This is a genomic window from Butyricicoccus sp. AF35-5AC (assembly GCF_003477715.1).
Classification (GTDB): Bacteria; Bacillota; Clostridia; order Oscillospirales; family Butyricicoccaceae; genus Agathobaculum; species Agathobaculum butyriciproducens.
This window is the reverse complement of sequence record NZ_QUDX01000013.1, coordinates 1-51,855: the sequence shown is the minus strand read 5'-3', so window position 1 is coordinate 51,855 and position 51,855 is coordinate 1. Positions and strand designations below refer to the sequence as shown.

The following is a 51,855-nucleotide window of genomic DNA, read 5'->3' as shown; positions in this document are numbered from 1 at the left end:
GATGATCGACGCAATCAAGGCTGCTAAGGAGTCTAAGTAATTTTTGACTGCGCGATAGCGGCGCATCCCGTCGTCAAACGGCTCGTTGCGTACTGTTGTACGCGGCCTCGCCGCTTTCCTCGGCCTGCTTGCTCTTGCTTGTCAAAATACTGCTTCGATTGAGCATCAATTCGAATAGAAAAAGCCTCTGTCCGATGGACAGAGGCTTTTTTGTGCCGCTTTAGGTTTCATTATCCGGAGAATACGGCGGATATTCGGGATAATGGTCGAAATAATATTCGACGTGATAAATACCATAGTAATCGTTTACGATTTTGCGGACTTCCTCGGCGTAGAGGTTTGTAGAAAGGCTGCCATAAGTACCGGTTAATATTTTGTACGGATTTTCTTCGTATCGAGTGACAAGATCGGTTGTTAGCTCTTGAAAACCGACAGAGGTTTTGTAGTTATGCGGCACAGCTGCACCTTTTGACGCCATAAATTCAGTGCGTTCGAGGTCTGACAGGTCAGACAGCCGGATTCCGGTCCGCATATATTCCGAAACCGGCGGCGTGTTTTTGACTGCAACGGTCATAATCACAATGGTGGCGAACAGCAGGACGAAAAGTGCTTTGATTCGTGGTTTCAGCATGGTATCACCGCCTTGTCTTGTATATGTTCATTATACTATAAAATCGGTCCGATTTGGAAGAATAGATTTCGATTGGTTGCGAATTACGGGTGCTTCCATTCTCCATTTTTCATTCTCAATTCTGTGCACAGACCCGAAAGACGCAAAACCCAAAGAGGTACGATTCTCACGAATCGTACCTCTTTCGCTATCCAGATAAGGATTATTCGTCCTTATTTTCAGTTTCTGCGGGAGCCTTTGCATCCTGATGCGTCAGCACCAGCTTATCATCGGCGGCATCGAGCGTTACGCTGTCGCCCTTCTTGATCTTGCCCTCAAGGGATTCCTCGGCAACAAGATCCTCGACCTCGTTGGTAACGGCACGGCGCAGCGGGCGGGCACCGTAAACCGGATCAAAACCAGCCTTGGCAAGGTGCTTCTTGGCGGCCTCGGTCCAATCCATGGTGATCTCCATATCCTGCATGCGGGCAGCAACCTTGCGCAGCATGCCGTCGGCAATCTGTGCAATTTCGTCCTCATTCAGACGGTTGAACACGATGATGTCATCAATACGGTTGAGGAATTCCGGACGAACCGCGGTCTTGAGTTCTGCCATAACGTCGGCCTTGATCTGCTCAAAGGTGCGCTCTGCGGCGTCCTCCGGCTTGCCGTCCGCGAAGCCGAGCGACTTGCGGCCGCTGCCGGTGATCTTCTGCGCACCGATGTTGGAGGTCATGATGATGATGGTATTCTTGAAGTCTACATGGCGGCCCTGACCGTCGGTCAGGATACCATCTTCAAGGATCTGCAGCAGGATGTTGAATACATCCGGGTGCGCCTTCTCGATCTCATCGAACAGGACAACCGAGTACGGATGACGGCGAACCTTCTCGGACAGCTGACCGCCCTCATCGTAGCCAACGTATCCCGGAGGCGAACCGATCATACGAGAAACGGCGTGCTTCTCCATATATTCGGACATATCAATGCGGATCATGGCGTTTTCATCACCGAACATCGCTTCGGCCAGCGCCTTGCTCAGCTCGGTCTTGCCAACACCGGTCGGGCCGAGGAACAGGAACGAACCGATCGGGCGCTTCGGGTCGCGCAGGCCGACACGGCTGCGGCGGATTGCTTTAGCAACGGCGGTTACAGCCTCGCTCTGACCGATGACACGCTGATGCAGCGTATCCTCGAGGTGCAGCAGGCGCTGACCCTCGTCCTCGGTCAGCTGAGCAACCGGAACACCGGTCCAGCCGGAGATAACGGCTGCAATGTCGTCCTCGGTGACAGCACCGTGCGACTTGGTCTGCTGGTCGGCCCACTCCTTCTTGCGAGCCTCCATCGCTTCGCGCTTGGACTTCTCCTCGTCACGCAGCTTGGCGGCGTTCTCAAAGTCCTGACCCTTGACGGCCTCTTCCTTCTTTGCGGCAACGGCGGCGATTTCGTCCTCGAGCTGCTTCAAATCCGGCGGAGTGGTCAGGCTGGACAGGCGAACGCGGGAGCAGGCCTCATCAATTACGTCGATTGCCTTATCCGGCAGATAACGACCGGTTACATAGCGGACAGACAGCTTGACAGCGGCTTCAATGGCCTCGTCCGGAATCTTGATGCGGTGATGTGCTTCGTACTTGTCGCGCAGACCCTTCAAAATCTCAACGGCATCCTCGGCGGACGGCTCGTTGATCTGAACAGGCTGGAAACGACGTTCCAGAGCGGCATCCTTCTCAATATTCTTGCGGTACTCGTCAAGCGTGGTTGCACCGATGACCTGTACCTCACCGCGGCTCAGTGCCGGCTTCAGGATATTCGCAGCGTCAGCCGCGCCCTCAGCCGCACCGGCGCCCATCAGCATGTGCATCTCATCAATGAACAGGATGGTGTCCTTCTTGGCGGTCAGCTCTTCGATGACCTTCTTGATGCGCTCCTCGAACTCGCCGCGGTACTTGGTGCCTGCGATCATGCCGGTCAGGTCGAGCGAGATCAGGCGCTTGCCCTTCAGGGTCTCCGGTACGTCGCCGGAAACAATCTTCTGAGCAAGACCCTCAACAACGGCGGTCTTGCCGACACCCGGATCACCGATCAGCGCCGGGTTGTTCTTGGTGCGGCGGGACAAAATCTGGATGACACGCTGAATCTCCTTGGAGCGGCCGATAACCGGGTCCAGCTTGCCCTCCTTGGCAGCGGCGGTCAGGTCGCGGCCGAACTGGCTGAGCGCGTCCTTGCTGTCAGCGCCGCCGTTTGCAGCAGTACCAGGCTCGCCAGAAACGCTGTCCTGTACGCCGCCGAGCGCCTCATTCAGCTTCTCGACAAGGATCTGCGGGGTGATACGCAGGTTGGCCAGTGCGGTCAGTGCCACATTCTGCCCTTCGCGCAGGATGCCGAGCAGCAGATGTTCGGTGCCGACATAGCCGGTGCCCATCTCATTCGCGGACTGTACAGACAGCTCCACAATGCGCTTGGTGCGCGGCGTCATGCCCTGCGGCGCGGTGGAATCCGGGGTGCCGCGGCCGGACAGTTCCTCGATCTGATGAACGAGAGCTTCGTCGGTCACGCCTGCGGCAGTGAGTGCCTTTGCGGCAGGGCCGCCGCCCTCACGCAGCAGGCCGAGCAGCAGGTGCTCCGAGCCAATGTAGCTGTGACCGAACGAAGCGGCCGCTTCCTGTGCAAGCGTCAGTGCCTGACGGGCACGCTCGGTAAAACGGTTTTGATAGAACATAAATAACACTCCTTTCAGAGTAGGAAAATAGTTTGATTTAGGGGTAAAACGTCCTCGCAGGGGCGCACAGTGTGCGTCCGGATTTCAGCATCGTGGTTGGAGTGGGCGCACACTGTGCGCCCCTGCGGGACAGGTGATTAGTTGAACTGAATACGCTTTGTCGCTTCACGCAGGATTTCCGCGCGCTTCTTATCGCGGTCCTGCGGTGCGCCGGTCAGCATTGCAGGACGGATGTGCTCCTCCAGTGCGTACAGCTTCTGCGCATCCATGCCGGACAGGAAGCCCATCTGCAGACCGATCAGCACATCGGAAATGCACTGTACGGCTTCATTCGTGTCAATCAGATATGCACTCCGCAACGTGCCTGCTGCGCGGTAAATACGGTCGCGCAGTGCGGGTTCGTTCTGGCTGCGTACCTGCTCACGCGCCTTTTTCTCGGCGTCGATGATAGTGGTCGCGGTCTCTACCAGCTTGTCGGTCAGCTCTGCGGCAGACGCACCGAGAGTAACCTGATTGGACACCTGATAGAATCCGCCGACCGCCTGCGAGCCTTCACCGTAGGTGCCGCGAACGGCACAGCCGCGGCTGCCCGCGTAGCCGATGATGCGGTCCATCTGCTCGGTTGCGGTCAGCATCGGCAGGTGCAGCATGATAGAGGCGCGGAGACCGGTGCCGATATTGGTCGGGCAGGCGGTCAGGTAGCCGAGGCGCTCGTCATACGCGAACGGCAGCGCCGCTTCGATGAGCGAAGCTACACGGTTTGCGGTTTCGAGACATTCCTTCGGGCAAAGGCCGGTGCCGATGACCTGCAAACGCAGGTGATCCTCTTCGCCGACCATGATGGACACGCCGCCGTCCTTGGAGACGATCAGCCAGCCGCCGTTCTGCGCCAGCTCAGGGGAGATGAGATGTTCCTCAACCAGTTGAGAGGCTTCGGTCGAACGAGGGATGATCTGCTTCTTGTCAAACTCCGGACCGATGGTCGGGTTTTCTTTCAGTGCAGCGAATATCTTGTCAGCAATTTCACTGTGCTGCTGTTCGGTCAGACGGAACGGATAGCCTTTAATATTTCGTGCCAGGCGTACGCGGCTGGACGCTGCCAGACCGGTAAAGCCGCCGTGAATCTCAAACATACTCATTTCTGTTCACCCTCCATTCTGCGGATCTCATCGCGCAGGCTTGCTGCGCGTTCGTAATCCTCGCTTTCAACTGCCGCCTTCAGCTGTGCCTTGAGGTCAGCCACCGGATCGGCCTTCGGCTGCTCGGGAGCCGCCGGAGCCGTGCCGATATGACGCGTTGCACCGTGGATCTTCTGCACATACGGATTCAGAATGTCCGCAAACGTGGAGTAGCAGTCCGGGCAGCCGACGCGGCCGGTACGGCGCAGTTCGCTTTCGGTCATGCCGCAGGTCGGGCACTTGCGCTCGGTGCCGAGCATGGTAGCGGTCGGAGCTACCTCGCCCAGCATGTCATTCCACAGGCTGCCAAAGCCGCCGCCGAGGAACGAATGGAACGGATCGCTCCAGAAGTGGTTCATCGACTGAAATGCGTTTTCAAACGCACCGCCGAGGTTTTCCTTCTGTGCACATTCCGGACACAGGTGCATCTCACGGGTGACACCGTTTACGGTTTCCTTATAATACATGGTAGCTTCATTCTTGCCGCATTTTTCGCATTTCATAAGTCAAAACTCCTCTCTGAGAGATTATATATAATGTAGTGTTTACGGAGAAAAGGGCATCACGTTGTTGCAATGCCCATGACTGCGCATCGGAAAATCGCAGAACGCAGTCTGTCGCGGTCGGTTTTATCAACCTCCGCCAGCGCACCGTCCGAGCAGGCGGACAGCAGCAGCTGACCTTCGCGCTGGGTAAGCAGCTCAGCGGAAACGAGAGCGCGTGTCAGACGCGCCGCGTCGTTCTGGCTTAGCCGTCCGCCGATACCGCGTGCCGCTTCGAGCAGCGTGCGCTGCTTGTCATCCAGCAGGCGGATGATGCGGATGAAACCGCCGCCGCCGCGCTGGCTCTCAACCAGATAACCATGCTCCGGTGTGAAGCGGGTCTCTATCACATAATTGATTTGACTCGGTACGCACGAAAACCGGTCAGCAAGGCTTTTGCGCTGCAGCTCAGCAACGCCGCCGCCGTCTGACAGCATCTCACCGATGAAGTCGGCGATCACATCGGACATTTTCATGGTGTTTCACTTCCTTCCGGGGAAGGCACTCACTCATCTGACCTTCCCTGATCATTGTCTATATTGTATATCCGGAGGCGTCCAAAATCAAGAGAAAAATTTGACCATTTCTGACTATTAAAGAGAGGTAGATAAGGCTAACCATGTGTTTTCTCGCTATATCGCTTTGAATCACGATTTTTCTCTGTTTTTCATAAACTGACCCAAATTGTGTACTATGATAAAAGTTACCAAAGACTAACCACTTGTTTTTGTTGCTTTTTTTAAATCTTGTGGTAAAATGATAATTGTAAAATACATTTGGAGGTGCAATACCAATGGCATATGTTATCGGTGGCGGCTGCATTATGTGCGGCTCTTGCGCTGGCGAGTGCCCGGTTGGCGCTATCGCTGAGGGCGACGGCAAGTACGAGATCAACGCTGACGCATGTGTAGATTGCGGTACCTGCGCAGGTTCCTGCCCGGTAGGCGCTATCTCTCAGGGCTAATTCCTGAACACATATAAAAGCGAAGTACAAAACCCTGTTCCGTTCGGAATGGGGTTTTTACTTTTGCCTAAAACAGCAGAGCGGTCGCGCATTCTTGGCACCGAATGGCTGGGGGACGCGAACTGTGTAAGCGTGTTCGTCCTTTTCCGGGCGGCACCTTTTTTTGCACCGGCTGAGCGGGGTATTTGAACCGCGTAGGCGGTTCACCCTAACGGGCGGAGAGTTTTTCGCTGAACCTCAGCAGGGAATTGCGCTCTGCGGAGCGCGGGAGAGTGCGGCGCCCGCCGCGGGGGCAAAAAGGAAGGACAACCTGCGGTTTTCCTTCCTCTTTGAACTCCTACCTTTCCCTTGTTTCCTAATCTGGCGCAGATTACCGACATGTGACCGCTCCGAAATGGGGGAACGGCAGTCGGGTTACCGTTGCGTGTCTTTCGCAACCTGTTCGCAGTTCACAAACAGCGTACTGCTACACATGTGGTTAAATCAACGCAGGCGCGACATAACAGTGTCGCGCAACACTTTGGCATGTTGTAACGCACGGCACCTGCGGATTAAGCATTCGGTACAATTTATCTTCGCAGGTGCCTTCCGGCACAACGCGCAAAAAAATTGCGCGGCACGGTTATGCCGCGCCTGCGTAGAGTAAACCACCTGTGTAGCAGTAATCTATCTGTGAACTGCGAATATTTCACGAAAGACACGCAACGGTAACCCGACTGCCGTTCCCCTCTTTCGGAGCGGTCGCCGGTCTCTGGTCTGCGCCAGACCCTCTAAGGGAAAGGGGAGATACACAAGAGGGTGGAAACCGCAGGTGTCTACCCTCTTGTGCGCCCGCGCGGCGTCAGCGCACATTTCGTTCGCTTCTCAAGCGGCGGCTATATTATAATAGGAATAGGCAAAGAAAAAACACTTGAAATTTCCGTGCAAATATAATAGAAAAGCTGAAATTTCAATGCCTTGCGGCATAGACGGGGCAGAAAAACAGTGTTCAAAACCAAGTTAGATGAGTTAGGCTTCCTGCTGGCGTATCCGCTGCGGATTTTCGTGGTCGGTCCGTTCTGCCGCGCCGTATTCCGCAGCCGCATGTGCGCGCGCACGCACGCGGCTGATGAGGAGGAACAGACGATTTCGGAAGGATTTGCTGAATAATGTCAGAAAATAGCGAAACTGGCAGACTGCACAGAGATTGGATGCGCTGTTTGGTAATTTCGTTTAAAATCACGGAGCAAAAATTGAAATCTTAGCTGGTTCTTTGCGTGAAAAAGAGTATAATATTCTATGCAAAAGGTTATCACATTAAGAAAGGGTGGGAACAATGTCATATGACTTTCTGTTGACGATTGCGATCATCATGTTGTTCACAAAGGTATTCGGCCTTACTTCGGAGCGCGTGCATATGCCGCAGGTTGTCGGTGCACTGATTGCCGGTGTGCTGGTTGGCCCGAGCTGCCTCGGCTGGGTAGGCGAGACCGATTTTCTGGTAAAGGCCGCTGAGATCGGTGTAATCATCCTGATGTTTAACGCAGGTATGGATACTGATCTGGACGAGCTGAAAACCACCGGTTTTGCGTCCTTCATTATCGCACTGATCGGTGTTATCGTGCCGCTGATCGGTGGTGTTGCATGCTATCTGGCGTTCGACAATGATCCGACCGACCCGATGAACATGCTGAAGGCTGCTTTCATTGGTGTCGTTCTGACCGCTACCTCGGTTTCGATCACCGTCGAGACCCTGCGTGAGATGGGCAAGCTGAAAAGTAAAGTCGGTACAGCAATCCTCGGCGCGGCTGTAATCGACGATATCCTCGGTATCGTGGTGCTGACCATTCTGACCGCACTGACTGACCCGTCGGTAAAGCCGATTCTGGTACTCGGCCGCATCGTTGCGTTCTTCGGTTTCGTACTGGTTGTTGGTCTCGTTATGTACCGCGTATTCCTCAAGATGGAGGAGAAGTGGCATCGTCATCGCCGTATCGCGATCTATGCGGTTGCATTCGCATTCCTGATGAGTTACGTTGCGGAGCGTTACTTCGGTATTGCAGATATTACCGGTGCATACTTCGCAGGCATCGTAATGTGCCGTCTGTCCTCCGCGCGTGACTATGTTGCAAGCAAGACCAACGTGCTCGGCTACATGCTGTTCTCTCCGCTGTTCTTCGCTTCCATCGGTATTAAGACCAACCTGGAAGGTCTGACCAGCACCATGGCGATCTTCGCAGTGGTACTGACCATCGTTGCAATCCTGACCAAGATCATCGGCTGTGGTCTCGGTGCCCGCGTCATGGGCTTCCAGACCTATGATGCATTCTCCATCGGTCTGGGCATGGTATCCCGCGGTGAGGTTGCGCTGATCGTAGCACAGAAGGGTGAGCAGGCCGGTCTGATCGACCCGCACATGTTCCCGCCGATCGTACTGGTCGTTATCGTTACTACGCTGGTAACGCCGATTCTGCTCAAGCTCGGCATGAGCAAGCAGACCCCGGCAAACACGGAGTTCAATGCACAGGAAAAGGTGCAGATGCCCAAGGTAAGCCAGCACTGATTGCTGTCGCGGAACCATGGTTCCGCCGGCAAGCAGGAACGGACCGCAGGCTGTTCCAAAGTTGTCCGAAAGTTCCCGTACGGAAATTTTCTCCCTCTCAAAGTCAAAAATCCTGCGCTATCCTTGCGCGGCTTCTCGGCCGCGCTGCGCCGGTACATGCTCCCGGATTTTTGGAATTTGCACGGCAAATTCTATTGAACACGCGCAATGCGCGAAACAACCGTCTGTTTTGAACAGGCGGTTGTTTTTATATGCAAATATCAATTATTCGCTGTATTGAAGCCTTGCGGCAAGTATGCTATAATAGTAGCGTTTAATACTATCTCTTAATGGAGGAAACAACATGAAAGCAACGAAGCTTCTGCCGATTCTGTCGGTCGTGCTGTGCGTTCCGGGGATTGCGCTGCGCGCGCTGCACCTGCTGAACGGTTTTGACGTAAGCACCGGCTTGCCGACGGCAGGCGATAGATGGATCTGGTTCGTGATCGCGCTGTTCGCTATCAGTGCAATCGTATATGCTGTGCTGGCGCTGCCGCTTAAGACGCGCAATAAGGTACCGTTTGAGCAGCTGCTCGGCACGAAAGAGGTGCTGTTCCGCATGGCGGCTGTCGTTGCGGGACTGATTGTAGCGGCGGGCAGTCTGGGTTACCTGTATCTGACCATCACCACGGCAGAGCAGGACGCGGCTGCATGGGCACGCGTTCTGGAGATCGTCTACGCGATCATGGGCGTGCTGACCGGCGGCTGCATGATCGGTCTGGCCAAGGCACAGGGCGTACAGATGACGGAAAAGAGCGCCGCAATGACGCTCGTACCGCTGTTCTGGAGCTGCCTGCATCTGCTGGTCAACTACCGCATGACCTGCACCGATCCGAAGCTGGCGTCGTTCGGCTTTGGTCTGGTTGCCGATGTGATGATTGTGCTGGCGTTTTATGAGTTGGCGCGTCTGCTGTTTGGCAAGCCGGCTCCGGCTATGCTGGCGTTCTTTACCGCAGTGGCGGTCACCATGTCGGTGTCGGATATCGGCGGCTACGGTCTGGCTATGCTGATGGGCATCCCGTCCATGTGGTCGATCAAAATGGTGCTGCGCGGCATTCTGGGTGCAGCAGCGTGCGTTATGCTGGCCGCTGAGCTGTTCTGCCTGTGCCGCTCGGACGCAGCGCAGACGGCAGATGAGAATTAACAGAGGAGGACAACGAAATGCTGTTTGTATGCTATCCCAAGTGCTCGACCTGCCAGAAGGCGAAGGCGTGGCTGCAGGAGCGCGGCGTGGCGTTTGACGAGCGTGATATCAAGCAGGACAATCCGACCGAGCAGGAGCTGCGTGCGTGGCACGAAAAGAGCGGTCTGCCGCTTAAGCGGTTCTTTAATACGAGCGGCCTGCAGTATAAGGCGCTGGGGCTCAAGGACAAGTTGCCGGCCATGACCGAGGACGAGCAGTATGCGCTGCTCGCGACCGACGGCATGCTGGTCAAGCGCCCGCTGCTCATTGGAGAGGACTTTGCTCTTCCGGGTTTTAAGGTAAAAGAGTGGGAAGAGCGGCTGTAACAGCCGTTCTTCTTGTAAAAAAGCTGTTGACAAGCAGGAGAAATTCCTGTATAATAAATCTTGCTTATCGGGCAAGATACGGAACGGTATCGAAGTGGTCATAACGAGGCGGTCTTGAAAACCGTTTGTCCGAAAGGGCGCGTGGGTTCGAATCCCACCCGTTCCGCCAATCACGAGATTGCGCGCGGAGGGTTCGATCGAGAATAACTCCGCGCACAACTCAATACCTTGACATGGAGACATACCCAAGCTGGTGAAGGGGCTCCCCTGCTAAGGGAGTAGGTCGAGAAATCGGCGCGAGAGTTCAAATCTCTCTGTCTCCGCCATGAAAGCTGCACTTTTTGTTATGGAAAGTGCAGCTTTTCTGCATTTATAGATAGAAAACGATAACTTTTAGAACGACTTAATTTTTCTTGACAGCAATCGTGACAGCAACGGGCTAATTTACGGCTCCCAGACTGGAGATCAGCTCCTCCATACGGGCGGCACTGCTGCGCTGCATTTGGTCACTGACATGAGCGTAGGTTTTCAGCGTAAACGAAGCCGTGCTGTGGCCTAAATTCGTCTGTACGGTCTTAATATCATCGCCGTTTTCCAGCGAAATCGTAGCGAATGAGTGGCGCAGAGAATGAAACGTATAATCCCCCATACCGCAGGAACGCAGCAGACGCTTGAGGTGCTTGTATACGGTCTGGTGGTTGAGTGCGCGGCCAAATTCATTGGTGAAAACCAGATCAAACGGATTGTTCCACAGCGGTCCGGCGGCTAAACGCTGACGTTGCTGCTTGGTGCGCTGCTTCTGAAGCGTAAGCATAGCCGTTTCCGCCAGAATAATACGCCGCTGCTTGTTCTCTTTCGGGTCAATGAGCGTATAACTGTAATCACCTTTCTTGCATTTCTGCTGGAGCTGCTTGCGTACAACAAGGCTGTTCCGGTCCCAGTCAATGTCAGCCCAGCGCAAGCCGAGAATTTCGGACTGGCGCATACCGGAGAAAATATCGAGGAAGAACAGATAATAGAATTCGTCCTTGCGGATCAGATCGAGAAACTGATTCAGCTCGGCAGAGGTGATCGCTTTGGCGCGGGTTTGCGTTACACGCGGCAGAGAGCAGAAGTCAGCAACATTGCGCTGTAAGATCTCATCGCGCTGTGCGGCGGTCAACAGGGCGTGCAGCGTGCCGAATACGGTGTGTACAGTCTTGGGGGCAAGTCCTTTACCGCCTACGCCTAAAGACAAAGCAAAGCGCTGTACCTCGCGGTGGGTGAGGTCGGTCAAACGGCGAGTACCCAGTGCGGGAAGAATATGCAGCCGAAGATTTTTCTCGTAACTGCGCTGTGTGGAATCGGTCAGCGTGGCAACATGAGTTGCCATGTATTCTGCGGCATATTCGGCTACCGTGATTTTACGCGGTTCCTGAAAGGTGCCGTTGTCAATACTGGAGGTTGCAGCACGCAGTTTCTCTGCGACCTCTTTCTGCGTTTTGCCGTAAATGGTATGACGACGCAGCTTGCCGGTTTTCGGATCATAGTCGGACACATACTGACCCTGCCAACGGCCGTCTTTCCGCTTGGTAATAGAGCCGCTTCCGGCTTCACGCTTTTTATTTTTTCGTGCCATAAGTAAAAGAATACTCCTTTCCGGCACATACAGTTCGATTGTATGTAAATAGTATAGCATAGGTATGCAAGTTTTGCACAAGCTGGGGATAAATGCTGTGCGTGAGATAAGCAGAGGGTAAGGTTTTAGACCTTGCCCTCTGCTGCATATTCAGGCGCTTTTCTTGGCGGCATCCTCTGTGAGCCATTGCATCAGCGCATCGTGCGTTACAAGCAGGCGGCGGCCTATTTTGAGTGTTGGGAAATCCTCGCGGTGAAAGAGCGCATAGGCAGCGCTACGGCTTATGCCGAGCAGTTCAGCCAGATCACGGGCGGATAAGGTGATACATTTTACTTGTGCTGTCATAGAATCAGACCTCCGTATTGCCTAAGTACTGCTGCATGAGCGACCGGACCGTGATAATACGGCCAAGCGGCAGTTCGAGTGGAATAGGAAGACCGGGTGCAATCTCTCTGAGGTGGTTCAGCGCATCGTGCTGTGCGTCTAAGTAAGAGCAATGTGAGATTTGACGTTTAGGAGAGCAGATGTACTTCTGGAAACATTCGTTTGCCTGATCCCAGTTGTAGGCGATCATAACGGCATTGCTGCCCTTGAGAACATAGTAGCGGCCATTTTTGCTTTTGTAGTTATTTTTATGCTTACTCATAATTTATTTCTCCTTATTGGTTCGATAGTTTAATTCCAATGTACCCATTGTAGGTCTTGTCACCGATCCGTATTTTTTTCGGCTCGACTTTATTCGCAAGCTGGCTGCGCAGTATGCGCGAAAAGCGTGTCCGATCGGTTATGATCGGCAAGTCGTGTCCCACGCAATAGGCGGTGCAGGCTTCGTGCAGGTCTTGCGTAGAGGTAAAGCTGTTATCGTCGGTCAGGATACAGCAATCATTCAAAAATGCAGCGATATTCTGGTTTTCGGACATAGGCGATGCATAGGACTGGGATAACAGTTGATCGACGAGGGCCTGTCCTGCAAAGATGTACTTGTCCGCAAGCAGACGGTGATATGCGTGGATTGCGCGGAGAAAGATGCCGTCCCGCTCGGCGAGGATTTTCTGCGTGAGTAGATGATCCTGCTGTTCCGTAGGGATAGAGAACCGAAAAGGTATCACCACCATGCGGGATAACAGCGCCGTATCTTCTTCGGCCATCCGAATCGGAAAGTTCGATGCGAACACGAGATTGATCGCTGGTGCCATGGTTGCAAGCGGCTTATACTTTTCCTCCACTGTCATAAGATCGCGTCCTGTGATCTGTTTAAGCGTTGCAACGGCCTGTGCCGAGAGCGTACGATTAGGAAGATCACCGCAGATATTGAGCTTCTTTTCAATCAGGGCTGCACCGGAAAAACGATCGCCAAGACGGTAAAGATCAAGTGTGCTCACAGCTTCGGGATTGAACATAGAGCGCAGCAGCTCAAGCAGCACGCTTTTGCCGCTGTTGCTGACACCTTGCAGCAGGAAGAATACCTTACCATCGGTATCACAGGCAAAAATATAGCCGAGCATTTGCCAGATACGCATTTGCAGAGCGTAATCATTTCCGGTGATAAAACCTATGAAATTGTCAAAGTGCGGCGTACCATGGCACAGAGTAGGCAGCGATACATTCAGACAATGCGTGAAAAAGTAGGCAGGAGTATGCGGCGATATGGTGTTCGTTGTCATATCATAGATACCGTTCTGGATGCAGAGCAGCGAATGGTTGCCTGGTGGTTCAGCAAGCAGCTTGGAATTGCTGAGCAGGAAGACTTCGATGTCCTCGAAAACCCGCTTGCTGCTGTGTTTTTCGATGTCATCAGCACAGAGCGCGCGCATTAGGCGGCGTAGCTCACCAATCTGCAATAGGTGATACCAGCCGTTCGCATACCAGTAAATGTGCTCTTGGTAGATGCGGATTTTTCCAGTTGCGGCAATGTGGTTGGCGATAGTCGCGGCATTGGCCGCTTTGGGACGCTCTATTACGGGTGGACAAACGGCTGTTTCCGTTGGCGCAGGCTGATTCTGTGGAATCGAAACTGCTGCCTGCTGTGCAGGTGCACAGGAAACTGGTGCCAGAGCGGGAACGGATATAGCCTTTTCAGGATTGTTCGTATTGTTGGCACACCCCTGTTGTGATATAGTAATATCAGAGGAATTGGAACAAAATGCAGACAGGACATTGTTCATCACATCTTCTGGCGATGCTGTCGGTGAATCAGTGGGTACTGCTTCATGGTTTTCGAAGTTGATCGCATCAAAGAGGATGGGAATAGCGTATCCGTTTTTGTCCAGTGGGTAATTGTTTGATGTCGTAGGAATACCTCCTTGTTTTTGTACTTGTGAGGCCTCGATGACATAATACACTAAGTAGTAAGAAATACAAAATCTACGAAATCAGCAACAATTAGAGGTGTTTGTGAAAAGAGAACATTGAGGGTTAGCACGGAATTAGCTATCAAAAGAAGATTTAGTTGTAATGAAATTTGCAGACCATAAAATAAGAGAATAGAAATTCATATAAGTTTATGGATAAAAACGAAAAAATCATTAACAGGAAGGAGAAAAATAGTATGTCTAATGAAAATAAAGTGCAAATAGAATGGGTACAGTGTTGTATAGCGCACAAGCCGCGCAACATAGCAAGACAAACACCTATACGATGGGAAGTTGATCCGGTGCTCTTTGGCAAGCGGTATCATGAGGAGCGAACAAAACGTCGCCTTTCACATGAGCAGGTGAGAAAAAAGGTTATGGATATGATAGGTGAAGATATATCGGTGTCCTATTTGCAGGAAATTGAGCAGGGAAAATGCAACAGTAGGGAATGGTGCCATTATCTTGCAAAGATTTTTGATGTATGTCCGGAATATTTTGCAGGTGTGGAAGATTTTCGTTGGATTACAAGAGAGAAGGCTCATAATAGCGTTTACCCTGAGAAACAGACAGAAGAAAAGCTGATAAAGGCTATTTCGTTTGAAGATGAATTGCGGCCATCGTTGCAAGCGCAGGAAAAGTTCGTTGAGAATTTTGTTGAAGAACAAAATGAAATGACATGGCAAAAGTCAAAAGGTCAGCAATCAGAATCTATATATGCAGACGTTTTTTATCGTTTAGCATATGCAACTCCTGAAGAACAGAAAAATTTTATGGATCTCTGGGAATTACAAAAGCAATATGTGAAAAACAGAGAGAAGGATCAACGTAAAGAAGATGAATTGCGAAAAAGTTTGACAAAGAAATATACATTGCATAAGGAAAATCCTGAAATTGAAAAGCGTATAGGATATGCTTTTTATAAGTTAGCAAAAGAAAATGAAGGATTGTTTAAGGTTCTGTATGAAGTGGCATCAGATTCCAATAGCAGAGCGCAGTTTCAAACGATTATGATGAGAAATTATCAATACAAGGAGTGGAGCGATTAACTGTTAAAAGAAATGGTCTGTTCCGCGTTCTGCGTTCCGCATAGATACTTTTTCCACAGTGTATATTAAGAATAATAGTAATAATAAGTATAAGTGTAAAAAGTATACCGTCAGAACGCGGAACGCGGAACACAGAAGATTTCCCCCATTTATGTGTGCATAAATGGGGGATTTGTACTATTTCTGTAAATAAGCGTATTTTCAATTATATATTATCTCCATGAAGTATCAACAACCCAACAAATACTGAATGGAGGAAACCAAAATGAAAGATACTCGAATTTGCGACAACTGCGGTGCAGAGCACCCGATCAGCAAAATGTTTGAGGTAGAGGGCGACTGGCTCTGTGAGGACTGTGTAGATCGTTTGACAGTAACCTGTGACCGCTGCGGCGATCGCATCTATCAGGAAAGCGCCGTTGAGGACGATCATCACACGCTCTGCGAGGGCTGCTTTGACGAGCACTATGTCCGCTGCCACGACTGCGGCTGCATCCTGCGCAGCTACGATGCATACTTTGATGACGACGATCTTCCTATTGCTCGGACTGCTGGGACGAGCACGAGGGCGCGATTCACGACTACAACTATACGCCCGACCTTGTGTTCCACGGCAAGGGCCTGCGGCATTTTGGCGTAGAGCTGGAGATTGATGAGGGCGGCACGGTGAACAGCAACGCACAGAAGTTGCTCGACATTGCCAACGCAAACGCCGAAAACTTGTACATCAAAACCGATGGCAGTCTGGATGAGGGTCTTGAACTTGTTACACATCCCATGACGCTGGAATACCACCTGAACGAAATGCCGTGGGAGCAGGTACTCTGTAAAGCACAGCGCATGGGGTATCTCAGCCATGCCGCCGGCACCTGCGGCCTGCACGTTCACATCTCTCGCCTGGCCTTTGGCTGTACTTACGAACAGCAGGAGGCCGCGATTGCCCGTCTGCTCTACTTCGTGGAAAAGTTCTGGGCCGAGCTTCTGCGGTTCAGCCGCCGCACGCAGTCGCAGATGAATCGCTGGGCGGCACGGTATGGTATCCGTCTTACGCCGTCCGAGCAGATGAGCCACGCGAAAAATTCTTGTGCTGGTCGTTACACGGCGGTCAACCTTACGAACTCTGACACCGTAGAAATCCGTATGTTCCGCGGAACCTTGAAGTTAAACACACTGAAAGCCACCTTGCAGATGGTAAATCATCTGGTCGAGGTGGCTGTTTCTTTGTCCGATTATCAGGTGCAGGACATGAGCTGGTTTGACTTCCTCGACGAAATCAAGGAGCCGGAGCTTATCCAGTATCTTAAGGAACGCCGCCTGTATGTCAACGAACCTGTCACCGCAAGCGAGGAGGAATGAGTATGTGCAGTCTGTTTGGCTTAATCGACTTCAAAGGTGTGCTCAACACCCATACGAAAAACAAAATCCTGAATACGCTGGCTCGTGAGTGTCAAGTGCGCGGCACGGATGCAACCGGCATTGCCTACAACTTTAATGACCGCCTGCGGATTTATAAGCGCCCGATTCCCGCTCGAAAGATGAAGATTCACATTCCGAACGGCGTGAATACCATCATGGGCCATACCCGCATGACAACACAAGGCAATGCGCAGTTTAACCAGAATAATCACCCGTTCCTTGGTCATGTTGACGGCAGTAGCTTTGCTCTCGCGCATAATGGCGTACTTTGGAACGATCGCGAATTACGTTTGAACGAAAATCTTCCGCAAACGAGCGTTGAGACCGACAGCTACATTGCCGTCCAGCTCTTAGAGAAAAACAAAACCCTCGACTTTGACAGCCTCAAAAATATGGCTGAAAAGGTCGAGGGTTCTTTTGTGTTTACCGTTTTGGATACAGACAATTCCATCTGGTTCGTAGTCGGAGATAATCCGCTGTGCATCATGTTCTATGATGGTTACTTGCTCTACGCTTCTACGAGGGATATTCTCTGCAAAACCATCAAGAAGTTAAAGCTGAACACACCCTCTGATATTCTGGATCCAAAGGAGGGTGAGATTTTGAAGATTGACCGAGCAGGACATATCACTACCGGCAGCTTTATGCCGAAAACCAGCTATGAGCATTGGTGGCGGCGTTATCCTTATTACTGCAGTTACTACGAGGATACGACTGCGAACTACGATGATCTGTTCAGCGTGGCAAAGGCGTTCGGCATAACGGCGGATGAAATTCAGGCACTGCTCGACTACGGCTGTTCCATGGAGGAAATCGAGGAAATGCTCTACGATCCTACTCTGCTGCACGAAATGACCGGAGAGTTGTTATACGCATACTAAGAGGGGAGGACGAACAACATGGGCTTATTTAGTGTAATCTGGGTACTCGGTGAAGTGCTGGAAGCATTGGACGAACTGCTCGATCTGACCGATGATGTGTAGTTTCAAAAACGCCTGACTTTTGGCACATTGATTTTGAAACGAGTTTTGGAACAAAAACTGCCCTCGGAATACCACATTCCGAGGGCAAATTTTTTTGTTTCATAAACGAAGATTTTTGCAACCGGAGGACGATATGAAGCACTATAAATTCGGCTATGCCCGTGTCAGCACCGAACAGCAGAACCTTGCGCGGCAGCTTGATATGCTGTCGCAGTACGGCGTGGACTACATTTTCAATGAGAAAATGACGGGCACCAAACGCGATCGTCCGGAGCTGAACAAACTGCTCGACCGTATGATGGAGGGCGACACGGTGGTGATTGAGAGCCTGTCCCGCTTGGGCCGCAGCACGAAAGACCTGATTGAGCTGGTGGAACTGTTCCGCGAACGCGGTGTGCATCTGGTCAGCCTGAAAGAGCAGATCGACACCTCCACACCGGCAGGCAAGCTGCTGTTTACGCTGATGAGTGCCGTCGCGCAGTTCGAGCGTGATGTGATTGCAGAGCGCACCAAAGAGGGTTTGGATGCCGCCAGAGCACGCGGCCATATCGGCGGCAGACCGCGCACCAATGCACAAAAAGTCAAGCAGGCTGTGAAGCTCTATCATACCAAACAGTATACCGTTCGGGAGATTGAGGAGCTGACCGGGGTGAAGAAGGCAACGTTGTATCGGAATCTAAAGTAGCAATCATCCGCATTAACGCTCTTCCACAATAACGCCAATAATCTGAAAATCTGTGACTTCACCATATAATGTACCTTCATGAACCAACATATCTCCTTCATATTCAGAACCATATCCCGTTTGGTTCATAAAAGTCTGACCGCCTAAGTGACAAGGCATTGTGAAGGGTATCCTTGCCCCCTCTTTAATCTTCCCTTCCGGAATACGAGATAATTCCTTGAATAGTTCGGCAGCAAAAGAAGGGCGTCGTAAATAAGTACTGGAGATATATGCTCCGGAGAGCTTCTTTAAACCTGTCATGGTAAGAATATCTTTCGTCTTTATTACCTGATAAGGACTTCTCATGACAACCAGCGATAAACTCTTCCAATTAGATGTAATACCAAATTTTCTAAATACTAAAAACTTCTTTTTAGAATAATAGAACTTATCCATAATCGGTGTAGTTTTGGTCCTTGCATCTAAAAATGCATACATAGAATTATCTGTATTCACCTCATAAATGCAAGAAACACACGAATCAGCAATCTCCTGCCGTTGAATATTATTTAATTGCTGATACAGCTCAATTTGCTGTTTCTCTGCATCATCTATTTAATGCCGCAGATTTTCAATCAATTTATCAAGATCCGCAATTTTCTGATTAATTACATCCTTAGTATTCATAAAGCACTCTCCTTTTCCCTAAATTACTCTAACAGCGGCTGGTTCTGTGCCTCCAATTTGGTATTGCACGCAATGATGCCGCATCGCTGGTACAGACACTCTATAATAACCACATCACGCGCGTTTCGCGGGTACAGCACAGCATGACCTGCGGCTTTGAGAAGCGCCTGCGTTTCCTCTACCGTAAGCTGAAAGCCAAATGCAAGCTGTATCAGCTTGTCCCGTGTCGGTGTATAAGTACCGTCGAAAAGCTGGTAGCCATAGGTACGCGCCAAGCCTGCCGCACAGATTACTGCCGCTCTTGTCAGCTGTTTACGTTCCAGCAGGTCCGCTAATAGCTCCGGTACGGTTTTATTCTGCAACTCGTCAGCGTTCTCCCGAACAAAGGCTGCTGCATCTGGCTTGCTGCGCAGAATATCCATCAATTCGCCTGTGGTCTTTTCCATCTGTATCACCGTTTCTGTCATCTATTGATTCCCATTATAGCACAGAACCATTTCGCCTTAAAATCAAATTCTAACCCGATCCGAACTCATCAGTAAAACCGCATCGGAGGCATTACAGATGAACAACAATAAGAAGACTAAGAAAAAGCGTCACAACGGTGAGGGCAGTATCCGCCAGAAACCGAATGGGCGCTACGAAGTCCGCGAGATATGGAAACCGGTAAATCGACTCGTATTTCCAAGTACGCCGATACACTTGATGAAGCTGTTGATATACAGCACGCTTTGAGTGTCACTATGGTACAGACACCGCAGTATTTACAGAACAATACGACCGTAGGCGAATGGCTGGATAACTGGCTGACAACTTATATGCAGCACACGCTCAAGCAGTCCACCTATAAGAGTTATGAAACCTATGTCCGCAAGCATTTCAAACCGTCGCTCGGCACTATCAAGCTGAAAGAGCTGACCCCGCGTACGCTCCAGATATTCTACAACTACAAGCAGGAGCAGGAGAACTTATCTCCCAAAACCATTTCCAATCTGAATATGTGCTTACATAAGGCTCTCGCACAGGCACAGTCAGAGGGACTGATTCTCTCCAATCCGTCCGGCAGTGTAAGCCTGCCGCCGCTCATCAAACCGCATATTGAGGTTTTGACCCGTGAACAGCAGGCCCGTTTGGTGCAGGCAAGCTATCAGTTCCGGTATGGCGTATTCGTGCGGATGACCTTGGTAACTGGCTTACGATTGGGTGAGGTAGTCGGCCTGCGCTGGTGCGATATTGATTTCTATACGAATATGCTTCATGTCAACCAGACGCTCAATCGCTTACAGCGCTATGATGATGACGAGGCCGACAGCAAAACCGAGATCGTTACGCAGACACCGAAATCGCAGAACAGCATCCGCAGTATCCCTATGCTGCCTGATCTGGTGATGGACCTCCAGAACTGGCGAACCGTGCAGATGCAGGATGCCGCCGCGCTAGGCACTGCCTACTTCGACAGCGGTCTGATTGCTACGCAGGAGAACGGCCTCTATGTCGAGCCTCGCCTCATGCGCGAATATTATCAGAAGATGCTGGCTGCGGCCAATCTGCCGAACTACAACTTTCATGCACTGCGGTACACCTTTGCGACCCGTGCAATGGAGCAGGGCATGGATGCGAAAACGCTCTCTGTTCTGTTAGGTCATTATTCTGTTGGATTTACGCTGGATACCTATGCTCATGTGCTGACTGACCAGAAATGGACTGCGATGCAAACGATGGCGAATATGTATAATATGGAGCCGCCGCTGCGTCAGCCGATCCAGTTCTTTTGAGAGAGAAATAAAGCTGCCCCGAGCGGGCAGCTTTATTTTTTTGCCTAAATCTTATAGTAATTTCTTCAGCAATCAATCCATCTTTTCATACTGTCCTGCAGAATCTATTCCTTCTATTAAGGGGAATATTTCTATAAATGGATAGATTTCAGTGCCTAATATTTGCTTATCATATGCTGTTTGCAGTCGTTCCTTAGACTTGCATTTACCATACATAATACAAAGACCGCATACTAATTCATTTTCCTCGATTGGACTAATTGAAAATAAATACTTAAACACCAAATCTTTTACATAATAGCGTCGTACACTACTATAATCACTAAATTTTGCATCTACGATCATATATTGGGAATCGCCATTTTCTTCAATTTTAATCAGAAAATCTGGCACATAGTAATGACCGCCTTGCCTACAGTCATCTTCATTACCCGCATACACAGATATAGAATTATTTCTATACAACCCGATACCATTTACAGAGCGCTGATCTGTATCAAAAATTACAGGCTGATAATATAAAGTAATCCTTTTCTGACCATTTTTTAATACAAATGTATTTCGTACAGAAGTATTTTTGTATTTCCATCGTTTTGATACCGGATATACGCAACGTCTAGAAGACTCCAATGAATACCCTCTATCTCTGAAATAGCAAAGGAATTTCGCCAAAAGATAACTTTCATACAAAGCTGAAATTTTAATAAAGGAGAGCATAAAATGTTCTTTAGAAAAATTATATATTCCAAAACTAAACCATTGATGAATTCTAACGAATATTCGATTATATTGTGGAACGGAGAGAAAAATTGCAGTCGGTCTAGGGGGTACTATATGTTGATCTAGGGGGATACGAAGAATATCACTATACATTCCCCATAAATATGTAAATTTTTCAGACAATTTCTCCAACTGAGTCTTTCCATCTTCTATCATTTTTCTTGTTTCAGAAAACATAAAAAATGATGAATAAATGTACTCTGAGCTATAATCTTCATCATTGGGGATTTTACTTAATAGATTACAGCAATATCCTTGCAAAGATTGTACCGAATCAATCATATTCCTTAGAAATGCTAAAATCACTCTATTCTCATATATATCATATGAGCGTGTATTTTGAACAGTTTCTGTTTTCTGTGGTTGATACACACGATTTCCAATAAATATACCTTGCGTACTATTTACTTGCCGCAAGTACTCTGGATGCGTTGCTGTATATGACAGCGTTCCCTGCGTCACATATTGTATTCGCTCTAGTCTCTCAATTACAGACATCTTTTCCAACTTGAATCTGCTATTAGCTTTGAAATATCCATAACTACTCTCATATATAGCTGCAATCTCTTCTGCTAACAAAATCTGTGTCGCAAGACTACGGTACCCATTCTCTTTAAGCCCAGATGGTTTTTCGGTTTGAGTTCTCCATTTAACAAAAGCCATTCTTGATTATTATAAACAAATCTAGCCATTGCTTCTACCGAATTATTAAGTTCCTCTCGTCGCACCAAAATCGGTAAATACTCTGAATTCAGCGTACATTCTTGTCCATCTACTAATATAAGCGTAATAGACAACTCCGCAAACCCATAACAATCTAGAAAAATTCGTCTATTGCTTATCCCTCGACTAGGAAAATAAATTCGTCCATTATTGTAAACAGAGGACTCAAGCACATCATTGACATATACACGAACATCAGCAATTCGGTTCAAATCTTCACAATTCAATCGCATTTCATAACTTAAATCAGCGAAAATTTTATTGTTATTGCCCGTAGAATTCTCTATAATATGCTCTAGTCCAGCTTGGCGATTATCTATCCACCTACAAACTTACCCCCAGAGAACTTGCAATGAAAATTATCCTGGATGTGATCGAGAATACCGGAATTACAGCCACCGCAGGTATTGGTACGAATCTTTATTTATGTAAAGTCGCAATGGATATCTTGGCAAAACATATCCCTGCGGATGAGAACGGCGTGCGCATCGCAGAGCTGGATGAGATGACCTACCGTCAAACCATGTGGTCGCACCAGCCACTCACCGATTTCTGGCGGGTTGGACGTGGATACGCCAAGAAGTTAGAGGCACACGGAATGTTTACCATGGGCGATGTTGCGCGAATGTCGGTATGCAATGAGGATCTTCTTTACCAGCTCTTTGGGAAAAACGCTGAGTTGTTGATTGACCATTCGTGGGGCTGGGAACCCTGTACCATCCAAGCGGTTAAGGCATATCATCCCAGTGAAAACAGCCTTGGTTCCGGTCAGGTCCTGCATTGCCCGTATTCCGCAGAAAGGGCTCGGTTGGTGCTGAGAGAAATGGCAGAGCAACTGGCACTGGATTTGGTGAGTAAGAAGCTGATGACCGACCAGATTGTTCTGACGGTCGGCTATGACATTGAGAACCTAACTGATCCGGCACGGCGAAATCGTTATCATGGCCCAATAGTCAAGGATCACTATGGCCGCGAGGTTCCAAAGCACGCCCATGGAACTGAGCGCCTGAACGATTATACCTCCTCTACAAAGAAAATCATGGGGGCAGCTACAGCGCTCTTTGATCGTATTGTGAATACCGACCTCATGGTGCGGCGACTTAACATCGTTGCGGGTCGGGTGATTTCAGAGAGTGAGGCGATGACCAGAGAGGGCGAATTTGAGCAGATGGATCTGTTCACCGATTATGCTGCCGTTGAGGCTCGTCGAAAACAAGAGCAAGCAGAACTGGATCGGGAGCGAAAAATGCAGGAGGTTATGCTCACTATTAAGAAGATGGTGCCCATACGAACTATGAATTATCGGCGCATAGACCGCACGGTTGCAGGACATATTCGACCCATCCGTTACATCTGTACCCTCAGTCTGTGAGGGGGAACATCGTATAGGAGAAGGCGGCAGCGGGATGAATCTGCTGTGGCTGCAGATAAACTTTGCGCGCTTCCAAGCTGAGGAGCTTACACTGAATTTGGGATGGCCGCTATGCCCGTGTCAGCCTGCCCAGTGGAAACTTCAGCAGCACACACGCTTCTGTAACGGCTGTGTCGGCTGACAGAAGCGTGGAATGGGCTGGAACTTTAATCAGTTTTTGTGGATACAGTGGTCAAAACATCCATAGACTCCCTTGAGCCGCTGGCGGCTCAAGGGAGTTTTTTACGATAAATTCATATTCCTCGATAAATCTCGATTTGCCCTTGCATAAAGAAAAAAATAAATGTATAATTATTAGACACTTGATTGTGAGGAGTGCAGAGAAGAATGTCCATTGAAACGTCGAAAAAGAAAAAAGGCATCCAGATGCCCCACACGTACATTATTCTGTTTCTGATCGTGTTGGTTGTCTGCCTGCTGACCTACGTGATTCCTGCCGGCCAGTTTGAGCGCCAGGAGGATGCCAGCGGCCGTATGCTGATTGTACCGGGTACATACACTCAGGTGGAATCGTCACCGGTTTCACCGCTGGAAATCCCCATGGCTTTTGTGAGAACTCTGGGCAGCTCCAGCGTAAACGAGATCATCTTCTTTATTTTCATTATCGGCGGCGCCTTTGAGCTGATTATGCAGACAGGGATGATCACCGCCTTTTGTGCCAAACTGGGCAAGATGTTTGCGGGAAAAGAAAAGCTGCTCATCCCCATCTTCATTACGGTCTTTGCCGTAGGCGGCTTCACCATGGGAATGTCTGTGGAGGTTCTGGTGTTTGTGCCTATTGGGATTGCAGTGGCCAAGGCAGTGGGCTATGATACCATCACAGGTACAGCCATGATCGCCATGGGCTCCATCGTGGGCTTTACGGCGGGCATCTATAATCCCTTTAATGTGGGTGTGGCTCAGTCCATCGCGGGTGTGACTCCCATGTTCTCCGGAGCCTGGTATCGCTGGATTATCCTGGTGGCGTTTATTGTTGCGACCAGCCTGTATATTATTCATTACGCGGAGAAGGTAAAGAAGAATCCCTCCAAGAACCTGATGGGGAACGAGGATTCCAACCTGGAGGATGTGGATGTATCTGCGATTGAAGTGACCGGACGGCACAAGCTGATCCTTCTGGCCGTTGTCATCGCGCTTGCCGTTTTGATTTACGGCGTGGCCTACTTGGGATGGTTTATCACCGAAATGGCTACTTTGTTTTTGGTGCTGGGTGTGGTATGCGGTATTCTGGCCGGGTTCAGCGGCAACAAGATCTGCGATCTGTATGTGCAGGGCATGGCCAATATCACCTTCGGTGCGATGATTGTGGGAGTGGCCGGTACGATCAATACCGTTATGGTGGACGGCATGATCATTGATACCATTATCAATGCCTTGGCCAATGCGATTGTGGCACTGCCCAGCTCGGTAAAGATCATCGGTATGTTCCTGGTGCAGAACATCATCAACCTGCCCATCAACTCTGGTACGGGCCAGGCGGCAGCCACCATGCCGATCATGGCGCCTGTGGGCGATCTGGTGGGCCTGACCCGCCAGAGCACTGTGCTGGCCTTCCAGCTGGGTGACGGCCTGACCAATGCCATCTACCCCACTTCGTCCACCATGCTGGGATTTTTGGCTGCGTCCAAGATTCCCTATTCCGTGTGGCTGAAGTACGTCATTAAGCTGGTGATTTTGCTCAGCCTGGTTTCTATGGCCTTCCTGGCTTTGGCTGTGGTGATCGGTTACTGATCCGTTTAGAGCTGGCCGCCGCAACTGCATGGCGCGACGGCAGGATATTATAAATTTCAAAGATATAGGATGGGACATGCCATGGAAGAAATTCAGAAGCAAATTGCGAATATCGTTTCAGAGCTGATGCCGCAGCTGTGCGCGCTGAGCGACGAAATTTTTGATTACGCCGAGCCGGGCTATGAGGAGTACCGCTCCTCAGCTGCGCTGACAAAGTGGCTGCGAGCCCACGATTTTGAAGTAACCATTCCCTACGCCGGGCTGGATACGGCTTTTTGTGCCGTGTACCGCCACAAGGGAGGGCGGGCTGCCGGAGGGCGCGCAGTAGGATTTTTAGGGGAATATGATGCGCTGCGGGGCCAGGGACATGGCTGCGCCCACCATATGCAGACCCCTGCCATGATCGGCGCGGCAATGGCCCTGCGGGGAGTGCTGGAGTCTTCGGACCAGCCCTTTGAGATCCATGTGATCGGGACGCCCAGCGAGGAGTCGCTGGACGGAGGCAAAAACGAGATGGCCGCCCACGGCGGGTTTGACCATATTGATGTGGCCTTCATGGTGCACGGCAGCACATTGACCCAGCTGGAGACGCCCTCTCTGGCTCTGATCGAGATGGATGTGGAATTTCACGGCAAAACCGCCCACGCGGGTATTGCGCCTTATGCTGGGCGCAGCGCAGTGGATGCGGTGACCATGCTGCAGACAGGGCTTGGGCTCATGCGCAATCACCTCAAGGATTCCAGCCGGGTGAGCAATATTGTGCTGGCTGGGGGGACGGCAGTCAACTCCGTGCCCGATTTTGCCAAGGTTAAGGTAGAGATCCGCCACTCCTCCATGGCGTATCTGGAGAGCGTGGAGCAGTGGACCCGGGAGATTGCCCAGGCTGCTGCCATGGCTACCCAGACACAGGTACAAATTACCCCTGTGGCGCATATTTACAACACCACCATCAATGATGCCATGGGTGCGCTGCTGATGGAGTGTGCAGAAAAATTTGCGTGTGACGGAATTGCTCCGCCCCGGAAGGACTGCGGTTCTACCGATTTCGGCGCGGTGACCCACCGGCTGCCCAGCTGCTGCCTGCGGGTAAAGACCATCGAGACAGATGATCCTCCTCACACGGACGCATGGGTAAAGACCGGGAAAGAGGCGCGGGCTCATCAGGGCATCTATGACGGTGCTGTGTGCTGTGCACTGGCTGCCTTCCGCCTTGTGACGGATGAGGCTGCCTGGCAGGATGTGTACCAGTGTTTCCTTGCGCACCAAAAGGAGAATTGAGGAATGGAAGAACTCTCACGGGAATGCCTGATGGAGACACTGGATGTGTTTTCCGGGCTGAAGCGCATCGGCGGTTCGGAAGATGAGCACCGTGCCTGCGGCTATCTGATCAAGAAGCTGCAGGAATGGGGCATTCCATGCCGCGTGTATGAGTGTGACGGATATGTCTCCACTCCTATAGAAGCGTCAGTTACTGTAGAGGGGATGGATCAGACCTTTGAAGCCCTTCCCCGTTCCTTCTCCGCCCATTGTCCGGACGGAGTGACCGCCCCCTTGTTTTATGATGTCCATGCCCACGACCAGCTGAAGCCCAGACAGGAGCAGGATTGGTACGCGGGGGCGCGGGGCTGCATCGTGATTGGGGACAATTTTTATGAGGACTATGTTCAAAAGCTGCGGGGATACGGTGTAAAGGGCCTGATCCATCTGTGGACCAGCGAGGAGCCTGTGCTTCACTACGAGACGGTCAGCCCTGTGTGGGGCACCGCGGAGCCTGAAAACGGAAAAACCTATCCTGATTTTCCGGTGGTGGGCCTGAGAAGCTGTGACAGAGAATCCATACTGCCCTTGCTGACGCCTGGAGCCTGCAGCCGTACCGCGACGGTGCGCAGCGTACTGCAGTGTGGATGTGTGCGTCTTCAGATCCCTGTAGCCGAGCTGGCCGGTGAAACGCCGGAGTATGTGCTGGTGGGCAGCCACTATGACTCCTGGGATTATGGTGTGACGGATAATGCCACCGGGAATGCCGCTGTGTTGGAACTGGCACGGGTACTGTCCCAGAAGCAGCTGCGGCGGGGTGTCAAAATCGCGTGGTGGCCGGCCCACTCCAACGGACGGTATGCCGGGAGCACTTGGTACTGCGATGAGCAGTTTGAGGACCTGGATGCCCGTTGTGTGGCGCTGGTCAACATGGACTCTCCCGGCTGTATGGGAGCGCAGGAGATCGGGTTTTCCACGTCCGGTGTGGCAGGGGATACCCTTGGGGATATCCTGCGTCGGTGCACCGGGCAGGCTGAGGTGGTGATCCGCCCGCTGGGGCGGGGATCAGACCTGTCATTTTTCGGACCGCGCATTCCCATCCAGGTGTCCTTTGACTTTTATCAGGCGCCGCCCAACCGTGGCCGCTGGCACTGTGCAGGCAGCGGCGGAGGCTGGTGGTGGCATTCCGTGGAGGATACCATGGATAAGGTGGACCCCCAGCTTCTGATGAGGGATACACGGGTGCTGGTGGAGCTGGTAAAAGAGTTTGCCGATGAAGCGCATCTTCCCTTTGACGCGGCAGGGTGTCTGGCGCAAATGAGAGATACTGTGGCAGACATCCGGACCCATTGCGGCGATGACTTTGATTTCGCTCCTGTAGAACGGGCACTGGAGGAGTTGGACAAGGCCTGTGCCGGGCGTATCTGCTTTTCCAGTGACAGACAGGCGAAGGAGGCAGGAGGCCGGCTGACGAGACTGCTGTGCAGTGCCTGTGATGAATATCACTTTGACAACACATTTGCAGTGGGCCTGCTGCCCGGTCTGCAGCTGGTCAGGGGCAAGCACCGCAACGACCTGCCACCTCAGGAATTTTTGTATTGGCGGACAGCCTTCCGCCGGCAGGTGAACCGCTTTGTATCTGAGTGCACAAGCATTGTCCAAGCACTGAACAGCGACGCGGACAGTGTGGTATGATAGAGAAAGGGGATATGGATTATGCAGACCAATATCAAAGAGTATGACGAATCGTTTGATCTTACCCAGGCACTCCAAAAGAAGGGCACCAAGGAATATGGTTTTATTCATTTGGCCCAGCGGGCCAACGGTTCATGGGTGAATATTCCCATTATGCTGGCGGTGGGCGCCCAGGACGGTCCCACGTTGGTGGTGGATGCCTGCAACCACGGCGACGAGTATGAGGGTACTGAGGGAATTATCAAGACCTTTGAGGGGCTGGATGTATCCAAGATGAAGGGAAGCTTCATTGGAATCCCTGCCCTGAATGCAGAGGCCTTTGCCGAAATGAAGCGCTATAATACCCTGGACTTTGTGCCCCAGGATCTGAATCGCATCTATCCGGGCGGAACCGGCCCCATGACGGCTTATGTGTGCAGCTGGTACTGTGAGAACATCATCAAGAAGGCTGACGCGGTGATCTGCATCCACGGCGGCGGCAACAGCGAGTATCTGGAGCCTGTTGTGCTGTACTGCGGAGAGGAGTCTCCTGTGGCGTATAAGTCCCGTGAAATGGCCCAGTGCTTTGGCTTTAAGGTCTTGTGGAAGAACACCCGCTACGCGGAGAACAGCGGAATTGAGGATGAGTATGCCTATCAGATGGGCATTCCCTGCATTACACCCGAGATCGGCGGACAGTGCACCCGCATGTATCAGCGGGATGAGCACAAGCAGATGTTGGAGACCGGAATTCGCAATGTGATGACCCTGCTGGGGATTCTGGAGGGCAGCGTGCCCGCCAATGAGGGCGTACACCACTATGACATTGATTATATCTATAACCGCAACGGCGGGATTCATGTGCCTGTGAAGAAGGCAATGGATTCTGTGCGTAAGGGCGACACGCTTTCCATCATTACGAACCTGTTCGGAGAGGAAGTGGATCGGGTCATTGCTCCCTTTGACGGTGTGGTCATCGGGTACTGGACATATTCTGTCTGTCCTCCTCATGGCTGGGTATACATGGTTGGCAAGCCTGTGGATGGGGAGTAAAGCGCCCAGATCCATGCATCCTGCAAATCGAAGTGCCAGTTGAGTATCCTAGATACGAACAGGGCAGAAGCAGAGTGGGCTGTACATGGCCTGCAGAAATGAAAAAGGGCACCCTTTTGGATGCCCCAGTCTGTCGAAAAAGTCCAGCGAAAGCTGGGCTTTTTCGTTTGTAAACGGGAAAAATGAGTGGTGAGGGATGCTGAAACGGGGAAAAATGGGGCACAATGACCGGGTGTCTGGACATGCTGACAGCCAGCTTAGCTGGTGGTTTTGACTTGAGCTTATGCAATCAACAGCTTCTTATTGTTGGATAGACAACTTGATTTTCTGATAGGTGTTCCAATCAATGAGGTTTTGTTTGCGAAGGACCTCATTGAAGTAATCAAACCAGATTCGTTTCGTCAAAGCCTCGCGGCTTGGTTTTCTCATACGCAGGCCCCCTTTGCTACAGTATGCCTGATCTTTTGGGCGGTCATACCTGGCATGATGATAAAAAATGAATCTGCTCATTTTCCAAGGAGCAGGGCCTGTGCGAGGGTAATTGGGCCCCTTTTGGTGATCGACTGCACTGAGATTGTTCCGTAGGGTAAGGTTGTATCTCATATACCGCTCTTGTTGCTTTGTGGATGGCGATGGAACATATATTCCAGATCTGGCTCTTTTGTGGACAGGATTCCCGCTTGTAATCTCTGGTTGCTTAACATATGCCAAAGCGACGAGCAAACGGGGAGGGAAATATCCGCAAACGAAAGGACGGACGCTGGGAGGGTCGGTACACAGTCGGTCACGATCCAGAAACAGGAAAGGCCATCATTAAAAACGTCCTTGGAAAGACGCAAGCGGAAGTCAAGGAAAAGCTGAAGAAAGCCATCGAGGAAAATGTGGGCATCGACTACGGACGGGCCAAGACCTACACCGTGGGTAACTGGTTAGAAGTGTGGTATGAGAACTATGCCAAAATCAAAATGCGCCCATCCACCTACCTGACCTATCATGGCTACATCGAAAACCACATCAAGCCGCAGCTCGGCAAGATCCCGTTGAATGATCTGACGACGCTGCATCTGCAACAGTTCTACAAGAAATTGTTGGCAGAAGGGCGGGTAGAGCGAATCGAAGCACAGAAGCAGCCCAAGGGACTGAGCGCCAAAACAGTGCGCAACATCCATCAAATCATTTCCTCTGCCCTGAAGCTGGCAGTCGAGCAGCGGCTGATCGCCCACAATCCGGCAGACGGCTGTGCACTGCCGAAGGCGGAGCGCAAATCAGATTTGATCTTATCATCAATTCCGCTGATAGAATCTATATTTGTAGCTTTAGAAATCCAGCCTTTTGATTTCAGATATTCATAGATTTTCTTTTTAGTGACTTTGTCTTTTTGCTTGGAAACAGGGTGTATGAACATATCTTTAATCAACTGCTTTTTATGCTCTGTAGAAAGCGGTTGACCATCAATTTTTAATGGATTTAATTCGTTGAGCAACATATACTCGCTATATAGTAAAGAATCCTTAGGCAGAACAGGGTCACCTGTGTAAGTACAGCGACCAATTAAATTGACGAGAAATGCTTCAGCTGAATGATCAAGATCAATCAGTTGATTAAAGTTCCACGGATAAATTTTTTCTTTGCTATCAGTGTTAGAACGAACAGCCCAGTGATGTGCTGCTTTATCATTTAGTGGACCGACATAATACGGAACACGGAATTCAAATGTTTTTCTAATCTTTTCAGCAGGAGTGTAACCATCACTTTGCTGTTGCACCAGAAAAGGTAGATATGAAGAAGCATTTTTCAATATTGCATCTAATTCGCGCAGTTGAAGCTGATAGGGGATAACTCCATTTTCAGAGCTTCGCAAACGCGGCAGAAAAGAACCATCAACGATTTTTTGATATATAGTTGCAATGACAGGGGATTTGGATTCCGCCATTTCAGGCAAAGACTTTTTTAGGAATTTGCAAAAAGCCTCCTGTGAGCAAGTGTAATCGCCGCTTTTATGATGATATTGGCTATAGGCAGCATAATTATCAAGCTTGTCCTCTTTGTCACAAAAAATAGAGTTATATCGTTCAATGCAGTGCGCCTTAATATAATCTTTAAGTACTCTTAAGTCAATGTTATTTTGCTTATATACAGCAATTTTGGCATCGCAAAGGTATCTGTGCGTACCGATAATTTCCGCAAAGCGTGCGGCATCGTATACATCTTTGGCAGCAGTAACTACGGATATATGATCATCTAATACCTCACAAAGTTCATTGTAATTTGCGTCAAGATCATTTTGCAGCGTAATTTTCTTGGCATCTTTAAATCGGTCATCACCGAACAGATTGGAGAGTGCAACAGACCTTCCTGCCAGCAATTCAGAAATGTAAAAGGGAGAAATTCCGGCTTCATTTTTGCTGGGCTTCTTTAGACCTTCGGTAAGTAAAGCTGCCTTTTCCGTAACTCACATATTAGGAGTTTTCAAAATGTTTAGATAATTATCCGTATTGTGCGGAACAAAATCCAATCCGTATGCATCTGATAAAAGAGTACAAAAATCATCGAAACATCGGTGTACAAGGGGTACAAACAAGATAAAATAGAAATGAGGGGTGATAGAGCGGAAATGTCAGATTTTCCACTCTATCTGAACACGGTCGCTGGTGGCCTTGATCGTAGAGATCAAACCATCGGCGGCTTTTCTTTTGTCGTCAAAATCTATGCTGTCCCAGTTATCGAGATAATAGGATAACTTCTTTATCTGCTGGGGAGATATGGTTTCAACGCTCAATTCGGCGATTGCCTTTGAAATAGTCTGGCGTCGGGTGTCCAGTTCTTCAATTTTTTTGTTGGCGTAGGCAAGCAAGGTCGCATTGGCTCCGGTCAGCGTATCCAGCAGCTTTTCAATTTCTGCCTCCACCTGTGCCAGCTCCACTTGATAGGCAGTCAGTTTCGGATTGACTTTTTCCTCTCTGCCGTGGAGTATCTGAAAGTCTTTGAACTTTTCCTGCATGGCCGAGAAAATGAATTGCTCAAATTCTTCTTTGCGGATTTTCCCGCAGCCCGGACAGCCTTTGTTTTCCGTCCGTTTGGTACAGCGGAAATATCCGGTGCTGTTTGGTACATGGGTGGCTTTCAGAGCATACCCACAATGCCCGCATTTGATTTTTCCGGCCAGCCAAGTATTTTTCGGTTTCCGTCCCTGCTGGAAGGTGGTATTTGCCATAAGTTTTTTCCGGCATTTCAGCCATGTGTCAGAGGAAATGAGTGCTTCGTGGGGAGCGATAACAAGTATCTGGTCTTTTAAGCACCTGTCCTTGCCCTCCTTCACATCCCGCCCCTGGTAGAGATAGCAGCCGTTTGTTCCGACAAAGTCGGAAGCGTCATTGACAATCGCTGCGCCCTGGCTCTTGAAAAATTCGTACAGCTCCAAATCGGCCTGTGCGTAAACGGGGTTTCTTAAAAGCTGGGAAAGAAATGTACGGAACATGGATTTTCCATAAATTTTTATGTCATGTTCCTCGAAGTATCGGGTAATATCTCCGAAGGAGGTTTCCGGTTCAGCGTACATTTCAAACATCAGCCGAACATGGTCGGCGGCTACGGGGTCGGCAACCATTTTCTTTGTGCGGATACCCTCTACCACAGTAGGCTCTAACTGATAACCGTATGGTGCCTGTCCGCTCATGTGAAAGCCTTTCAGGCACCGGGAATAGTAGGCGTCTGTGACACGCTTCTGAATTGTCTCACGTTCAAGCTGGGCGAATACAATGCAGATATTCAGCATGGCCCGGCCCATCGGGGTCGAAGTATCAAACTTTTCCGTGGAGGATACAAACTCCACATCGTACTCTTGAAACAGCTCCATCATCGTTGCAAAGTCCAGAATAGAGCGGCTTATACGGTCCAGCTTGTACACGATGACCCGCCGAACCTTTCCCTTGCGGATCTCGCCCAGCAGCTTTTGAAACTCCGGCCTGTCCGTATTCTTACCGGAATAGCCTTTGTCCTTAAATACCCGGCAGCTCCCACCTTTCAATTCATACTTGCAAAAGTCGATCTGACTTTCAATGCTGATACTGTCCTTGCGGTCTACTGACTGTCTTGCGTAAATACAATCTTCTCTGATAAATTCCATATTGGGCTCCTTTCCTTGTTGGAATGGAGCTACCAACCTTACAACTATATTATACCATTAGCAGCCCCGGACAACAATGTTGCGAATGATTAGGGAAATCTGTCTCCATATTTGCTGAACACCTCGTAAAGACAATGCTCAATTTCTTTTTTGCGCTGTTCTTTCTCCTTCGGGGGAAGTACCGGCGTGAGGCTTTCCAGCACAATGATCTTCCCTTGAAATGCGACAGACTTTGTTTCTCGTTCATAAGTGACAGCTTGCGTCATTGAAAACCTCCTTTGCGAAAGTGCGTGTATATGCCTGCCTTTCCCGCTTGTCCTGTGGGGAAATGTCAAAAGACGGCACCCAGCAGGTGCCGCCCTTTGAGCTTTCTCCACTTCGGGTCAATGTGGCCCGAGGTCAGTAAGGACTGGAAAGGTACTTTTCTTTGGCGTCCTCCACGCTGTTGAGGTCAAATACTTCATAAAGCTGCCCCACAACACGCCGTATATCCTTCTTTGAAAATCCGCAGTCCTCCATTGCCATAATGACATAACCACGGCAGGCATCATTGCTCCATTCGTCCGATTCCAAGCCGGGGATCATTCCAAACGCATTTCCCATAAAGTGCTCCTTTTTTGAAAAGATGGGGAGCCACGCCGGATCGATTGGCCTATCATCAGACAGCATTGCCGGGGGCTCCCCATAGGTTTTCACTTCATTTCAGGCACACCGGACGGACATAGGCTTCATGCCCCATAGTATTTCAACTCTCCCCATTCTGATGGCAAGGCGTTCTCATTGCCTGCGACGGCTCACGGCTTGCAAGGCCGCTTCAACGCTCGGACTGTGACTAAACGCAAGTATCCGGGGTCTGCGCCTGTTCCGGTGGAGCCAGCCTTGCCCCACCTATGGCATGAACCTGTTCGCTCGCTCAGTTTTGCAAAGACTGTATTCTCTGAAATCCGAGGTCATGGCGGGTCTGTCACACAGCGCGTTCCCCTTCGTATCCGGGTGTCTTTTTATTCAATTTTCAATCTGCATGAGGCTTGTCTGAACCTCGGGCCATTGTGACCCGAAGTGTTTTGCCTCTCATAAGCCATTTCATTTTCCGGCCTAAATCGGTACGCCTTACAAAGAATTTTTCAAAATTTTTTCTAAGTGCCGCAGACCTCGCTCGATTGCGACACGAACCACTTTTTCATGGACGCCCTCTGCCCGTGCAATATCCTGTTTGGTCATGCCGAGAATGAAATGAGCGTAAATCCGTTTTGCCTGTTTGTTCGGCAGACTGGCAATCGCCGCATGAAGCTCCTGCATGGTCACTTTCCGCTCATACAGTTCATGGGGAGATAAGGCGACAAAGAGAGCTTCATGCTCCAGCCCGTCATCCCGGTCAAGGGAATAGTAGGCCTTATGGCGGTATGTACGCAGCCGGTAGGCAGCCTCTTTACGATCAAACTCTTTGAACATTTCTGCAACTTCTTCCGATACTTCCATGAAGCAATCCGATGTATAGAATGGGTAATAGTCCCGCAAATTGATAATAGCCATATTGACCTCCGTTTCGGTTGTTGGTTGACGAGTGACCGAAACGAAGGCGGCGGAGAGCGGCACCGGGGCTGGACTTCGGGCCAACTTGGCCCGAGGCTCCATATAGACGCAAAAACGCCCGGGCGGCATGAAGCCGCTCGGGCGCATGAAAATGTATTATCTGAATGGTACTGATATATTGTACCTTCATGGTTAGAATAGCCCGGAGGTGGAGCTACGCTTTTTTTAACTGATGAAGGTCATGGGAGTTATGGAAAAGTAAAATGGACACGGCGATACCCTCCTATGGGCCGCCGTGTTTACTAAAATATAAAAATCCGGCGGCACTACGCCCATGGTAATGCCGCTGGATAGTATGTATATGGAAGCAATATGGAACGGATATGAAACTACCACAATTTATTCAGTCGGAGCATCGTCTACATCAATATCAATGTCTACATCGTCCGGGATTTCGTAGTCATAAATAACGCCGCTGGAATTATCTCCTGTATTCGTCCCCTGATCTTTACGGGAAGTGCAACCATTAAGAATAAATGCACAAAGCAACGCCCCCACAAGAATTAGTACACCTTTCTTCATCTCAATTCCTCACTTTCAAAGTTCCGCCTTTGATTTCTAAAACACAGTCAGCGGCTTTTGCCACCGCATTAGAGTGTGTCACGATAATTACGCATTTGCCGTATTCCTGTGCGCTCTCTTTTAGAATTTCCGTAATCTCGGCAGCCGTGGCTTCATCCAGATTGCCCGTCGGCTCATCTGCCAGAATAACCGGCGCATCCGAAGCCAATGAGCGGGCAATCGCTACACGCTGTTGCTGTCCTCCTGACAATTTCAATACGGTACGCCGCAATTCATCTTCCGTCAGTCCCAATCTTTGAAGAATGGGGACAGCATCAACTTTTGACACCAGTTTTGTATTCTCGATAGGCGTCATATAGTCAATGAGATTGTAATTTTGGAAAATCAGCGATATGTGGTTTCTCCGATGTTCTTCCAGCCCTGTTTGTGTGATGTCAGTATCATCAAAGAGGATATTTCCTTTCGCTGGCGTATCAAGCCCGCCAAGCAAGGAAAGTAGCGTTGTTTTTCCAGACCCCGACGGGCCTAAAATCGCATACATTTTTCCGCTTTCAAAGCTAAATGAAATGTTTGTCAAAATGCCTTTCCCTTTCTCATAGGCATAGGCAACATTTTTACAAGCCAAAGTTGACATTTGATTTTCCCCCTTTCTTCAGCTCATGCGGTTTAGAATATCTCTCGGTTTCAAGCGCATAACGCTGACCGAAGAAACCGTTACGGAAACAACGATAATAAAAAACCCGATGCAGTAGAGCCGCAACAGATCTTCCAGGCCAAGAGAAATCTGAATATTCGGAGAGATCGTTTCTTCATCCTCCAGTGCGGAGCTCATATCTATGCTCTGCATGGTTGTATCGTCCTCGGCATTATCTTGTAAACTATTACTCTGGACAGTCTGCTGTAAGAGCGTATCAGCAACAGTGGCAGCAAACATATTGCTGGTAATGCCCGATGCCGCAAAAGCGAATACTGCAATCAGAAGAACTTCTGCGATATATTGTCCAAGAATATTCCTCTTTTTTATTCCTAACGAGAGAAATACACCCGTTTCATGTACCCTGGCCTTTCCCCATAGTGTCAAAATAAGGGCTAAGATGATAATGCTCACTACAATTATGCCAATCAGCAGACTTTTAACAAGTGCATCCAAACTGCTTATTGAAGCGGCCGCACTTTGATAGGCTTCATCATCTGCGGCAATCGTATAGGCATTTTCTTCATATCCCGGCAGGTGTTTTACTTGTTCCATAATCTGCTTCAAGTTCTCCGGGTCATCTACGGTGACTTTAACATCATCAAAGCCTTGTACTGCGGCGCTATTCTCAGCCTCGATTGCAGATGCAATATCTGTAAAGATGTGATTTTGAATTTTATCGTAGCTTGTGACGGCGGCCCCTAATTTCTCAGTTACATTTGCATGAAAAAGCCCGATCACTTCAAGCGAGATTTCTTTTTTTGAGCCACCCGTAATTGTGAAAGTATCCCCCAATTTAATCTGATTTTTCTCTGCTAATACATCGCTGATAATTGCACTATGCGTATCATTCTCGGCAATATGCCTTCCGGCGATTAAGGTCAGCTTTTCAGATGTAAAAAACTCTTGTTCAGAAGAACGCCAGACCCCAACGCCTGTTACACAATGGCTAAATTCTTCTTCCACTGGCACAGTCCCAGGGATAGGCAGGAGTCCGTCATACAGATTTTCTGTGGAAGCATCACAGTATTTTACGCCTGTTATATTCCGAATATTTGCTACCATTTCTGGTGATACCTGCTTCATTGAATACATGAGAACATCTTTTGTTCCATCATCATTTTCAGACTCTTCTTGACGATAGTATGGATTATCTTCGGAATAGTTGACAGCCATATCAAAGGCCCCGCCAAGATTTTTCCGCAAGTTCATCTGCGCTTGTCTTGTGGCATCTCCAATACATAGCCCACTCAAAACGAAAGTGGCAGTTACCAGCAGGATCAGAAAAAGTAAAATACTTTTCCCCTTTTTGCGTGTGACGTACAAGTATGCACGTTTTAGACAATTCATTTTATTACCTCCATTTTTGTAATCTAAGGCATCCGAGATACGGGCATAGTATATCTGCGTCATGTGGAGGGTGTATGAAACAAAGATGAAATTAAAAAAACTCTCCGGGGAATGTTTACCCGGAAAGTTTTTTTATTTTACAGTAACTGAATTGTAAAGCGCATCCCCTGCGGCTGTTCCATCGGGGTAAATGAATATGGCACGTTTAACGCACGAAAAATTGTCGCAACAATATACAGGCCAAGGCCATTTCCGCCAGTTTCCCGGCTTCTCGAAAAATCAGGGCGATAGAATGGTTCAAACAAGTGCGGTAATTCTTCTTTGCTAATGGGCGTACATTCATTTTCTACCACAATCATGTGATCTCGCAGATAAACCGATACGCATTTCCCATTAGGAGTATAACCGACTGCATTTCCAAGGATATTTGAAAGTGCTTTGCTAAATTCATGGATAGGCAACTCAACAGAAACCGCATCGTCTATTTTCAAACGAAACTGAACGCCATGTGTAGCGGCTATCAGTTGGTACGGCTCACATAAAGAGGCCAGTAGTTCCGACACATTGATTTCGGTTAGTGCTGCGTTTTTCGTAGAAACGCTCAATTTCGATGTTTCCAAAATTTCATGTATCATTTCTGAAAGGCGTTCTGTTATGGCTTTACACTCTGGCAAACAGGCATCGTAATCCTGATAGCGCCCAACACCTAATATCATGTTTTCCAGCATGGCATTAAGGGCTGTTACTGGCGTTTTTAATTCATGTGACGCAGAACGCAGGAAGTCAATTTTAGCCCGCTCATTTTCGCTTGTCTTTTCTTTCTCCAGTTCCAAGTTTTCAATCATGCACAGCAGACGATGATATAACTGGTTCACGTCGTTGGCAAGCTCCCCTAATTCATCTTGCGAGGATATACGGCATTGCGCTGATTTATCCAGTTCAGACATTTTCTTTACCGCTTTTGAAAGCTGCCGGATTGAAGATGTTGTACCCTTAGAAAAGAAATAGGCGCACAAGACGGAGAGAAAAACACAGCAGATTACAGAAAGCGGCAAGGCCCGTAACATAGCCGATTTCATAAGCCCTGCTGGTTCATAGCTTCCGGCAATCGTGAGGCTAACATTTCCAGTTGTTTCACTGGGAACAAAATCTATAACCATCTGGGGCAGTAACAGGTATAAAATCAGGTGGGCAACGCCTACGATCAACAGCATAATTGCCAGAGAATATAAAAATGTTTTCGGAAATATTTTCAGCTTTTTCATACTGCTACCTCGTATTTATAGCCAATCCCTTTTACGGTAACAATGCAGTTAAGGCGCAGCTTCTTCCGCAGATTTTTAATATAGGTGTCGATTGTCCTATCTATAATCGAGCAGTCATATCCCCATAATTCGTCCAATATCTGCGAGCGAGTAAGTACCAGCCCTTTATGCTCTACGAGGAGTTTCAGCAAATCAAGTTCTTTGGGAGTAATATCTATTTTCCCGTTTTGGTCGCTGGCCGTGTAGCCGGAGAAATTAACTTGAACATCACCGAAAGCCATAATATTGGATATGGCGCATTTCCCGCTTCTGCGTAAGAGCGCAGTAACCCGCCTGCCAAGCAGAACCATAGAAAACGGTTTTGTAATGTAGTCGTCCGCCTGTTCGTCAAAGCTCTTGACTTGTGTATATTCATCTTCAATCGCCGTAAGCATAAGGACGGGAAGAATACTTCTTTTTCGTATTTCATGGAGTACGGCAAGCCCTGTTATTTTGGGAAGCATAATATCAAGTATCACAAGGTCAATATTTCCTTGTTCAAAAATTTTCAAAGCCTCAACGCCATCAAAAGCAGGAACGATTTTATGTCCCGCTGATTTTAGATATTCGCAAATTGCTTCATTGGTCTGCTTATCATCTTCCACAATTAGTAATGTTGCCATATAGACACCTCCTTAATGATAAAGTGTACCACCCAAATATGGAGTGTGTATGAAATCCTTTTTATTATACTGCCATCCTTTCGGACTATCAATGTTGTCGTTTGGCGTGAAAATAAAATAAAATACTACTAAAACATAAAATTACGTTTCGTTCTCATAATCAAACCCGAAATGTAAAATAATATAGAGGTGATATGAGAATGTACCAAGACGAACGACGGCTTGACTTCCACGCATTAGGTCGGGAGATCAAGCGCAAAAGAGAGGCGAAAGGTTGGACGCAGGAATATCTTGCACAGCTTGTAGACCGTACCCCACGCTCTATCATGTATTTTGAAAACCGGGGTCAGCATCCAAGTCTGAATACCTTTTACCAAATCGTCACCTTGCTGGACATTTCCGTAGACCAATTCTTTTATCCTGACAGGCAGAATAGCGAAAGCGACTGCCGCCAGCACATTGATAGATTGCTCAACTCAATGGATGAAAAAGAATTGACGGTCATGGAGGCCACAGCAGAGGGACTACAAAAAGCCAGAGAAACGGAGGTCAAGTAAAAAGGGCCTTCGTTTTTCTTGTTTTTGGGGACTTTCCGGGGGTTCCGCTAAATGGCAAGCAATGCCTCTGTGGCCACAAGTGGCACAAAGGCGGCTTGTTGGGGCTCGCCCCAAACCCGTATCTTCGGGCCAACATGGCCCGAAGCGTCAGCGTCGCTTTGCTCCTTATTTTCATAACCTTAACGCTCCTTTTCCTGCTTTCTTCCCGGCTCGGTGTAGCCCATCAGAGTGTCAATGTTCGCCTTGATCGTGACGATCTCCTGCATATCCCGTCGTGCCTTCTGGTATTCTCCATAGAGCTGTTTTTTCTTTGCTGTGAGCTTGCGGCCTTCCTCCTTCAGCACATCCATTTTAGGGAGCTTCGCCCCGCCCAGCAGAGAGCGCATTTCCGCTTGTGCAGCCCGGTACAGTTCAAGGTCGGCCTCATGCTCCGCAAGGAATTTCCGGCTGTACTTCGTCGCCTTATACTGCTCAAAGACAGGTCGGGTTTTGGCATACTGAACCGTTGCGGCTTTTAGCCCGGCATTGGTTTTCATGGCCTGTTCTGTCTGCTTGATCTGCTCGGAAATGGCATGGAAACGGTCTGCTGCCTCGGTGGCTTTCTGTGCCAACTGCTCATAATCGGTCAGGCCATTGTCCTGTATATAGGCAAGAGCGGCGGCCATCTGCTTAATGTTAAATACCTTCGCCCAGCGTTCATATCCCGGCCCCTTACCGGCAGCCAGCTTTGCTTGAATATCCACCGCCAGACTGATTTTCCGCTCCGAGCGCCCGGGGCGTTTTTCTTTGCCCTCAATGGCGGACAGAACATCTTGCAAGTCGTAGCCGTCCCCCAGCGTGGAGGCACGCAGACGGGTGAAGCGTTCCTGTCCCTGCCCAGTCAGCCGGAAGCTGATACCGCCGCCCCGAACCGTCTTGACCTCATACCCGGCCCGCTTCATCAAATTGAGAAATTCGTCCAGATCAGCGGGGCGTTCCGCCAGCGCAGTATCAATAGCAAGGCGCAGTCGGTCCTGATAGGAAAGCGGCCCTTTCCGGTCTTTCTGCCACTCCCCATAGTTCCGATACTTGCTCTTGCTCCGGGGCTTCGGGTTCTCCACGATGGACAGCCCGTTTTCAAGGCACAGCCTGTCAGAGAGCCGCCGAAGGGCGAAGCTGGAGCCCCAAAAATTTCGGAATTTCCGGGTGCAGTCAAGGGTGGTGGAGTTGTAATAAATGTGACAATGGATGTGCTGCTTGTCGGTATGTGTGGTAACGATAAACGCGTGCCGCCCCTTTGTCCAGCGCATAGCCAGCTCATAGCCGATACGGTTCGCCTCCTTCGGGGTGATCTCGCCCGGATAGAAGGATTGTCGTATCTGATAGCACAGCACATTATTTTCTTTCTTCTGTTCCCGGCCCGTCATAGCGGCATAGCTGGCCTTTGCCAAAAGGAACTCGTCCGCCACGGTGGCCGGATCACATTCATAAGCGGAGATGTACTTTCCGCTTTCTGTTTTTTCCGGGTTCTTGCCATAGTCCAGACAATCCCGGATAGCCTCAGCAATCGTTTCGCCTTCGCCTGCATGGCGCTGCAACAAAGTTGTGGTAGCCAGAAATCATCCCTCCCTTCTATGAAAAAAGGGCGGCCCGTCCAGACCGCCCCGACTTCGGGCCAGTATGGCCCGAGGCTGCTTAACTTGCCAGAAACCGGTACAGAGCGGATTTGCCTCCGTCCAGCGCCCAAAGAAGGGAGCCCGCCGCCGCTTGCAGTCCATACGGCGAAAGAAGGAAGGCAAGAAACAGAAATACAATCCCTCCTATGGGCGTCGGCGTGAAAAAAAGAGCGACACCCAGCACCGCCAGGATCACAGAGGCAATCGTCAGCAGGACGGCACAAATATCAAACAGGAACACCAGCAGAGCCGTCAGAAGGGACAACACTAAAGCAAAGGGAGCAACCAATATTTTCAGCAGTATCTTCATCTTCAAAACCTCCTTTATCTATCCTTTCTACCTCTATTTTATCATGCCTGCCCGGGGACATAAATGTTGCGAAAGATTAGTAAATCCTGTCCCAAACCTTCGGGTCATACTGGCCCGAAGTGGTAAAAAAAGAGCAGGGCGGCAAGCCCCGCAACGGAAGCCTGCCGCCCTCGTCTTACTTTGCCACCAGCTCGGAAAGCTCCCGCAGTACCTTTGACACCTCGCCCCACAGCTTTTCATAGTCCCGCTTCAATCCGTCGATTTCCTCCGGGTACATGCCATAGGTATGTGCGTGTATGGCAACCTGATTGAGATTGTTGGAGCAGCGCCGTTGCAGAGAGATCAGCTCTTTTACGGGCGCAAGGTCAACGTGCAGGATATATCCATTCAGAGCCATTTTCCGTACATAAGTCCCGGCGTTGGAAATGCCCGCCTCGGCCATCCGTTCATGGATGGCTGCCAGCTCGTCCGGCGTTACCATGACGTGCAGATGGACATTCCGCTTGCGGTTCTCCATCAGCGTTCCAGCTCCCGGCCTTTCCGGCGCTCTTTGGGTTCTTTTACCTTATCCAGCGGCTTTGCGTCCAGCTCCGGGGGCGTGGGTGGGATGGGCGTATTGTTGGGTACGCCGTCGATCATGTTGCAGTTCTGCTCCGTGGAGAGCTCGGCGGTTTTCAGATAGTTGTCTTTTTCGTGCATGGCGATCCTCCTTTATCGTTCCTCATGGTTGTTATGGCTCCGCTTCTGGCCGGGTTCCTTCGGGGGTTCCTGCCCTCTGGTTCCTTCTTTTAGCCGGGCGGTAATGGATGGGCGCACCCGGTCAGGGTTGCCCGGTGCTGGTTTCAGCTCATAATCCTCCATCTGCTTTTCAGTCAGCGGCTTTGCGTAGGTCAGTTCTCCCCATGCCAGCAGCCTGCCGTCTGCCACAGGACGCCTCCTGTCGTCATCATAGTTGACGATGGAAAGGGGCTGGTTATCCGGCAGCTTCGGGTAGGTGCCTATGTCTACGGGGCGCTGGGTGGAATAATAGCGGTAAACGCCCTCCAATCCCGGCTCGGTATGTCTGGCCGCCGCATGGTAAAGCTGCTGATAGTCGTCCACCCGGCGGTCAAAGTCCTTCTGCGCCCATGCCTGGCTGTTTCCATAGCGACCCCAGTAGTAATCCCGATGGCCGTTTTCCCCCTCGGTAAACTGCCAGGTCACAAAGGGGCTCGGCGCTCCCGGATTATGCCCCAGCGCAAAGCCGTGTCCGGTTTCAAAGGTGGCAGCTTTCAAAATTACATATCCTTGTACTGTCTCCAAGAGATACCTCCTTTCTGTGCCTCGGGCTAACATGACCCGAAGTGCTGGATGTTACGAAATAAGAGGGCAGACCGGGGAGAAATGTAATAAGATATTCCCACCCCGGAAACACCCTCAAAAAAGCCCGGAATGTCAAGCCTTTGGAGGCGGCAAATCGTAACAGCCGCCCGGCCTTTTCTCCCGCATTTTCCTCATGCGTTCCCGGCTTTTTCGGCGGTTCCCTTCGGCCTTGCAGGCGTCGGAACAGTAGGCTTGACGCCCCTCGGGCAAAAACGCCTTTCCGCAGACCGCACAGGCTCGCAGCTCCGGGGAGATGCCTTCCGTTGTCAACGACGCTTGAAGCTCCGGGTTAAGAGGCAGGACAGCCTCACGGAAATAACGGCAGTACGCCCCTGTCCAGCACTTGTGCAGCATATAGCAGGCACAGTCAAGAGGAAGGCACAGGCCACTTTCCCGGTCATAGTTGGCGCACATCCCCGTGACCAGAGTGCGGATTTTCTTCTTCTCGTCACGGGTCAGCTCCCGGGCGTCCATTTAAGACTTCGGGCCACGATGGCCCGAAGGGCGGGGCTCCACGATCAGCGCCCGGAACTTCTTCCGGCACTGTTTTTTCTTTCCTTTGCACTCCTTGTAATAACGGCATCCCTTACAAGGGTCGTCATTGTCCCAGCCGGGGTGCGGTACTTCCTTCATCATTCGTTCAAAAGGGCTGCTTGTAAAATTCATTCTCATTCCTCCGTATCTTCCTCCCATGGCGGGGTATCTTCGTCCTCGGGTTCCTCTGCGATCTCCTCCAGCTCCCCGTCCTCATATTCGCAGTAATCATCTTCCAAATCCGGGGCTTCATGCTTCGGCTTGTAAATCTTGAAATAGTAACCAATTCCACCGCCGGCCAGCACCACCGCACCGATCAGGAGCAGAGAGAGAAGGGGACTGTCCTTTTTCTCCGGCTCGGGTTCCGGTACTTCCTCTACCGGTTCGGTGGGCTTTGGCTCTGGCTCCGGGGTCACTTCTTTGGGCGGTTCCTTACCCTGTTCGGCAAGAGGCAGAAGATCGTCTGTGGTAACAGTATTGAGGAAATAGACGTTCTCGCTGGTTTTCTGTTTGTCGATCACCAGATAAAACACGCTCTCGTCTGCGGTGGTGATGGTGTAGAACTCCTTTCCATCCTCGTCGGTGGCGTTGTCCACCACGGTTCCCGTCCCGTCCGGGGTAAAGGGGTTCTGGGTTTCCGGCTCTGCTTCGGTTTCTGCCGGAGCGGAAGCTGTCTCCGGCTGCGGCTCGCTGCTCTGTGCATAGGCCGGGACCGTAAAGATCAGGCAACACAAAAGGCTGGCAGCCATCGCCGCCAGCCTGCGGTATTTAATTTTCTTCATGGGCTGTGTCCTCCTTTTCGGGTGCCTCCGGCTTCGGGTCAGTATGGCCCGAAGTGGTAAGGCTGTTTTTGGGGTCGTTCAGAAAAGCCATCAGCTGGGCGGGGGTCAGTTTGAGCGAGCGCACCGCCTGCACGATCTGGCTGTTTTCTTCCTCCTGTTTCTGCTTTTCCAGCTCCCGGATTTTGGCCTGCCATTCGGCAGCCTTCTCCCGGGCTTTTTCCAGTTCCTTATCGAGCTTGTCGATCTTGTTCATGCAAGGACTCCTTTCCTCTGGCTCACAGACGCCCGAAGGCATAGAAATGTGTCTGCCAGTAGCTTGAATTGATATTTGCGTATTGGATGGGGGACCCACAATGGAGCATCATCCCGTCGCCCACATAAATCCCCACATGGGACACAGGACCGGGACTGTCATAGGTTCCTGTGAAAAAGATAATATCGCCGGGCTTTGCCTCGGAGGGGGAAATGATAGCGCACTGGTTATAAATGCCCTGCGCCGTGGTACGGGGCAGGTTGTGGACGCCGCTGGCCGTGTACACCCAGCAGACAAAGCCCGAACAGTCAAAGGAGGTGGACGGGCTGGAGCCGCCCCATACATAGGGCCAGCCGATGTACTTTGTGGCTTCTTCCATGAGCGCCGCAAAAGCCGGGTCATCCAGCGCCTCGCCGGGTATCTCATAGCTGGGGCCGGTATCTTCGCCGCCGTTGTAAATCCCTTCCCACAGATAGGGTTTGTTGCCCTTGAGCTGCTGCATAACGGTGTAGATTTCCCGCTGCTGTTCGTTAAGCCTCGGCAGGATCACGGCAGGCAGCGTTTTGTTTGTGAGGGTCACATTGAGAATGTAATACTCATAGGGGACTTCCTCGGTGGTGGTTTCCCCGGTCTCCGGGTCGGTGCTGGTTTCTGTGCGGTAGCGTATCTCAACTTCCTCCGTCAAGGTAAGCTCATACTGTGCCTCGAAAATCTCCCGCAGCTCGTCCTGCACCTGTTCACGGAAATAGACATGGTACTTTGCCGAGAGATAGGACGCCAGCTCATAGGGGTTATGGCCGATCTCGTCCACGGAATAGCGGTACTCGTCATAGCCGGGATGGGTGCTTTCAATGTTCGCTACCGTCTGTGCCAGCTCGTTTTCCAGCGCCGTGTAGTCCTCGTCCACCCCCAGCAGGTCCGTATCCTCCGAGGCGTAGGAGGTGCCGGATAAGGCATTGGCAAGACCGCTGCCAAGCGTGGGGAAGATGGAGCTTACCGCCGACACAAGAAAACAGAGCAGCAACAGCAGGAGTAGCACCAGCACCGCCACAGGATGACGGGTCACAAACTGCGCCGCCCGCCGGGTCGCAGTTCCCGAAGCGGCAGCGGTTTTCTTTGCGGCCTTAGCGCCCTGTTTTGCAGCCGCCTTTGCTTCTTTGGAATACCGGCGTTTCAGTTTCCATTTCTGCTGCACACGGGAAAGCGGATTGCTGGCAAGCTCCGGGTGCTCAGAGGCCATCTTCTGAAAATCCATATTAGCCCGGGCTTTTATGTCCTTCCGTTCCCACTTTGCCACCTTCCGGGCCGGGTGTTCCCGCCAGCGCCGTTTGGCATACCGGGTCAGTTTCCGGGTCCCGGCCTCGGCGGTCAGCTCGGATTTATGCGCTCCTTCCACGCCCACATTTTCATGTTCGACTTCGTGGATTTTGTTGTGGACATAGAACCACGCTTCTGTACGGGCTCCCCGGACTGCCTTTTTTGCAAGCCCCGGCGGCTTCTTCGCTGCCCGTTTTGCCTCGGTCTTGTCCAGTTTCTCCCGGGCCTTTCCCAGCTTTTCCCCGGCGTGTTCCGCTTTTGCCTGTGCTTTCTGGTACTTGTCCTTTTTGCTCCCGGCCTTCTCGGCGGAGCCCTCCGGCTCCTGTGCCTTGCCGGTATCCTGCGGCCCGCCCGCTTCATCTTCCTGCCTCATGCGGTCAGAGGGACGGCTTTTCCGGCTGTCCTCTTGAAACTTACCGCTTTTGGACTTCGGGCCATCATGGCCCGAAGGGCTGTCCTGTCCGGTATCCTCGTCCTCAAACCGCAGACACCGGGATGGTGCGGGGGAAGGTCCTTCCCGTTCAGCCGATCCGGGGCGATTGCCCCCGGTATCCTCCGTCGGCCCCGGCCTTTGAAAATTCCGTTTGTCCGGTTTCTTTCCGATGATGTATCCCTCCTTTCCAAACCTCGGGCCAGCATGGCCCGAAGTGTGTTATGCCCGGTTCATTTCCTGTTTTTTGTCCTCCGGGCGGGTGGTCATAATGGCGTACAGCTCGGTATTCTGCGGGAAGCGGTCAACAAACGGGATGGTGGTGTTCCCGAAGAACAGCAGCCCTTCGCCGGAATTGGTATGGGTCACATAGGAAAGCTGGTGGGGGCTGATCCCAAGCTGTTTGGCTAAAATCTGCCGGTCCCCCTGTGCCTGCGAGAGCAGCACAAGGAAGTCCGAGTTTTCAAAGATATTCTCGATCTCCGGGCTTGCCAGAAAATCCTTCACGTTCTGCGTTAAAGCACTGGGAACGCACCCTTTTTTTCGCAGCATTTTCCAGATCGCCACACAATAGCTTGCCGTCAGACGGTCACGGAGCAGCACATGAAATTCGTCGAAGTAACACCATGTGGCGATACCGCGCAGGAAATTCATGGACACCTGTGAGTTTACCAAGTCCTGCATAATGAGCATGGCAATCGTCCGAAGCCCGGCACCCAGCTTTTTTAAGTCAAGGCATACCAGACGGCGGTTCAGGTCCACATTGGTTTCATGGTTGAACACGTTAAGGGAACCCGACACATAGATTTCAAGGGCAGTTGCCAGCCGTACCGCCTCGCCCTCCGGCTGGGAACAGAGCAGGTCATACAGGGTTTGGAGGGTCGGCATTTTTGCCGTCTCCGGGTCCTGCAAGTGTTCCCGGTACATCTGGCGTACACAGCGGTCAATGACGGTCCGCTCCACCGGCTGCAAGCCATCCTTGCCGCCAACGATCAGCTCCATCAGTGACAGGATAAAGTCGGCTTTCAGCGCCATCGGGTTTTCCTCGTCAAAGCTCAGGTCAATGTCCATCGGATTGATGTGGTGGGGGCTGTCTGGGGCGATCTCGATGACCTGACCGCCCAGCCGCTTGATAAGGGGCGAGTATTCGCCCATCGGGTCAACCACAATGATCCGGTCACGGGTGGCAAGGAACACGTTCACAAGCTCCCGCTTTGCGGCAAAGGATTTGCCGGAGCCCGGCACGCCGAGGAACAGGCCGTTGGGGTTTTTGAGCTTTTTCCGGTTTGCCATGATGACGTTATGGGAAAGTGCGTTGAGCCCGTAATAGACGGCTTCGCCATCCATGCGGAGCTCCTGCGTCATAAAGGGAACGAAAATGGCCGTGGAGCTGGTCGTCATGCCACGCTTGATCTCAATGCCGTTATGACCCAGCGGAAGGCTGGAAAGAAAACCGTCCTCCTGCTGGAAGTCCAGCCGCTTCAAGGTGCAGTTGTATTTCTGGACGATACCCGACACCGTGAACAGGTCATTGTCCAGCTCCCGGCGGGTCGGGGCCATGTTTACCACAAGGAAGGTCAGCAGGAACATTCTTTCATTCCGGCTCTGTAAATCTTCCAGAAGGGTCTTTGCGTCGTTACTGTACGTTACAAGGTCGGGCGGAAGTATGTCCATGTCGTACCCTGACCGAGCTGCCTTCTTTTGTTCCTCCACCTTCATCTTGTCAATGTCGGAGACTTTGGCCTTGATAGATTTTACGGCGGCGGCCTGATCGACGGTTTGGATATGGAGAGTGATGGTCATTTCCGCGTCCATTTCCAAAAGCTCCGCCAGCAGCTTGTCCGAGAGCTCCGAGGCCAAAATCTGCAAGTAGGAGGCAGCGCCCCAAGTCGTCCCCACCCGGAACAGACGGCTGAAACGAAAATCGAAACTGTCCGGGGCGATAAAGTCTTTGGTGGAAAGCCCGGTTTTGGGGATCATATCCCATGAAAACCGGAAGGGGGAGCCGCTGCCGGGATGAAGCTGCCCGTGAAGAAGCTCCAGCCGTTCCAGCCCCGAAAGGGAACGGCACTTGACGCCCAGCTTTTTGAAGTTCCCGCAAATGTCCGCCTCTACACGTTCCAGCCTTGCCCTGGCGGTGGAAAGGTCGTCCACATTCACGCCGAAGGTCAGGAGCTTTGTGCGGACAATGCCGTTGTTGCTTTTGGCGATCTGGTTTTCCAGCATTTCCACATACTCACACCGGACGCTGTTGTAATCATCGTCCTGCATGGCGATGTTCACGCTGTACCGGCTGCCCGGGCGGCTCCGGTGGTTGAGGAAGGAAAGCTGGAACGGAAGGCTGCTGTCAAAGTAGTTGAGGCAGGCGCTCCACCCGTCAAAGATGGCTGCCTGATCTTCGGACTGTGCGAGCTGGTAGTTGATGTCCTCGTATTCAATGGTTTTGGTGTAATAGCGGTCCGCTACCCGGCACACCCCGTCCCGGTACATTTCCCGGTAAGGGAGGGTCTGCTGGGCGGTGGTGGGAATGTTCTTTCCTTTCGTGAACAGGCCGGTAAGGCCCTGCTTTTCAGGTTTTCTGCCTGCGGGCTTTCCGGCCCTTCTGTTGTTTTGCAATCGGCTGCGCCTCCTTTCTGGCGCCAAACAGCGCATAGAAGTTTTCGGTTTTGTAAGGCCGCACCCGGGGATAGAGGAACCGGGTGCGGATGATGTTTTTCAGCACCTTTTCCAGCGGCAGGCCGTCCCGCTCATACATAGCCAGAAAGAAGAACGGGAGCATGAGGCCGATCATCAGGAACATGGCGGCGCTGTTCCCGATACTGCCACGGGAAAACAGGTAGGCCGGGAGGCCCACCGCTGTCGCGCCGGAAAAACAAACAAGCTGGCGCTTCGTCAGATTGAAGGCCAGCTTTGTCTTGATTTTGGAAAGGTCTTTGGGTACTGGCACATAGGCCATTTTGGTACACCTCCTTTATTGCTTCGGGCCAGCATGGCCCGAGGTTATCTTGCGGCCTCTTTGGCCGGGGCTGTGCTGCGGGCAGCTTCGGCGGCCTCTCGTCCGCTCTGCCTTGCCCGCCAGTATTCGGGGTGATACTGCCGGATGGACTGATTGAGTTTTTCTTCAAACTGTCCTTTGTCCTTAATGCGGTCAGGGATTTTCCACAGCTTTTTGTCCAGCAGCTCCCGGAGCACTACGCTTTCCTGTGCGTCCTCCTCATAGCAAATATAGCCCTTGTCCTTGAAGCCGCATTTTTTCGCCGCCGGGGAGAGAACGGCGGCTACCTCGTTTGCCACCATCGTTCCGCCGTGGCTGGCGGTAGATACCAAAAACACCCCCGGACAGAGGGTTTCACAGCTCTGCACCTCACCCCACGGGGAGCTTTTCGGCGCATGGAACATTCCGCCCGTCCGGCTCCGATCCGCCTGCATGAGCGCTGCCTTTTCCAAGATGGCTTTCAGTTCCGGGGAAAAATAGGCATATTCCCGCAGGACCCGGGCGGCCTCCCCGCCGCAGGCGTTCATCAACAGGGTATAGGCGTCGCTGTCCGCTTTGGTACAGCGCCCCAGCAGTTTTCCGTCGTAATAGCAGGCCGCGTCATAGCCCGCCCGTTTGCGTGGCATGGTTCCCGCCTCCTTTCTGCTTAGGGCCATTATGGCCCGAGGTCAACGCTCCGCCCCACGGCTGGGCTTTTCCTTCGGGGGCCGTTCTGCCTTTGCCTGCTCGGCAGCCGCTTTCCCGGCTTTGAGCTGGTCGCTGATGGACGCACGCCCCACAGAGCCGCGCTCCGCCATCTGTTCCAGCTTTGCCTCATAGGCTTGCAGAACAGCGGTATTGAGCTGTTCCCGGAACTCCTTTGTGACAGGGTAGGCCATATCCCGGTAGCCGCCTTTGCCGTCCGGCTGGCTGGGCATCCCCACGAAAAGGCCCTTGCTGCCCTGGACGATTTTCAGATTTTCCACCACAAAGCAGTCATTGAATTTCACGCTGGCAAAGCCCATGAGGTTTTTCACAGGTTCGATGATCCGCACGCTTACATCCAGCTTTATAGGGGCGGCTGGTGTTCCGCCCGCAGTTTTTTCCTGCATGGATTTCTCCTTTCCGCTTCGGGTCATCATGGCCCGAAGTCTCTTAATGGCAGCCGAAGATGGATTTTGCAAGACTGCCTGTTTTGAATAAGGTAAAACACAGCAGCACCGTATATCCCACACAGCCCCAGATCGCCCCGATGGGGTCGCCGTCGGTGGCGATACTCTGGATCAGCACCGCATAGATGGCGACACAGACTAAGATCAATAGACCTTGAAAGCCCACCGCAAAGAGGGAGCGGAAATAGTTCTGCCCCATGTGTCCGGTTTCCCTGTTGGGGACTGTGGCAAACGGGATAGGCGCTAAACTTGTGAGTAAATAAATTTCAATCATACGGCCATATACGATGACGAAAATCACGATGTTTAAGGCAATCATGGTAAGCTGGATCAGGAAGGACTGGAGCCAGAGTCCGAACAGAGGGCCTAACTCCATCGCCTCAAGCTCTGTCCGCAGACTGTCCAGCACATCCGGCGTGATCTCTGTCCCGTTCTGGATAATGCCCGCTGACTGCTGTATCACATGCTGGCTCACATCAAAGACCGCCAGCACGATATTGAAGGTATTCGTCAGGATCATCACAGCCACAAAGGTTTTGAACACCCATTTAAAAAACATCCATGTGTCAACTTCATGGAGGTTGTTGCGTTCTATGAGCATCTGTATCAGTTCATAGGTCATAACAAAAGTGAGGATGACCCCGGCGATTGGCAGAATGGCAGTTTCGGAGATCTGTCGTATCATGGAAAAGACCCCGGCGTTCCAGTCCGCCGGGGTCGTGCCTGCCTGTGTGGCGATCTCGCCAACGCTCTGATTGACGTTATCGAAAAGGCCATCCAGATTTCCCATGATACCATCGACGAGCAGACCTTTCAGCCATTCAACGATTGCGTCGATGATAAAGTCCATACATCAGCTCCTTTTCTGGAAAAGGGACAACGGGTGACACTTAGCTGAACAGGCCGGACAGCAGAGGGATAAGCTGAAGGCCGATCAGAACGACACCGCCGCCCGCCATGAGCTGCTTTATCCCCAATTAGGTGTAAAACTCTGCTCGATG

General features: G+C 50.9%; 53 protein-coding genes, 2 tRNA genes and 3 pseudogenes. 20 read left to right on the top strand and 38 right to left on the bottom strand.

The window, feature by feature from the left end:
* Positions 1-220: 220 nt before the first annotated feature.
* The 5 genes from DWZ82_RS13030 to DWZ82_RS13010 all read right to left on the bottom strand — a co-directional run bounded on the left by DWZ82_RS13030 (position 221) and on the right by DWZ82_RS13010 (position 5,525).
* A complete protein-coding gene (locus DWZ82_RS13030) occupies positions 221-631 on the bottom strand; it encodes a hypothetical protein (protein ID WP_118481154.1) in 411 nt (136 codons plus the stop codon).
* 202 nt (positions 632-833) lie between these two features.
* Positions 834-3,329, bottom strand: a complete 2,496-nt coding sequence (locus DWZ82_RS13025; protein WP_118481153.1) for an ATP-dependent Clp protease ATP-binding subunit — start codon at positions 3,327-3,329, stop codon at positions 834-836.
* Between the two features lie 137 nt (positions 3,330-3,466).
* The gene (locus DWZ82_RS13020) at positions 3,467-4,468 is read right to left on the bottom strand and encodes an ATP--guanido phosphotransferase (protein WP_118481152.1); all 1,002 of its coding nucleotides are present in this window, start codon (positions 4,466-4,468) and stop codon (positions 3,467-3,469) included.
* Complete coding sequence (locus tag DWZ82_RS13015; RefSeq protein ID WP_118481151.1) at positions 4,465-5,010, bottom strand: UvrB/UvrC motif-containing protein; 546 nt, start codon at positions 5,008-5,010, stop codon at positions 4,465-4,467. The genes DWZ82_RS13020 and DWZ82_RS13015 overlap by 4 nt, the downstream gene beginning before the upstream one ends.
* 59 nt (positions 5,011-5,069) lie before the next feature.
* Positions 5,070-5,525, bottom strand: coding sequence for a CtsR family transcriptional regulator (locus tag DWZ82_RS13010; RefSeq protein WP_118481150.1), 456 nt, complete (start codon positions 5,523-5,525; stop codon positions 5,070-5,072).
* Between the two features lie 317 nt (positions 5,526-5,842).
* On the opposite strand from DWZ82_RS13010, the gene DWZ82_RS13005 reads away from it, so the two are divergent.
* The 7 genes from DWZ82_RS13005 (at position 5,843) to DWZ82_RS12975 (ending at position 10,429) form a co-directional block, all read left to right on the top strand.
* Positions 5,843-6,013 (top strand): DUF362 domain-containing protein, encoded by a 171-nt coding sequence (locus DWZ82_RS13005; RefSeq protein WP_110435960.1) that lies wholly within the window; start codon positions 5,843-5,845, stop codon positions 6,011-6,013.
* Between the two features lie 984 nt (positions 6,014-6,997).
* A complete protein-coding gene (locus DWZ82_RS15215) occupies positions 6,998-7,162 on the top strand; it encodes a hypothetical protein (RefSeq protein ID WP_158575246.1) in 165 nt (54 codons plus the stop codon).
* Positions 7,163-7,328: 166 nt separating this feature from the next.
* Positions 7,329-8,555, top strand: a complete 1,227-nt coding sequence (locus DWZ82_RS13000; RefSeq protein WP_118481149.1) for a cation:proton antiporter — start codon at positions 7,329-7,331, stop codon at positions 8,553-8,555.
* Positions 8,556-8,898: 343 nt separating this feature from the next.
* A complete protein-coding gene (locus tag DWZ82_RS12990; RefSeq protein ID WP_118481147.1) occupies positions 8,899-9,738 on the top strand; it encodes a hypothetical protein in 840 nt (279 codons plus the stop codon).
* A gap of 17 nt (positions 9,739-9,755) precedes the next feature.
* Positions 9,756-10,103 carry an arsenate reductase family protein gene (locus DWZ82_RS12985; RefSeq protein WP_117492355.1) on the top strand — a complete coding sequence of 116 codons (348 nt, stop codon included), beginning with the start codon at positions 9,756-9,758 and terminating at the stop codon, positions 10,101-10,103.
* Positions 10,104-10,183: 80 nt separating this feature from the next.
* Positions 10,184-10,272 (top strand) — tRNA-Ser (locus tag DWZ82_RS12980).
* A gap of 66 nt (positions 10,273-10,338) precedes the next feature.
* Positions 10,339-10,429 (top strand) — tRNA-Ser (locus DWZ82_RS12975).
* A 113-nt stretch (positions 10,430-10,542) separates the two neighbouring features.
* On the opposite strand, the gene DWZ82_RS12970 is transcribed toward DWZ82_RS12975, so the two are convergent.
* The 4 genes from DWZ82_RS12970 to DWZ82_RS12955 form a co-directional block, all read right to left on the bottom strand.
* On the bottom strand, positions 10,543-11,721 hold the full coding sequence (locus DWZ82_RS12970; protein WP_158575244.1) for a tyrosine-type recombinase/integrase: 1,179 nt from the start codon (positions 11,719-11,721) through the stop codon (positions 10,543-10,545).
* A gap of 150 nt (positions 11,722-11,871) precedes the next feature.
* Positions 11,872-12,066, bottom strand: a complete 195-nt coding sequence (locus tag DWZ82_RS12965; protein ID WP_118481145.1) for a helix-turn-helix domain-containing protein — start codon at positions 12,064-12,066, stop codon at positions 11,872-11,874.
* Between the two features lie 4 nt (positions 12,067-12,070).
* Positions 12,071-12,367 (bottom strand): hypothetical protein, encoded by a 297-nt coding sequence (locus tag DWZ82_RS12960; RefSeq protein ID WP_118481144.1) that lies wholly within the window; start codon positions 12,365-12,367, stop codon positions 12,071-12,073.
* 13 nt (positions 12,368-12,380) lie between these two features.
* A complete protein-coding gene (locus DWZ82_RS12955; RefSeq protein ID WP_147356940.1) occupies positions 12,381-14,063 on the bottom strand; it encodes a DNA primase family protein in 1,683 nt (560 codons plus the stop codon).
* Positions 14,064-14,269: 206 nt separating this feature from the next.
* On the opposite strand from DWZ82_RS12955, the gene DWZ82_RS12950 reads away from it, so the two are divergent.
* From DWZ82_RS12950 to DWZ82_RS12935, 5 genes are all read left to right on the top strand, one after another.
* Entirely contained in the window at positions 14,270-15,121 is an 852-nt protein-coding gene (locus DWZ82_RS12950) for a helix-turn-helix domain-containing protein (protein ID WP_118481142.1), read from the top strand.
* A gap of 265 nt (positions 15,122-15,386) precedes the next feature.
* Positions 15,387-15,761 carry a hypothetical protein gene (locus DWZ82_RS15930; protein WP_330423323.1) on the top strand — a complete coding sequence of 125 codons (375 nt, stop codon included), beginning with the start codon at positions 15,387-15,389 and terminating at the stop codon, positions 15,759-15,761.
* On the top strand, positions 15,725-16,477 hold the full coding sequence (locus DWZ82_RS12945; protein WP_330423322.1) for an amidoligase family protein: 753 nt from the start codon (positions 15,725-15,727) through the stop codon (positions 16,475-16,477). Before DWZ82_RS15930 ends, DWZ82_RS12945 begins: the two co-directional genes overlap by 37 nt.
* 2 nt (positions 16,478-16,479) lie before the next feature.
* Positions 16,480-17,418, top strand: a complete 939-nt coding sequence (locus tag DWZ82_RS12940) for a class II glutamine amidotransferase (protein ID WP_118481141.1) — start codon at positions 16,480-16,482, stop codon at positions 17,416-17,418.
* Between the two features lie 235 nt (positions 17,419-17,653).
* On the top strand, positions 17,654-18,205 hold the full coding sequence (locus DWZ82_RS12935; protein WP_118481140.1) for a recombinase family protein: 552 nt from the start codon (positions 17,654-17,656) through the stop codon (positions 18,203-18,205).
* Positions 18,206-18,217: 12 nt separating this feature from the next.
* Here the strand turns inward: DWZ82_RS12935 and DWZ82_RS12930 are convergent, their stop codons facing one another.
* Complete coding sequence (locus DWZ82_RS12930; protein ID WP_118481139.1) at positions 18,218-18,682, bottom strand: hypothetical protein; 465 nt, start codon at positions 18,680-18,682, stop codon at positions 18,218-18,220.
* 212 nt (positions 18,683-18,894) lie between these two features.
* Positions 18,895-19,338 carry a helix-turn-helix transcriptional regulator gene (locus DWZ82_RS12925; RefSeq protein ID WP_118481138.1) on the bottom strand — a complete coding sequence of 148 codons (444 nt, stop codon included), beginning with the start codon at positions 19,336-19,338 and terminating at the stop codon, positions 18,895-18,897.
* A gap of 189 nt (positions 19,339-19,527) precedes the next feature.
* Here DWZ82_RS12925 and DWZ82_RS12920 point away from each other — a divergent pair, with 189 nt between their 5' ends.
* On the top strand, positions 19,528-20,646 hold the full coding sequence (locus tag DWZ82_RS12920; RefSeq protein ID WP_118481137.1) for a tyrosine-type recombinase/integrase: 1,119 nt from the start codon (positions 19,528-19,530) through the stop codon (positions 20,644-20,646).
* Between the two features lie 72 nt (positions 20,647-20,718).
* Here the strand turns inward: DWZ82_RS12920 and DWZ82_RS14995 are convergent, their stop codons facing one another.
* Positions 20,719-22,089 (bottom strand): hypothetical protein, encoded by a 1,371-nt coding sequence (locus DWZ82_RS14995; RefSeq protein WP_147356939.1) that lies wholly within the window; start codon positions 22,087-22,089, stop codon positions 20,719-20,721.
* 370 nt (positions 22,090-22,459) lie between these two features.
* Between DWZ82_RS14995 and DWZ82_RS12910 the strand changes: the two are divergent.
* From DWZ82_RS12910 to DWZ82_RS15890, 6 genes and pseudogenes are all read left to right on the top strand, one after another.
* Positions 22,460-23,521, top strand: a pseudogene (locus DWZ82_RS12910) (DinB/UmuC family translesion DNA polymerase); the annotation flags it as partial.
* Positions 23,522-23,908: 387 nt separating this feature from the next.
* Positions 23,909-25,312 carry a YfcC family protein gene (locus DWZ82_RS12905; RefSeq protein WP_118481135.1) on the top strand — a complete coding sequence of 468 codons (1,404 nt, stop codon included), beginning with the start codon at positions 23,909-23,911 and terminating at the stop codon, positions 25,310-25,312.
* Positions 25,313-25,393: 81 nt separating this feature from the next.
* Positions 25,394-26,590 carry an amidohydrolase gene (locus DWZ82_RS12900; protein ID WP_158574692.1) on the top strand — a complete coding sequence of 399 codons (1,197 nt, stop codon included), beginning with the start codon at positions 25,394-25,396 and terminating at the stop codon, positions 26,588-26,590.
* 3 nt (positions 26,591-26,593) lie between these two features.
* Positions 26,594-28,264 carry a M28 family peptidase gene (locus DWZ82_RS12895; RefSeq protein WP_116705284.1) on the top strand — a complete coding sequence of 557 codons (1,671 nt, stop codon included), beginning with the start codon at positions 26,594-26,596 and terminating at the stop codon, positions 28,262-28,264.
* Positions 28,265-28,285: 21 nt separating this feature from the next.
* The gene (locus DWZ82_RS12890) at positions 28,286-29,296 is read left to right on the top strand and encodes a succinylglutamate desuccinylase/aspartoacylase family protein (RefSeq protein ID WP_110435970.1); all 1,011 of its coding nucleotides are present in this window, start codon (positions 28,286-28,288) and stop codon (positions 29,294-29,296) included.
* A 704-nt stretch (positions 29,297-30,000) separates the two neighbouring features.
* A pseudogene (locus DWZ82_RS15890) lies at positions 30,001-30,465 on the top strand (N-terminal phage integrase SAM-like domain-containing protein); the annotation flags it as partial.
* Here DWZ82_RS15890 and cas9 read toward each other — a convergent pair.
* The 10 genes from cas9 to DWZ82_RS12840 form a co-directional block, all read right to left on the bottom strand.
* A complete protein-coding gene (gene cas9, locus DWZ82_RS15725; RefSeq protein ID WP_158575242.1) occupies positions 30,465-31,661 on the bottom strand; it encodes a type II CRISPR RNA-guided endonuclease Cas9 in 1,197 nt (398 codons plus the stop codon). The pseudogene DWZ82_RS15890 and the gene cas9 overlap by 1 nt on opposite strands.
* Before the next feature lie 252 nt (positions 31,662-31,913).
* The gene (locus DWZ82_RS12875; protein ID WP_118481133.1) at positions 31,914-33,422 is read right to left on the bottom strand and encodes a recombinase family protein; all 1,509 of its coding nucleotides are present in this window, start codon (positions 33,420-33,422) and stop codon (positions 31,914-31,916) included.
* A gap of 89 nt (positions 33,423-33,511) precedes the next feature.
* Positions 33,512-33,688: a hypothetical protein gene (locus tag DWZ82_RS15425; RefSeq protein WP_173839848.1), complete on the bottom strand. Its 177-nt coding sequence runs from the start codon at positions 33,686-33,688 to the stop codon at positions 33,512-33,514.
* 133 nt (positions 33,689-33,821) lie between these two features.
* Complete coding sequence (locus DWZ82_RS12870) at positions 33,822-34,091, bottom strand: hypothetical protein (RefSeq protein WP_118481132.1); 270 nt, start codon at positions 34,089-34,091, stop codon at positions 33,822-33,824.
* A 441-nt stretch (positions 34,092-34,532) separates the two neighbouring features.
* Positions 34,533-34,955, bottom strand: coding sequence for an RNA polymerase sigma factor (locus DWZ82_RS12865; protein WP_118481131.1), 423 nt, complete (start codon positions 34,953-34,955; stop codon positions 34,533-34,535).
* Positions 34,956-35,354: 399 nt separating this feature from the next.
* Complete coding sequence (locus DWZ82_RS12860; RefSeq protein WP_118481130.1) at positions 35,355-35,537, bottom strand: hypothetical protein; 183 nt, start codon at positions 35,535-35,537, stop codon at positions 35,355-35,357.
* 1 nt (position 35,538) lies between these two features.
* A complete protein-coding gene (locus tag DWZ82_RS12855) occupies positions 35,539-36,171 on the bottom strand; it encodes an ATP-binding cassette domain-containing protein (RefSeq protein ID WP_118481129.1) in 633 nt (210 codons plus the stop codon).
* A gap of 18 nt (positions 36,172-36,189) precedes the next feature.
* Positions 36,190-37,581 (bottom strand): FtsX-like permease family protein, encoded by a 1,392-nt coding sequence (locus DWZ82_RS12850; RefSeq protein WP_118481128.1) that lies wholly within the window; start codon positions 37,579-37,581, stop codon positions 36,190-36,192.
* 137 nt (positions 37,582-37,718) lie between these two features.
* Positions 37,719-38,846, bottom strand: a complete 1,128-nt coding sequence (locus tag DWZ82_RS12845) for a HAMP domain-containing sensor histidine kinase (RefSeq protein WP_118481127.1) — start codon at positions 38,844-38,846, stop codon at positions 37,719-37,721.
* Positions 38,843-39,508, bottom strand: coding sequence for a response regulator transcription factor (locus DWZ82_RS12840; RefSeq protein ID WP_118481126.1), 666 nt, complete (start codon positions 39,506-39,508; stop codon positions 38,843-38,845). The genes DWZ82_RS12845 and DWZ82_RS12840 overlap by 4 nt, the downstream gene beginning before the upstream one ends.
* 194 nt (positions 39,509-39,702) lie before the next feature.
* Here DWZ82_RS12840 and DWZ82_RS12835 point away from each other — a divergent pair, with 194 nt between their 5' ends.
* The gene (locus DWZ82_RS12835) at positions 39,703-40,065 is read left to right on the top strand and encodes a helix-turn-helix transcriptional regulator (RefSeq protein ID WP_330382751.1); all 363 of its coding nucleotides are present in this window, start codon (positions 39,703-39,705) and stop codon (positions 40,063-40,065) included.
* Between the two features lie 179 nt (positions 40,066-40,244).
* On the opposite strand, the gene DWZ82_RS12830 is transcribed toward DWZ82_RS12835, so the two are convergent.
* The 16 genes and pseudogenes from DWZ82_RS12830 to DWZ82_RS12750 all read right to left on the bottom strand — a co-directional run.
* Entirely contained in the window at positions 40,245-41,645 is a 1,401-nt protein-coding gene (locus DWZ82_RS12830) for a relaxase/mobilization nuclease domain-containing protein (protein WP_442861240.1), read from the bottom strand.
* 94 nt (positions 41,646-41,739) lie between these two features.
* Entirely contained in the window at positions 41,740-42,030 is a 291-nt protein-coding gene (locus tag DWZ82_RS12825; RefSeq protein ID WP_118481123.1) for a CD1845 family protein, read from the bottom strand.
* Positions 42,031-42,205: 175 nt separating this feature from the next.
* Positions 42,206-42,547 carry a plasmid mobilization protein gene (locus DWZ82_RS12820; protein ID WP_118481122.1) on the bottom strand — a complete coding sequence of 114 codons (342 nt, stop codon included), beginning with the start codon at positions 42,545-42,547 and terminating at the stop codon, positions 42,206-42,208.
* Positions 42,547-42,729: a DUF4316 domain-containing protein gene (locus tag DWZ82_RS12815; protein WP_003500078.1), complete on the bottom strand. Its 183-nt coding sequence runs from the start codon at positions 42,727-42,729 to the stop codon at positions 42,547-42,549. Before DWZ82_RS12815 ends, DWZ82_RS12820 begins: the two co-directional genes overlap by 1 nt.
* Positions 42,730-42,741: 12 nt before the next feature.
* Positions 42,742-43,365, bottom strand: coding sequence for a hypothetical protein (locus tag DWZ82_RS12810; RefSeq protein WP_118481121.1), 624 nt, complete (start codon positions 43,363-43,365; stop codon positions 42,742-42,744).
* Between the two features lie 99 nt (positions 43,366-43,464).
* Positions 43,465-43,866 (bottom strand): cysteine-rich VLP protein, encoded by a 402-nt coding sequence (locus DWZ82_RS12805; RefSeq protein WP_050005650.1) that lies wholly within the window; start codon positions 43,864-43,866, stop codon positions 43,465-43,467.
* Positions 43,867-44,058, bottom strand: coding sequence for a hypothetical protein (locus DWZ82_RS12800; RefSeq protein WP_003500082.1), 192 nt, complete (start codon positions 44,056-44,058; stop codon positions 43,867-43,869). It abuts the gene before it with no gap.
* Between the two features lie 2 nt (positions 44,059-44,060).
* Positions 44,061-44,708, bottom strand: coding sequence for a DUF4366 domain-containing protein (locus DWZ82_RS12795; protein ID WP_055194532.1), 648 nt, complete (start codon positions 44,706-44,708; stop codon positions 44,061-44,063).
* On the bottom strand, positions 44,695-44,961 hold the full coding sequence (locus DWZ82_RS12790; RefSeq protein WP_107630817.1) for a DUF4315 family protein: 267 nt from the start codon (positions 44,959-44,961) through the stop codon (positions 44,695-44,697). Before DWZ82_RS12790 ends, DWZ82_RS12795 begins: the two co-directional genes overlap by 14 nt.
* Before the next feature lie 22 nt (positions 44,962-44,983).
* Positions 44,984-46,651, bottom strand: a complete 1,668-nt coding sequence (locus DWZ82_RS12785) for a C40 family peptidase (protein ID WP_118481120.1) — start codon at positions 46,649-46,651, stop codon at positions 44,984-44,986.
* A 279-nt stretch (positions 46,652-46,930) separates the two neighbouring features.
* Positions 46,931-49,360, bottom strand: a complete 2,430-nt coding sequence (locus DWZ82_RS12775) for a VirB4-like conjugal transfer ATPase, CD1110 family (protein ID WP_442861239.1) — start codon at positions 49,358-49,360, stop codon at positions 46,931-46,933.
* Positions 49,278-49,664, bottom strand: coding sequence for a PrgI family protein (locus tag DWZ82_RS12770; protein WP_118481118.1), 387 nt, complete (start codon positions 49,662-49,664; stop codon positions 49,278-49,280). Before DWZ82_RS12770 ends, DWZ82_RS12775 begins: the two co-directional genes overlap by 83 nt.
* 44 nt (positions 49,665-49,708) lie before the next feature.
* Entirely contained in the window at positions 49,709-50,329 is a 621-nt protein-coding gene (locus DWZ82_RS12765) for a DUF7007 domain-containing protein (protein ID WP_331479533.1), read from the bottom strand.
* A gap of 42 nt (positions 50,330-50,371) precedes the next feature.
* On the bottom strand, positions 50,372-50,794 hold the full coding sequence (locus DWZ82_RS12760; protein ID WP_243022952.1) for a SpoVG family protein: 423 nt from the start codon (positions 50,792-50,794) through the stop codon (positions 50,372-50,374).
* A gap of 43 nt (positions 50,795-50,837) precedes the next feature.
* Positions 50,838-51,704, bottom strand: a complete 867-nt coding sequence (locus tag DWZ82_RS12755) for a VirB6/TrbL-like conjugal transfer protein, CD1112 family (RefSeq protein WP_118481115.1) — start codon at positions 51,702-51,704, stop codon at positions 50,838-50,840.
* A gap of 40 nt (positions 51,705-51,744) precedes the next feature.
* Positions 51,745-51,828, bottom strand: a pseudogene (locus DWZ82_RS12750) (Maff2 family mobile element protein); the annotation flags it as partial.
* Positions 51,829-51,855 lie beyond the last annotated feature (27 nt).

Coding starts and splice junctions, on each gene's coding strand:
- DWZ82_RS12960 (WP_118481144.1), bottom strand. CDS start 12,367: ATGAGTAAGCATAAAAATAACTACAAAAGCAAAAATGGCCGCTACTAT.
- DWZ82_RS13005 (WP_110435960.1), top strand. CDS start 5,843: ATGGCATATGTTATCGGTGGCGGCTGCATTATGTGCGGCTCTTGCGCT.
- DWZ82_RS13010 (WP_118481150.1), bottom strand. CDS start 5,525: ATGAAAATGTCCGATGTGATCGCCGACTTCATCGGTGAGATGCTGTCA.
- DWZ82_RS12785 (WP_118481120.1), bottom strand. CDS start 46,651: ATGAGGCAGGAAGATGAAGCGGGCGGGCCGCAGGATACCGGCAAGGCA.
- DWZ82_RS12845 (WP_118481127.1), bottom strand. CDS start 38,846: ATGAAAAAGCTGAAAATATTTCCGAAAACATTTTTATATTCTCTGGCA.
- DWZ82_RS15930 (WP_330423323.1), top strand. CDS start 15,387: ATGAAAGATACTCGAATTTGCGACAACTGCGGTGCAGAGCACCCGATC.
- DWZ82_RS12840 (WP_118481126.1), bottom strand. CDS start 39,508: ATGGCAACATTACTAATTGTGGAAGATGATAAGCAGACCAATGAAGCA.
- DWZ82_RS12875 (WP_118481133.1), bottom strand. CDS start 33,422: ATGGAATTTATCAGAGAAGATTGTATTTACGCAAGACAGTCAGTAGAC.
- DWZ82_RS12950 (WP_118481142.1), top strand. CDS start 14,270: ATGTCTAATGAAAATAAAGTGCAAATAGAATGGGTACAGTGTTGTATA.
- DWZ82_RS12825 (WP_118481123.1), bottom strand. CDS start 42,030: ATGAAGATACTGCTGAAAATATTGGTTGCTCCCTTTGCTTTAGTGTTG.
- DWZ82_RS12900 (WP_158574692.1), top strand. CDS start 25,394: ATGGAAGAAATTCAGAAGCAAATTGCGAATATCGTTTCAGAGCTGATG.
- DWZ82_RS12985 (WP_117492355.1), top strand. CDS start 9,756: ATGCTGTTTGTATGCTATCCCAAGTGCTCGACCTGCCAGAAGGCGAAG.
- DWZ82_RS12965 (WP_118481145.1), bottom strand. CDS start 12,066: ATGACAGCACAAGTAAAATGTATCACCTTATCCGCCCGTGATCTGGCT.
- DWZ82_RS13025 (WP_118481153.1), bottom strand. CDS start 3,329: ATGTTCTATCAAAACCGTTTTACCGAGCGTGCCCGTCAGGCACTGACG.
- DWZ82_RS12760 (WP_243022952.1), bottom strand. CDS start 50,794: ATGCAGGAAAAAACTGCGGGCGGAACACCAGCCGCCCCTATAAAGCTG.
- DWZ82_RS12850 (WP_118481128.1), bottom strand. CDS start 37,581: ATGAATTGTCTAAAACGTGCATACTTGTACGTCACACGCAAAAAGGGG.
- DWZ82_RS12755 (WP_118481115.1), bottom strand. CDS start 51,704: ATGGACTTTATCATCGACGCAATCGTTGAATGGCTGAAAGGTCTGCTC.
- DWZ82_RS12920 (WP_118481137.1), top strand. CDS start 19,528: ATGGAAACCGGTAAATCGACTCGTATTTCCAAGTACGCCGATACACTT.
- DWZ82_RS12775 (WP_442861239.1), bottom strand. CDS start 49,360: ATGCGCTGTTTGGCGCCAGAAAGGAGGCGCAGCCGATTGCAAAACAAC.
- DWZ82_RS13020 (WP_118481152.1), bottom strand. CDS start 4,468: ATGAGTATGTTTGAGATTCACGGCGGCTTTACCGGTCTGGCAGCGTCC.
- DWZ82_RS12970 (WP_158575244.1), bottom strand. CDS start 11,721: ATGGCACGAAAAAATAAAAAGCGTGAAGCCGGAAGCGGCTCTATTACC.
- DWZ82_RS12930 (WP_118481139.1), bottom strand. CDS start 18,682: ATGTATGCATTTTTAGATGCAAGGACCAAAACTACACCGATTATGGAT.
- DWZ82_RS12895 (WP_116705284.1), top strand. CDS start 26,594: ATGGAAGAACTCTCACGGGAATGCCTGATGGAGACACTGGATGTGTTT.
- DWZ82_RS12890 (WP_110435970.1), top strand. CDS start 28,286: ATGCAGACCAATATCAAAGAGTATGACGAATCGTTTGATCTTACCCAG.
- DWZ82_RS12770 (WP_118481118.1), bottom strand. CDS start 49,664: ATGGCCTATGTGCCAGTACCCAAAGACCTTTCCAAAATCAAGACAAAG.
- DWZ82_RS12800 (WP_003500082.1), bottom strand. CDS start 44,058: ATGAATTTTACAAGCAGCCCTTTTGAACGAATGATGAAGGAAGTACCG.
- DWZ82_RS12855 (WP_118481129.1), bottom strand. CDS start 36,171: ATGTCAACTTTGGCTTGTAAAAATGTTGCCTATGCCTATGAGAAAGGG.
- DWZ82_RS13000 (WP_118481149.1), top strand. CDS start 7,329: ATGTCATATGACTTTCTGTTGACGATTGCGATCATCATGTTGTTCACA.
- DWZ82_RS14995 (WP_147356939.1), bottom strand. CDS start 22,089: ATGGCTTTTGTTAAATGGAGAACTCAAACCGAAAAACCATCTGGGCTT.
- DWZ82_RS12935 (WP_118481140.1), top strand. CDS start 17,654: ATGAAGCACTATAAATTCGGCTATGCCCGTGTCAGCACCGAACAGCAG.
- DWZ82_RS12790 (WP_107630817.1), bottom strand. CDS start 44,961: ATGAACAAGATCGACAAGCTCGATAAGGAACTGGAAAAAGCCCGGGAG.
- DWZ82_RS12810 (WP_118481121.1), bottom strand. CDS start 43,365: ATGTTAGCCCGAGGCACAGAAAGGAGGTATCTCTTGGAGACAGTACAA.
- DWZ82_RS12865 (WP_118481131.1), bottom strand. CDS start 34,955: ATGGCTATTATCAATTTGCGGGACTATTACCCATTCTATACATCGGAT.
- DWZ82_RS12925 (WP_118481138.1), bottom strand. CDS start 19,338: ATGACAGAAACGGTGATACAGATGGAAAAGACCACAGGCGAATTGATG.
- DWZ82_RS13030 (WP_118481154.1), bottom strand. CDS start 631: ATGCTGAAACCACGAATCAAAGCACTTTTCGTCCTGCTGTTCGCCACC.
- DWZ82_RS12940 (WP_118481141.1), top strand. CDS start 16,480: ATGTGCAGTCTGTTTGGCTTAATCGACTTCAAAGGTGTGCTCAACACC.
- DWZ82_RS12805 (WP_050005650.1), bottom strand. CDS start 43,866: ATGGACGCCCGGGAGCTGACCCGTGACGAGAAGAAGAAAATCCGCACT.
- DWZ82_RS12870 (WP_118481132.1), bottom strand. CDS start 34,091: ATGCTGTCTGATGATAGGCCAATCGATCCGGCGTGGCTCCCCATCTTT.
- DWZ82_RS12765 (WP_331479533.1), bottom strand. CDS start 50,329: ATGCCACGCAAACGGGCGGGCTATGACGCGGCCTGCTATTACGACGGA.
- DWZ82_RS12835 (WP_330382751.1), top strand. CDS start 39,703: ATGAGAATGTACCAAGACGAACGACGGCTTGACTTCCACGCATTAGGT.
- DWZ82_RS15425 (WP_173839848.1), bottom strand. CDS start 33,688: ATGACGCAAGCTGTCACTTATGAACGAGAAACAAAGTCTGTCGCATTT.
- DWZ82_RS12905 (WP_118481135.1), top strand. CDS start 23,909: ATGTCCATTGAAACGTCGAAAAAGAAAAAAGGCATCCAGATGCCCCAC.
- DWZ82_RS12815 (WP_003500078.1), bottom strand. CDS start 42,729: ATGCACGAAAAAGACAACTATCTGAAAACCGCCGAGCTCTCCACGGAG.
- DWZ82_RS12795 (WP_055194532.1), bottom strand. CDS start 44,708: ATGAAGAAAATTAAATACCGCAGGCTGGCGGCGATGGCTGCCAGCCTT.
- DWZ82_RS13015 (WP_118481151.1), bottom strand. CDS start 5,010: ATGAAATGCGAAAAATGCGGCAAGAATGAAGCTACCATGTATTATAAG.
- DWZ82_RS12860 (WP_118481130.1), bottom strand. CDS start 35,537: ATGAAGAAAGGTGTACTAATTCTTGTGGGGGCGTTGCTTTGTGCATTT.
- DWZ82_RS12990 (WP_118481147.1), top strand. CDS start 8,899: ATGAAAGCAACGAAGCTTCTGCCGATTCTGTCGGTCGTGCTGTGCGTT.
- DWZ82_RS12820 (WP_118481122.1), bottom strand. CDS start 42,547: ATGGAGAACCGCAAGCGGAATGTCCATCTGCACGTCATGGTAACGCCG.